55 protein-coding genes (2 of these 55 running past the window's edge) are annotated in these 55,285 nt (G+C 63.3%); 23 read left to right on the top strand and 32 right to left on the bottom strand.

Going from position 1 to position 55,285, the window contains the following annotated elements:
- A protein-coding gene (gene trpB, locus ACO07D_RS07270) for a tryptophan synthase subunit beta (RefSeq protein WP_421702293.1) crosses the window boundary here: on the top strand, positions 1–1,167 show its 3' portion. 39 nt of this gene lie to the left of the window's left edge; 1,167 of the gene's 1,206 nt are visible here — the last part of the coding sequence; the start codon falls outside the window, past its left edge; it ends in the stop codon at positions 1,165–1,167.
- A 52-nt stretch (positions 1,168–1,219) separates the two neighbouring features.
- On the opposite strand, the gene ACO07D_RS07265 is transcribed toward trpB, so the two are convergent.
- The 4 genes from ACO07D_RS07265 to ACO07D_RS07250 all read right to left on the bottom strand — a co-directional run bounded on the left by ACO07D_RS07265 (position 1,220) and on the right by ACO07D_RS07250 (position 4,599).
- Complete coding sequence (locus ACO07D_RS07265; protein ID WP_421702292.1) at positions 1,220–1,732, bottom strand: outer membrane beta-barrel protein; 513 nt, start codon at positions 1,730–1,732, stop codon at positions 1,220–1,222.
- 336 nt (positions 1,733–2,068) lie between these two features.
- Complete coding sequence (locus tag ACO07D_RS07260) at positions 2,069–2,809, bottom strand: extensin family protein (RefSeq protein WP_421702291.1); 741 nt, start codon at positions 2,807–2,809, stop codon at positions 2,069–2,071.
- Between the two features lie 7 nt (positions 2,810–2,816).
- Positions 2,817–4,202, bottom strand: a complete 1,386-nt coding sequence (ahcY, locus tag ACO07D_RS07255; protein WP_421702290.1) for an adenosylhomocysteinase — start codon at positions 4,200–4,202, stop codon at positions 2,817–2,819.
- Between the two features lie 79 nt (positions 4,203–4,281).
- Complete coding sequence (locus tag ACO07D_RS07250) at positions 4,282–4,599, bottom strand: hypothetical protein (RefSeq protein ID WP_421702289.1); 318 nt, start codon at positions 4,597–4,599, stop codon at positions 4,282–4,284.
- 246 nt (positions 4,600–4,845) lie between these two features.
- Here ACO07D_RS07250 and ACO07D_RS07245 point away from each other — a divergent pair, with 246 nt between their 5' ends.
- The 3 genes from ACO07D_RS07245 to ACO07D_RS07235 are packed head-to-tail and all read left to right on the top strand — an operon-like array spanning position 4,846 to position 6,926.
- Positions 4,846–5,805 carry a glycosyltransferase family 8 protein gene (locus ACO07D_RS07245; protein ID WP_421702288.1) on the top strand — a complete coding sequence of 320 codons (960 nt, stop codon included), beginning with the start codon at positions 4,846–4,848 and terminating at the stop codon, positions 5,803–5,805.
- A gap of 45 nt (positions 5,806–5,850) precedes the next feature.
- Complete coding sequence (locus tag ACO07D_RS07240) at positions 5,851–6,444, top strand: HD domain-containing protein (RefSeq protein ID WP_421702287.1); 594 nt, start codon at positions 5,851–5,853, stop codon at positions 6,442–6,444.
- The gene (locus ACO07D_RS07235; RefSeq protein ID WP_421702286.1) at positions 6,441–6,926 is read left to right on the top strand and encodes a GNAT family N-acetyltransferase; all 486 of its coding nucleotides are present in this window, start codon (positions 6,441–6,443) and stop codon (positions 6,924–6,926) included. Before ACO07D_RS07240 ends, ACO07D_RS07235 begins: the two co-directional genes overlap by 4 nt.
- Here the strand turns inward: ACO07D_RS07235 and ACO07D_RS07230 are convergent.
- The 5 genes from ACO07D_RS07230 to ACO07D_RS07210 form a co-directional block, all read right to left on the bottom strand.
- The gene (locus ACO07D_RS07230; protein ID WP_421702285.1) at positions 6,923–7,792 is read right to left on the bottom strand and encodes a LysR family transcriptional regulator; all 870 of its coding nucleotides are present in this window, start codon (positions 7,790–7,792) and stop codon (positions 6,923–6,925) included. The two genes, ACO07D_RS07235 and ACO07D_RS07230, sit on opposite strands and share 4 nt — an antisense overlap.
- A gap of 214 nt (positions 7,793–8,006) precedes the next feature.
- Positions 8,007–8,510, bottom strand: a complete 504-nt coding sequence (locus tag ACO07D_RS07225) for a hypothetical protein (RefSeq protein WP_421702284.1) — start codon at positions 8,508–8,510, stop codon at positions 8,007–8,009.
- A complete protein-coding gene (locus tag ACO07D_RS07220; protein ID WP_421702283.1) occupies positions 8,507–8,839 on the bottom strand; it encodes a hypothetical protein in 333 nt (110 codons plus the stop codon). Before ACO07D_RS07220 ends, ACO07D_RS07225 begins: the two co-directional genes overlap by 4 nt.
- The gene (locus tag ACO07D_RS07215; protein WP_421702282.1) at positions 8,836–9,390 is read right to left on the bottom strand and encodes an ActR/PrrA/RegA family redox response regulator transcription factor; all 555 of its coding nucleotides are present in this window, start codon (positions 9,388–9,390) and stop codon (positions 8,836–8,838) included. The genes ACO07D_RS07220 and ACO07D_RS07215 overlap by 4 nt, the downstream gene beginning before the upstream one ends.
- 94 nt (positions 9,391–9,484) lie before the next feature.
- Positions 9,485–10,111 carry an SCO family protein gene (locus ACO07D_RS07210; protein ID WP_421702281.1) on the bottom strand — a complete coding sequence of 209 codons (627 nt, stop codon included), beginning with the start codon at positions 10,109–10,111 and terminating at the stop codon, positions 9,485–9,487.
- 105 nt (positions 10,112–10,216) lie between these two features.
- On the opposite strand from ACO07D_RS07210, the gene regB reads away from it, so the two are divergent.
- The 8 genes from regB (at position 10,217) to trxA (ending at position 22,101) form a co-directional block, all read left to right on the top strand.
- Complete coding sequence (gene regB, locus ACO07D_RS07205; RefSeq protein WP_421702280.1) at positions 10,217–11,599, top strand: sensor histidine kinase RegB; 1,383 nt, start codon at positions 10,217–10,219, stop codon at positions 11,597–11,599.
- Between the two features lie 98 nt (positions 11,600–11,697).
- Complete coding sequence (locus tag ACO07D_RS07200; protein ID WP_421702279.1) at positions 11,698–13,275, top strand: PAS-domain containing protein; 1,578 nt, start codon at positions 11,698–11,700, stop codon at positions 13,273–13,275.
- 60 nt (positions 13,276–13,335) lie between these two features.
- Positions 13,336–13,809 (top strand): tRNA (adenosine(37)-N6)-threonylcarbamoyltransferase complex ATPase subunit type 1 TsaE, encoded by a 474-nt coding sequence (gene tsaE / locus ACO07D_RS07195; protein ID WP_421702278.1) that lies wholly within the window; start codon positions 13,336–13,338, stop codon positions 13,807–13,809.
- Positions 13,802–14,800 carry an aminoglycoside phosphotransferase family protein gene (locus tag ACO07D_RS07190; RefSeq protein ID WP_421702277.1) on the top strand — a complete coding sequence of 333 codons (999 nt, stop codon included), beginning with the start codon at positions 13,802–13,804 and terminating at the stop codon, positions 14,798–14,800. Before tsaE ends, ACO07D_RS07190 begins: the two co-directional genes overlap by 8 nt.
- Positions 14,776–15,450 (top strand): nucleotidyltransferase family protein, encoded by a 675-nt coding sequence (locus ACO07D_RS07185; protein ID WP_421702276.1) that lies wholly within the window; start codon positions 14,776–14,778, stop codon positions 15,448–15,450. The genes ACO07D_RS07190 and ACO07D_RS07185 overlap by 25 nt, the downstream gene beginning before the upstream one ends.
- Positions 15,443–18,385, top strand: a complete 2,943-nt coding sequence (addB, locus tag ACO07D_RS07180) for a double-strand break repair protein AddB (RefSeq protein ID WP_421702275.1) — start codon at positions 15,443–15,445, stop codon at positions 18,383–18,385. The genes ACO07D_RS07185 and addB overlap by 8 nt, the downstream gene beginning before the upstream one ends.
- A complete protein-coding gene (gene addA, locus ACO07D_RS07175) occupies positions 18,382–21,744 on the top strand; it encodes a double-strand break repair helicase AddA (RefSeq protein ID WP_421702274.1) in 3,363 nt (1,120 codons plus the stop codon). The genes addB and addA overlap by 4 nt, the downstream gene beginning before the upstream one ends.
- A gap of 36 nt (positions 21,745–21,780) precedes the next feature.
- On the top strand, positions 21,781–22,101 hold the full coding sequence (gene trxA, locus ACO07D_RS07170) for a thioredoxin (RefSeq protein WP_421702273.1): 321 nt from the start codon (positions 21,781–21,783) through the stop codon (positions 22,099–22,101).
- A gap of 87 nt (positions 22,102–22,188) precedes the next feature.
- Here trxA and ACO07D_RS07165 read toward each other — a convergent pair whose 3' ends face one another.
- Entirely contained in the window at positions 22,189–22,371 is a 183-nt protein-coding gene (locus ACO07D_RS07165) for a hypothetical protein (protein ID WP_421702272.1), read from the bottom strand.
- Positions 22,372–22,488: 117 nt separating this feature from the next.
- Positions 22,489–23,091 (bottom strand): L,D-transpeptidase, encoded by a 603-nt coding sequence (locus ACO07D_RS07160; RefSeq protein WP_421702271.1) that lies wholly within the window; start codon positions 23,089–23,091, stop codon positions 22,489–22,491.
- Between the two features lie 171 nt (positions 23,092–23,262).
- Here ACO07D_RS07160 and ACO07D_RS07155 point away from each other — a divergent pair, with 171 nt between their 5' ends.
- Positions 23,263–23,802: a CAP domain-containing protein gene (locus tag ACO07D_RS07155; protein WP_421702270.1), complete on the top strand. Its 540-nt coding sequence runs from the start codon at positions 23,263–23,265 to the stop codon at positions 23,800–23,802.
- Here the strand turns inward: ACO07D_RS07155 and ACO07D_RS07150 are convergent.
- The 5 genes from ACO07D_RS07150 to ACO07D_RS07130 all read right to left on the bottom strand — a co-directional run bounded on the left by ACO07D_RS07150 (position 23,787) and on the right by ACO07D_RS07130 (position 28,368).
- Complete coding sequence (locus ACO07D_RS07150) at positions 23,787–24,335, bottom strand: L,D-transpeptidase family protein (RefSeq protein ID WP_421702269.1); 549 nt, start codon at positions 24,333–24,335, stop codon at positions 23,787–23,789. The genes ACO07D_RS07155 and ACO07D_RS07150 overlap by 16 nt on opposite strands.
- Before the next feature lie 74 nt (positions 24,336–24,409).
- A complete protein-coding gene (locus ACO07D_RS07145) occupies positions 24,410–25,624 on the bottom strand; it encodes a class I SAM-dependent RNA methyltransferase (protein ID WP_421702268.1) in 1,215 nt (404 codons plus the stop codon).
- Entirely contained in the window at positions 25,621–26,778 is a 1,158-nt protein-coding gene (locus ACO07D_RS07140) for a CCA tRNA nucleotidyltransferase (RefSeq protein WP_421702267.1), read from the bottom strand. Before ACO07D_RS07140 ends, ACO07D_RS07145 begins: the two co-directional genes overlap by 4 nt.
- On the bottom strand, positions 26,775–27,368 hold the full coding sequence (locus ACO07D_RS07135; protein WP_421702266.1) for a CoA pyrophosphatase: 594 nt from the start codon (positions 27,366–27,368) through the stop codon (positions 26,775–26,777). Before ACO07D_RS07135 ends, ACO07D_RS07140 begins: the two co-directional genes overlap by 4 nt.
- The gene (locus tag ACO07D_RS07130) at positions 27,361–28,368 is read right to left on the bottom strand and encodes an Hsp33 family molecular chaperone HslO (RefSeq protein WP_421702265.1); all 1,008 of its coding nucleotides are present in this window, start codon (positions 28,366–28,368) and stop codon (positions 27,361–27,363) included. Before ACO07D_RS07130 ends, ACO07D_RS07135 begins: the two co-directional genes overlap by 8 nt.
- Positions 28,369–28,439: 71 nt before the next feature.
- Between ACO07D_RS07130 and ACO07D_RS07125 the strand changes: the two genes are divergently transcribed.
- On the top strand, positions 28,440–28,880 hold the full coding sequence (locus tag ACO07D_RS07125; protein ID WP_421702264.1) for an NUDIX hydrolase: 441 nt from the start codon (positions 28,440–28,442) through the stop codon (positions 28,878–28,880).
- On the opposite strand, the gene ACO07D_RS07120 is transcribed toward ACO07D_RS07125, so the two are convergent.
- Positions 28,865–30,139 carry a PP2C family protein-serine/threonine phosphatase gene (locus ACO07D_RS07120; protein WP_421702263.1) on the bottom strand — a complete coding sequence of 425 codons (1,275 nt, stop codon included), beginning with the start codon at positions 30,137–30,139 and terminating at the stop codon, positions 28,865–28,867. The two genes, ACO07D_RS07125 and ACO07D_RS07120, sit on opposite strands and share 16 nt — an antisense overlap.
- Positions 30,140–30,307: 168 nt before the next feature.
- Here ACO07D_RS07120 and ACO07D_RS07115 point away from each other — a divergent pair, with 168 nt between their 5' ends.
- Complete coding sequence (locus ACO07D_RS07115) at positions 30,308–30,619, top strand: Hpt domain-containing protein (RefSeq protein ID WP_421702262.1); 312 nt, start codon at positions 30,308–30,310, stop codon at positions 30,617–30,619.
- Here ACO07D_RS07115 and ilvA read toward each other — a convergent pair.
- The gene (gene ilvA / locus ACO07D_RS07110) at positions 30,612–31,859 is read right to left on the bottom strand and encodes a threonine ammonia-lyase IlvA (protein WP_421702261.1); all 1,248 of its coding nucleotides are present in this window, start codon (positions 31,857–31,859) and stop codon (positions 30,612–30,614) included. The genes ACO07D_RS07115 and ilvA overlap by 8 nt on opposite strands.
- Positions 31,860–31,975: 116 nt before the next feature.
- On the opposite strand from ilvA, the gene ACO07D_RS07105 reads away from it, so the two are divergent.
- The 3 genes from ACO07D_RS07105 (at position 31,976) to ACO07D_RS07095 (ending at position 34,035) form a co-directional block, all read left to right on the top strand.
- Positions 31,976–33,226 carry an argininosuccinate synthase gene (locus tag ACO07D_RS07105; RefSeq protein WP_421705008.1) on the top strand — a complete coding sequence of 417 codons (1,251 nt, stop codon included), beginning with the start codon at positions 31,976–31,978 and terminating at the stop codon, positions 33,224–33,226.
- Between the two features lie 47 nt (positions 33,227–33,273).
- Positions 33,274–33,678 (top strand): GNAT family N-acetyltransferase, encoded by a 405-nt coding sequence (locus ACO07D_RS07100; protein ID WP_421702260.1) that lies wholly within the window; start codon positions 33,274–33,276, stop codon positions 33,676–33,678.
- 69 nt (positions 33,679–33,747) lie between these two features.
- Positions 33,748–34,035, top strand: coding sequence for an SCP2 sterol-binding domain-containing protein (locus tag ACO07D_RS07095; RefSeq protein ID WP_421702259.1), 288 nt, complete (start codon positions 33,748–33,750; stop codon positions 34,033–34,035).
- Here the strand turns inward: ACO07D_RS07095 and ACO07D_RS07090 are convergent.
- Genes ACO07D_RS07090 through ACO07D_RS07070 form a run of 5 tightly spaced genes read right to left on the bottom strand, consistent with a single transcriptional unit; the run spans position 34,032 to position 39,722 of the window.
- A complete protein-coding gene (locus tag ACO07D_RS07090; protein WP_421702258.1) occupies positions 34,032–34,958 on the bottom strand; it encodes a hypothetical protein in 927 nt (308 codons plus the stop codon). The genes ACO07D_RS07095 and ACO07D_RS07090 overlap by 4 nt on opposite strands.
- On the bottom strand, positions 34,955–35,653 hold the full coding sequence (locus ACO07D_RS07085; protein WP_421702257.1) for an HAD family hydrolase: 699 nt from the start codon (positions 35,651–35,653) through the stop codon (positions 34,955–34,957). The genes ACO07D_RS07090 and ACO07D_RS07085 overlap by 4 nt, the downstream gene beginning before the upstream one ends.
- Positions 35,650–36,561: a D-amino acid aminotransferase gene (locus tag ACO07D_RS07080; protein ID WP_421702256.1), complete on the bottom strand. Its 912-nt coding sequence runs from the start codon at positions 36,559–36,561 to the stop codon at positions 35,650–35,652. Before ACO07D_RS07080 ends, ACO07D_RS07085 begins: the two co-directional genes overlap by 4 nt.
- Entirely contained in the window at positions 36,558–37,421 is an 864-nt protein-coding gene (locus ACO07D_RS07075) for a ribokinase (protein ID WP_421702255.1), read from the bottom strand. Before ACO07D_RS07075 ends, ACO07D_RS07080 begins: the two co-directional genes overlap by 4 nt.
- A gap of 45 nt (positions 37,422–37,466) precedes the next feature.
- Complete coding sequence (locus ACO07D_RS07070) at positions 37,467–39,722, bottom strand: NADP-dependent malic enzyme (protein WP_421702254.1); 2,256 nt, start codon at positions 39,720–39,722, stop codon at positions 37,467–37,469.
- A 260-nt stretch (positions 39,723–39,982) separates the two neighbouring features.
- Between ACO07D_RS07070 and galE the strand changes: the two genes are divergently transcribed.
- Positions 39,983–40,993 (top strand): UDP-glucose 4-epimerase GalE, encoded by a 1,011-nt coding sequence (gene galE, locus ACO07D_RS07065; protein WP_421702253.1) that lies wholly within the window; start codon positions 39,983–39,985, stop codon positions 40,991–40,993.
- A gap of 91 nt (positions 40,994–41,084) precedes the next feature.
- Positions 41,085–43,697, top strand: a complete 2,613-nt coding sequence (gene mutS / locus ACO07D_RS07060) for a DNA mismatch repair protein MutS (protein WP_421705007.1) — start codon at positions 41,085–41,087, stop codon at positions 43,695–43,697.
- Between the two features lie 82 nt (positions 43,698–43,779).
- Here the strand turns inward: mutS and ACO07D_RS07055 are convergent, their stop codons facing one another.
- The gene (locus ACO07D_RS07055) at positions 43,780–44,295 is read right to left on the bottom strand and encodes a nucleotide exchange factor GrpE (protein WP_421705006.1); all 516 of its coding nucleotides are present in this window, start codon (positions 44,293–44,295) and stop codon (positions 43,780–43,782) included.
- A 63-nt stretch (positions 44,296–44,358) separates the two neighbouring features.
- Positions 44,359–45,420, bottom strand: a complete 1,062-nt coding sequence (gene hrcA / locus ACO07D_RS07050; protein WP_421702252.1) for a heat-inducible transcriptional repressor HrcA — start codon at positions 45,418–45,420, stop codon at positions 44,359–44,361.
- 69 nt (positions 45,421–45,489) lie between these two features.
- Here hrcA and rph point away from each other — a divergent pair, with 69 nt between their 5' ends.
- The 3 genes from rph to hemW are packed head-to-tail and all read left to right on the top strand — an operon-like array spanning position 45,490 to position 47,973.
- Positions 45,490–46,203: a ribonuclease PH gene (gene rph, locus ACO07D_RS07045; protein ID WP_421702251.1), complete on the top strand. Its 714-nt coding sequence runs from the start codon at positions 45,490–45,492 to the stop codon at positions 46,201–46,203.
- Positions 46,200–46,823 (top strand): RdgB/HAM1 family non-canonical purine NTP pyrophosphatase, encoded by a 624-nt coding sequence (gene rdgB, locus ACO07D_RS07040; RefSeq protein WP_421702250.1) that lies wholly within the window; start codon positions 46,200–46,202, stop codon positions 46,821–46,823. Before rph ends, rdgB begins: the two co-directional genes overlap by 4 nt.
- Entirely contained in the window at positions 46,816–47,973 is a 1,158-nt protein-coding gene (hemW, locus tag ACO07D_RS07035) for a radical SAM family heme chaperone HemW (RefSeq protein WP_421702249.1), read from the top strand. The genes rdgB and hemW overlap by 8 nt, the downstream gene beginning before the upstream one ends.
- Here hemW and ACO07D_RS07030 read toward each other — a convergent pair.
- The 7 genes from ACO07D_RS07030 to ACO07D_RS07000 form a co-directional block, all read right to left on the bottom strand.
- Positions 47,970–48,851: a ParB/RepB/Spo0J family partition protein gene (locus tag ACO07D_RS07030; protein ID WP_421702248.1), complete on the bottom strand. Its 882-nt coding sequence runs from the start codon at positions 48,849–48,851 to the stop codon at positions 47,970–47,972. The genes hemW and ACO07D_RS07030 overlap by 4 nt on opposite strands.
- Before the next feature lie 9 nt (positions 48,852–48,860).
- Complete coding sequence (locus ACO07D_RS07025) at positions 48,861–49,652, bottom strand: ParA family protein (protein WP_421702247.1); 792 nt, start codon at positions 49,650–49,652, stop codon at positions 48,861–48,863.
- A complete protein-coding gene (gene rsmG, locus ACO07D_RS07020) occupies positions 49,645–50,268 on the bottom strand; it encodes a 16S rRNA (guanine(527)-N(7))-methyltransferase RsmG (RefSeq protein ID WP_421702246.1) in 624 nt (207 codons plus the stop codon). The genes ACO07D_RS07025 and rsmG overlap by 8 nt, the downstream gene beginning before the upstream one ends.
- Positions 50,265–52,142 carry a tRNA uridine-5-carboxymethylaminomethyl(34) synthesis enzyme MnmG gene (gene mnmG, locus ACO07D_RS07015; protein WP_421702245.1) on the bottom strand — a complete coding sequence of 626 codons (1,878 nt, stop codon included), beginning with the start codon at positions 52,140–52,142 and terminating at the stop codon, positions 50,265–50,267. The genes rsmG and mnmG overlap by 4 nt, the downstream gene beginning before the upstream one ends.
- A 37-nt stretch (positions 52,143–52,179) precedes the next feature.
- Complete coding sequence (gene mnmE, locus ACO07D_RS07010) at positions 52,180–53,463, bottom strand: tRNA uridine-5-carboxymethylaminomethyl(34) synthesis GTPase MnmE (RefSeq protein ID WP_421702244.1); 1,284 nt, start codon at positions 53,461–53,463, stop codon at positions 52,180–52,182.
- A gap of 25 nt (positions 53,464–53,488) precedes the next feature.
- Positions 53,489–54,760, bottom strand: a complete 1,272-nt coding sequence (gene rho, locus ACO07D_RS07005) for a transcription termination factor Rho (RefSeq protein WP_421702243.1) — start codon at positions 54,758–54,760, stop codon at positions 53,489–53,491.
- 153 nt (positions 54,761–54,913) lie between these two features.
- Positions 54,914–55,285, bottom strand: the 3' portion of a protein-coding gene (locus ACO07D_RS07000) for a CopD family protein (RefSeq protein WP_421702242.1). It continues 78 nt past the right edge of the window; 372 of the gene's 450 nt are visible here — the last part of the coding sequence; its start codon lies off the right edge, out of view; the stop codon is at positions 54,914–54,916.

The raw sequence follows: 55,285 nt of genomic DNA, 5'->3' as shown, positions 1-55,285 counted from the left end.
TTCGGCGACTACGGGGGCGCGATGCTGCCGCCGCCGCTGGAGCCGCATTTCAAGGAAATCCGCGAGGCCTATGAGCGCATCTCGAAATCGGCCGATTACATCGCCGAGCTGCGCCACATCCGCAAGCATTTCCAGGGCCGCCCGACGCCGGTTTCGTATTTCAAGAACCTGTCCGATCTGGTCGGTGGCGCCCGCATCTATGCCAAGCGTGAAGACCTGAACCACACCGGCGCCCACAAGCTGAATCACTGCATGGCCGAGGGTCTCTTGGCCAAGTTCATGGGCAAGAAGAAGTTGATGGCGGAAACCGGTGCCGGCCAGCACGGCGTGGCCCTGGCCACTGCCGCGGCCTATTTCGGTCTGGAATGTGAGATCCACATGGGTGAGATCGACATCGCCAAGGAAGCGCCGAACGTGACCCGCATGAAGCTGCTGGGCGCCACCGTGGTGCCTGTGGGCTTCGGCGGTCGCTCGCTGAAAGAGGCCGTGGACAGCTGTTTCGGCAGCTACATCGAACAGGCCGACACCGCGCTGTTCGCGATCGGGTCGGTCGTGGGCCCGCACCCCTTCCCGATGATGGTGCGCGACTTCCAGCACGTGGTCGGCGTCGAGGCGCGCGAGCAGTTCCTGGAAATGACCGGCGAGCTGCCCGACATGGTCGCCGCCTGTGTCGGCGGGGGATCGAACGCGATGGGCCTGTTCTCGGGCTTCATCGATGACGAAGACGTGTCGCTGCACGGGGTCGAGCCGATGGGCACCTCGTCGAAACTGGGCGAACACGCCGCGACGATCACTTTCGGCGAAGATGGCGACATCCACGGCTTCCGCACCATGGTGCTGAAGGATGAACAGGGCGAACCCGCCCCGGTGCACACGGTTGCCTCGGGCCTGGATTACCCGGGCGTTGGTCCGGAACACGCCCACCTCTACCGCACCGGCAAGGCGAATTATTCTGCCTGCGACGACAAGGAAGCGCTGGCCGCTTTCTACGCGCTGTCGCGTCACGAAGGCATCATCCCCGCGCTCGAAAGCGCCCATGCGGTCGCCTTCGCCATGCGCGAGGCGCCCAAGAACCCGGGCAAGTCGATCCTGATCAACCTGTCGGGCCGTGGCGACAAGGACATCGATTACGTGACTGAAAACTTCGGGTTCGGCGAGAACCTCTAAGCAAAAAAGGGGGCCAGAACGGCCCCCTTTTTCTTTGCGGATCTGAGTGCGGTCAGAACTTCAAACCGATGCGCAGATCCAGATTGTTCGACGAGGCATTGCCGCCACCGGGCAGGTCGTCATAACGGTTGTGGCTCAGCTCACCACCGATGAACATGTTGTCGGTCAGCATATGGTCATAGCCGACACCGACCAGATACCCGTCGGTCGAACCGCCGGTTGAGACATCGGCATGCAGATAGCCCACGGTGCCGTAGATCAGCCCCTGGCCAAGCGTGACACCATAACGGCCCTTCAGTTCGAACTGGTCCCGCAGATCGCCGCCACCGGTCAGGGTCTTATTCGGATCGGAATAGCTCAGCTCGACCCCGGCAACGGAACCGCCCAGGTCGAAGTTGTACCCGGCAAAGGCGCCAAGGGAGCTGTCGGAGCCCCCGACCAGACCGGAGTCGCTATCCGCGATCCCGCCTTGCAGACCCCCGTAGAAGCCGGTCCAGTCCTGCGCCTGAGCTGCCATCGGCAGGCTGCAGATCGCGACAAATGCGGCTGCGGTAAGTGTCTTCATCTTCTCTCTCCTCGTGAATTCTCACTGTCGGATTATGTCGTGAGGCCGGTTTTCCGCCGCCCTCGTGCATCAGAGGTAGGGACGTGACAGCGCCTCCGCAATTGTCGGAAACCCGCCGAAACCGTTCACTATAGCGTGTTCTCGCCGACCTACGCGCGAAGCTTCGCCGGTTTCTCGCCTCGCGCGCGAATGTGATCCACTGCGCGCTTGAAATGCCAAAAAACGAGCCTTTGGCTCCGGCGTGATCCCCTCAAACCCACAATGAAAGCCCTACGCGGTATTGGTGGCAAAGCCGCCGCACGCTTCCTCATGGGCAACCCGCGCGGCCAAATCACCCTAGCGGCAGAAGCCCCAGCCGGTGTTCTGCATGTGAAAATGATCCGCGTGCAGGCGGTTGTAATCGGGGCCCAGGACCAGGCGGAACCAGGTGCAGGATCCCTTCCAGATCTGGCGCAGAAAGGCGGCCTCGGGCCCGTCACCCTGCCAATCGGCCAACAGGGTCAGGCGCCGCCCGTCCGCCAGGCGCATGCCGGTGATGTCGATCCCGTCAGCGGTGGCATGGCTGCTCCAGGCGTCAGTCGAGCCCCGTATCTTGCGGCAGTTGTAGCTGCCGATCTGCAGAAGCTCGGACACCTCCGTCCCCAGCAACTCGCGGGCGGCGGGTTGCACCACGTGATGTTCCCACAGGGTCAGCCGCAGGGCAGTGGCGCAGCGGGTCTCGACAGGCTCTATTCCGGCCGAGGTCAACCCGGTCAGCCGCCCACGCCCGGCAATGCCGCAGTTCTCATTGACCACCAGATCGTCGAGATGGCTGAACGCCACACCGGCCTGATCCAGCACCGCACGGCAGGTCGCCTCATCGGCCACGGCACGCATCAGCTGCAGCTTGGTAACCGGCGTCACCGGCGCGGTGACCACCAGATCCTTGCGCGGGTTCCAATGGTCGGGCAGCGGGCTGTTCGGCAGCCCGACCAGCCACCAACCACCCCCAGCCAGCGCGGCCAGAACCGTGAGGGTCCAAAAAGCGGAAAACGCCGCCCGTCGGATGAACGGGCGGCGTTTCTTCTCATCCGTCATCTGCGGATCAGTAACGGTAGTGCTCGGGCTTATAGGGTCCTTCCGGAGTCACACCGATATAGGACGCCTGGTCCTCGCTCAACGTGGTCAGCTTGACGCCGATCCGCCCCAGGTGCAGGCGCGCGACCTTCTCATCCAGGTGCTTGGGCAGGATGTAGACGTCGTTGTTGTATTCGTCACCCTTGGTGAACAGTTCGATCTGAGCCAGCACCTGGTTGGTGAACGAGGCCGACATCACGAAGGATGGGTGGCCGGTGGCATTGCCCAGGTTCAGCAGGCGGCCTTCGGACAGCAGGATCAGACGGGCGCCCGAGGGCATCTCGATCATGTCCACCTGGTCCTTGATGTTGGTCCACTTGTGGTTCTTCAGATGGGCAACCTGGATCTCGTTGTCGAAGTGGCCGATGTTGCCGACGATGGCCATGTCCTTCATCGCGCGCATGTGCTCGATGCGGATCACGTCCTTGTTGCCGGTGGTGGTGATGAAGATATCGGCGCTATCCACCGCATCTTCCAGGGTCACAACCTCGAACCCGTCCATGGCGGCCTGCAGGGCGCAGATCGGGTCGACTTCGGTCACCTTCACACGGGCACCGGCGCCGCGCAGCGAAGCGGCCGAGCCCTTGCCCACGTCGCCATAGCCGCAGACCACGGCGGTCTTGCCCGCCATCATCGTGTCGGTGGCGCGGCGGATGCCGTCGACCAGCGATTCCTTGCAGCCGTATTTGTTGTCGAATTTCGACTTGGTGACCGAGTCGTTCACGTTGATCGCCGGGAAGGGCAGCTGGCCCTGTTTCACCAGGTCATACAGGCGGTGCACGCCGGTGGTGGTCTCTTCCGACACGCCCTTGATCGCATCGCGGGTCTTGGTGAACCAGCCCGGGCTTTCAGCCATGCGCTTGGCGATCTGCTTGTGGATCACCTCTTCCTCTTCCGAACCGGGCACGCCCAGGTCTTCACCGGCCTCGGCGCGGGCGCCCAGCAGGACATACAGCGTCGCATCGCCGCCATCGTCCAGGATCATATTCGGCCCTTCCGGGAACAAGAACGAGCGGTCCAGGTAATCCCAGTGCTCTTCCAGCGACTGGCCTTTAATGGCGAAGACCGGCGTACCACCCGCAGCGATCGCGGCGGCGGCGTGGTCCTGGGTCGAGAAGATGTTGCACGACGCCCAGCGCACATCGGCGCCCAGCGCGACCAGGGTCTCGATCAGAACGGCGGTCTGGATCGTCATATGCAGCGAGCCGACAATGCGCGCGCCCTTCAGCGGTTTGCTGTCGCCATATTCGGCGCGCAGCGCCATCAGGCCGGGCATTTCGGTTTCGGCGATATCCAGCTCCTTGCGGCCGAACTCGGCCAGGCTGATATCCTTGACGATGTAATCCTGGGTCACGGGAAACTCCATCACGTGTTTCGTGTTGGAGGCGCCATAACACCCGGAGGGTTAACAGGCAATGGACCCGAGGGGATTGTTACCCCGCAATGCCGGGATCGGCGACGGGTTGCGCAGGCATTTCACCGTGCCAGTTTTCGCCGGCGGCCAGAATGCAGCTGGTGCCGTTGGCCTGGGTCAGGAGGATGGTAAAGCTTCCCGTCTCGGGGCTGGACCACACTTCCAGAAGCTGGGTCGCACCGGACAGGCCACCGCCGACAAGGGCTTCCTTGTAGCCGTTTTCCAGTTTTTCGATGACGATATCACGCGGCCCGCAGGCCGGGGTCGCATTGGCGGCCGGGGGGGCCAGGGACGCGGCGCCGAACACGAGGGCCGCACTCAGAATACGCTTGAACATGACGGTTCCTTTCCGTTTTACCGGACAGGCTGCCACTTCATTCGCATTATTGTTTCCTCGCCTCAAAGACTTCTTGCGTGGCAGCTTGCCCGCGTCTGCTTGATTGCTTCAATATATATGGGAATTGTGGCAAGAATGTGCCGAACACACCCACCCACCTTTGCGTGAAGCGGGTGACCTTCGTATCAACGCGTTGAAAATAAATGGCAAAATCTGCCATCACAGCTCTGTGTAGGACACTGTAACATGACCGAAGTGACGGACAATCAGCCCGCGCAACATCGCCATTGCGTGCTGATGGCCTGTGATGCGGGCTACTATCCCTTTGCCACGCTGCTGGCCAGCCAGATCGCCCAGGCCTTCCCCGCCCGCAACTTCGACATCTGCATCCTGTCGCACCAGGACCTGCCGAAGCTGCCGCTTTGCGACGCGCTCAATCTGCGCATGTTGCGCTTCGACATGCCCGAGGATTGGCAGGTTCTGGCGACCGACAAGAAGATCACCCTGGCCGCCTATCAGCGCGTGGTCGCCCCGCGCCTTCTGGCCGCGGATTACGACCGGATCCTCTATCTGGACTCCGACATCATCTATGAACGCGGGGACATTGCCGCCCTGCTGGCCCTGGACCTGGGCGGGCGCCCGGTGGCAGCGGTGCGCAACAATTCGCAGATCCGCAAGCCAAACCGTTACCAACCCGAATACAAGGCCGCGGGCCTGCCTCATGCGCCCTACTTCAACTCGGGCGTCATGCTGATCGACGTGTCCGCCTATCTGGAGCAGGAGATCGAGGCCAAGACCATGGATTTTGCCCGCACCGACAACGAGGTCATGCGGCGCAAACATGATCAGAGCGCCCTGAACCTGGCGCTGCATGACAACTGGGCCGAGCTTGGGCCGGTCTGGAACTGGCCCAGCTTCCACCGCTTCTTCTTCTTTACCCATTTCATCGACCCGTGCCTGGTGCATTTCATGAGCTCCCGCAAACCCTGGCGCGACACCAACGGGATTTATGCCGCCCGTCACGTGGCCATCTACACACGCCACCTGCAGGAGCACTTCCCCGAGCTTGCCGCCCAAATGCCCGACCGTCCGCCAATGGGCAGCCGACGCTGGACCTGGATCGCGCTCTACCTGTTGCACGCAATCGACTTCCGTCGCATGGGTCGGTACATTTCGGGCTTCACCTCGGACTTGCAGCTGAAGTAAACCGCCCCGTGAACCGGTCCAGCGAACCAGAGGAAGGTCAACAAGATGCCGACGAAACCACGGGCATGGCAAAGGATGCTATCGGGGCGTCGGTTGGACCTTCTGGACCCAACCCCGATGGATATCGAGGTCGAAGACATCGCCCACGGTCTGGCCTTCGTGGCGCGCTGGAATGGGCAGACCTATGGCGACTACCCCTATTCCGTGGCCGAGCATTCCTTGCTGGTCGAGGAAATCTACACCCGCATGTATCCCAAGGCGCCGGTGAAATGGCGCCTGGCCGCGCTGCTGCATGACGCGCCGGAATATGTGATCGGCGACATGATCTCGCCGGTCAAAGCCGCCGTCGGGCCGGGCTATGGCGAGCTGGACGTGCGCCTGACCGCCGCGATCCACATCCGCTTCGGTCTGCCTGCGCAGCTGCCTGTCACGATCAAGAAGGCGATTAAACGCGCCGACCGGGTCTCCGCCTGGCTAGAGGCCACGCAGATCGCAGGCTTTGACGTGCCGGAGAGCAACAAGTTCTTCGGTCGCCCCAATCCCGAGGTGATCAAGGGGCTCGAAATCACCCTGCGTCCCCCGGTCGAAGTGCGCCGCGACTTTACCGCGCGCCACGCAGAGTTGTTGGCACAGCTATGACCCTGCATATCCGCCCCGCCGGTCGCCTGGACTGCCGCGCCATGGCCGAGCTGTTGAACCAGATTATCACGCGCGGCGGCACCACGGCACTGACCACGCCCGTGACAGGTGACGAGCTGTCAGGCTGGATGATCAGCAGCGGCAACGCCGCCTGGCATGTGGCCGAGACGGACGCTGGCGAGCTGCTGGGCTTCCAATGGATCGCACCCAATCCGGACCTGCCGCCCGAGGCCTGCGACATCGCCACCTTCGTTCAGGTCGGCCAGACAGGGTTGGGCATCGGCTCCCGCCTGTTCGACGCCACCCGCAAGGCCGCCAAGACCCTGGGCTACGCCTGGATCAACGCCACGATCCGCGCCGACAACACCGGCGGGCTGGCCTATTACCAAAGCCGCGGGTTCGAGGATTACAAACGCCTGCCTCAGGTCACACTGGGCGACGGCACGGTGGTCGCGAAGGCCTGCAAACGCTACGAGCTCTAGGCCACGCTTTTCAGCCAGTCGATCAGCAGCTTGACCCGTGGGGACACCCCACCTTCGGGGGTGACGATGTAATAGCCAAGCTCACTGGGGGCCGCCTGATGCAACAGCACCAGATTGCCCGACTTCAGGTCGCTTTCCACCAGCGCGTGGGCCTGCATTGCCACGCCCAACCCGGCGCGCACGGCAGACAAGACCATGGTGTTGATCGGAAAGGGCGTCACGTCCGAAAAGCTCAGATCCAGCCCGGCGGCCTCGGCCCAGAGCCGGGTTTCGTCCCAACCTTCCTCAACATACCAGGGCAGGGTCGCCAGAGCGGACAGATCATCCGTGTCCACCCCTTCCAAGATATCAGGCCGCCCGACCACGACGAAATTCGCCGGGACCAGCATCTGCGCCTCGACCCCCGGCCAATCGCCACGCCCGAAACGCAGGCCCAGGTCATAGCCGTCGCGCACCAGGTCTGACACGCCCTGATGCGGGATCAGCGCGATTGGCAGGTCGGGATGCGCGGTGCGAAACCCGCCCAGACGCGGCATCAACCAGTTCTCCGCAAAGGAGGGCGTCAGCGTAACCTGGATCGGCCGCCCGCCCCGTGCCTGACGCAGCTCACGCACCCCGGCGGCGATCTGGCCGAACCCCTGCGACAGGGCGGCGGCCAGGCGCTGACCCTCTTCGGTCAACTCCATCCCGCTGCCCGCACGCCGCGCCAGGCTTTCGCCGAATTCCGCCTCCAACCCCCGCACATGCTGGGCCACGGCGGCATGGGTCACGTTCAGCTCCCGCGCGGCGGCGGAAAACGAGCCCAATCGCGCCATGGCTTCAAATGCGCGCAGGGCAGAAAGCGAAGGGATGTCGCGCCAATCCATATGTTAGCTCCACTTACAATCTGGAAATCATACTGATTGGACTATTCGCGCAAAACAAGGCTTTCTGGGGTCAGACCAGAGAAAAGGAACAAGCCCATGTTTCAGATTATCGCCAACAGCCTGACCATCGCCAGCCGGACCGACGCCGCGAAACCCTGCCTCCCGCGCGAGGCCGACTTGCCGCGCCTGAATGTACCGCTGGGTTGGGGCAGCCTCAGGGCTCAAAATCACCGGGTTCACCGTCCGACGCCCCGAGTGACCGGGGCCCCGTGTACGCCTTGACCAACGGCTTGCCGTTGAACGTGTGGGTGCAGCAAGCGCAGAATGGTTCGAACGTAGTGTGATTGATCCCTGGGTCCACCACGGCCAACCGCCCCGCTGCATCCACATAAAGCCCGCTGTAATAGGTACTTTCGCCCGAGCGCATGACCGGTCGCCTGTCCGCTTCCTTCAGCGCGACCATGTAAAAGATCGGTGCGGAGTCATCGAGACGGCTGACCGCCTCGGCATGGACCGCATCCCAATTCTCGCCCACCTTGGACAGCAGAAACTTGTAAAGCGGCGTATAGTCCCGCCCCTGGCGGCGCGTTGAGTGCATAGACTCCTCGCCACCTGCGGCTCGCATGTCCCGCGCCTCGCCATGCAGGTCCTCCCGATGCACCTTGTAGGTGCGCCGGTTCACCTTGCGCCAGAGCGGTTTCTTCTGCCCCCGGCTCATGCACAGACCTGCCCGGCCTTGGCCTCACCCTGACGCCAGCCGACAAAACGGTGATCCGAAAAGGTCAGCACCAGGTCGCCCTCAGGACCACGCCAGGCCAGCTGTTGCACGATCCCCTGCGGGCAGGCGCCCAGCGCAACGGTGCGGTGCGCGCCCAATGACCGGTCCAATGCGGGGATGACACCCGAGGGCGCGCGACCGAAATCGACGCGCAGGCCCGATGGGCGGACCTCAAGCCCGCCCGGATCGGGATGAAAGGTAACGCTGGGCGCGGGCGGTTCAGGCGTGCAGGCGGCCAGCGCCAGCAGCACGACCGCCCGTCTGATCACTTCGGCGACCGTTTCGCCAGGATGCGCTGCAACGTGCGGCGGTGCATGTTCAGGCGTCGCGCGGTTTCCGACACGTTGCGATCACACAGCTCATAGACCCGCTGGATATGCTCCCAACGCACGCGGTCGGCGGACATCGGGTTTTCCGGCGGCGGCGGCAGCTCGTCACCCTTCGCCAGCAGCGCATTGGTGATGTCATTGGCGTCGGCAGGCTTGGACAGATAGTCGGTCGCCCCGGCCTTCACCGCAGCCACCGCAGTGGCAATCGCACCATAGCCGGTCAGCACCACAATCCGGCAATCGGGCCGTTTCTCGCGCAGCACCTCGACCACGTCGAGCCCGGTGCCGTCCTCCAACCGCAGATCGACCACGGCAAAGGCGGGTGGGCGCGCCGTGGCGATTGCCTTGCCCCCTGCGACCGATCCTGCGGTTTCCACCTCGAAACCACGCTTCTCCATCGCGCGGGCGAGACGGCGCAGAAACGGCTCGTCATCATCCACCAACAGGAGCGTTTTGTCTTCGCCGATATCCTGCATCTCGCGGTCCGTCATGGACTCCCCCCAGATCCTGTTCGCATATTCACTTTGTCTTATGCTTTTGAGACTGAAGGGTCAATTTATACCGGCGTTGCCTGTGGCGCATGTGTCACTGTTTTGCCGCGTCAAGGAAACATCCAACCCGATCCGCCATCTCTTCCGGCGTATCACCGCGCTTGAAGAACTCCATGAACCCATGTTCCGGCAGCACGAAATAGGAGAAGGTCGAATGATCGACGAGATAAAACTCGTCGTCCGACTCTTCCTGCTTGCGGTAATAGGTCTTGTAAGCTTGGCTGGCTGCCTTGACCTGCTCCGGCGTGCCGGTAACCCCGATCAGGTCGGGATGCATGAAATCGGTGAAATCTGCCAGGCGCTCGGGCGTGTCGCGTTCCGGGTCCACCGAATAGAACACCGGCTGCACGTCATAGCCACGCTCCAGCAACAGATCCACCGCCTCGGCATTGCGCAGGTTGTCCATCGGGCAGACATCGGGGCAGAAGGTATAGCCGAAGTAGAGGATCGTCGGTTTGGTGATGATATCCGCGTCCGTCACCTGGCGCCCGGTCTCGTCCACCCCTTCGAACGGGCCACCGATCGAGGCGACACCGGTGCCAACCGACGAGGCGCGGCACTGGGCGAACTGGTCCTCGGCCCCGCCACGCGTTACGAACCAGGTCGCGCCCAACAGGGCAGCCACGGCCACGGTCGAGACGATTGCGATACTGCGAGCCATGAGGTCCTCCGGCAATAAATCCTATCCGATTGATCCGATACACTGGCGCGACTAACAAGGGAACAGGATGACGCATCACGATTTCTTGCCAAGGACCACTTCCCAATGGCCGACCTGACCCCCCGCGATCTGTTCCAGGAAGAACCGAGCACCCGCTGGCTACGCCTGAACACACTTGTCACCCTACGCTGGGTCGCCGTGGCCGGGCAGGTGATCGCCATTACCGTGGCGCAATATGCCTTTTCTCTCGACACTCACCTGGGCCTGATTGCCTTCGTCATCGGGTTGTCGATCATCGCCAATCTGATTTCCATCGTCGTCTACCCACAGGGCACCCGGCTGAACGAGATCCAGGCGATGATGATGCTTCTCTTCGACCTGGGGCAGCTGACGCTTCTGCTCTATCTGACCGGCGGGTTGCACAACCCGTTTGCCATGCTGCTGGTGGTGCCGGTCACCGTGGCTGCCATGGCCCTGTCCACCCGCGCAACCGTTTTGGTTGGTGCGGTGACCGTGACCCTGACCAGCTTCGTCGGCATCACCCACATCCCCCTGCGCAACACGCTGGGCGTGGCCCTGCGCGTGCCGGATGTCTTCGTGCTGGGCTACTGGGTGGCCATCGTCATCGCCGTGGGTTTCGTTGCGCTTTATACCCGCCGCGTCTCGACCGAGATGCAGTCGATGTCCCAGGCGCTGCTGGCCACGCAGATGGCCCTGGCCCGCGAACAGAAACTGACCGATCTGGGCGGTGTGGTCGCGGCTTACGCGCATGAGCTGGGCACGCCGCTGGCGACGATCAAGCTGGTGGGCGGCGAACTGGCCGAAGAGCTGGAAGGCGAGCTGCGCGAGGACGCCCAGCTGATCAGCGAACAGGCGGACCGCTGCCGCGACATCCTGCAATCCATGGGCCGGGCGGGCAAGGACGACCTGCACCTGCGCCAAGCCCCGCTGGGCGCCGTGTTGGACGAGGCCGCCGAGCCTCACCTGGGTCGCGGCACGGAGATCTTGGTCGAAATATCCGACCCGCTCGACCAGCCCGTCATCCTGCGTCGGCCCGAGATCATCCACGGGCTGCGCAACATGATCCAGAACGCGGTCGATTTCGCCGCCACCTCGGTCTGGGTCGAGGCCACCTGGACCGACCGCGCCATCACCGTGCGCATCATCGACGACGGGCGCGGCTTTGCACCGCATCTGATCGGGCGCATCGGCGACCCCTTCCTGAGGCGCCGCAAAATGCCCTCGGACAATGGCGAACGACCGGGATACGAGGGCATGGGGCTGGGCATGTTCATCGCCAAGACCTTGCTGGAACGCACTGGCGCGGAACTCAGCTTTGCCAATGGGGCCGAGCCCTATACCGGCCGCACCCGCCCCGGTCAGAAGGCCGGCGCCATCGCCGAGGTTACCTGGAAGCGTGGTGCGGAAGGTATTGAAGTAAAAGAGAAAAGTACGGCCCTTGGGGAAAACACCCGGTTCCAGGCTTGAGCTGTCCACAAGGTTATCCACGAGTGTTAAAGCCTCGTTAACCTTCCTACCCTTAAGGTTAACTCCGCAGAAACCTTGATTCTTCGGGGACAGCCGAGATGTCAAACTCACTCATGGCCCTGGCGCTGGTCGCCACTTCCTTCGTGATCGCCCTTGCGGTGCTTTTGTCCTTCGCCCTTCTGGCGCGGGGCAGGCGGCACAGCCTGCTCTCCTATAAACAGGCCGAAGAAAGCGCCGTGGTATTCCTGTTTGAAGGGGAACACCTGGTCGATGCCAGCCGCGAAGGCGAAGCGCTTTTGTCCTCCGGTCACCGCACCGGCACAGAATGGGCGCATCTGTCCGGCCTTCTGCAACCGCGTTTCCCCGGCCTGCGCGACTGGATCCGCGATCTGGCCGACATGGGCGAGATGAGCTTGCCCTCCGCCGATGGCACCAGCCGCATTGACGCCGAATGGCATCATGGCGTGGCCCGGATCACCCTGGTCGATGCCGAAACCGCCGAAGGCCAGGTCGAACTGGACCGCCACGCGCTGACCGCCATGCGCCATGAGCTCGATACCTTGCGCGCCACCGCCGAACACGTACCCTACATGGTCTGGCGCGAAAGCGAGGATGGGCTGATCACCTGGGCCAACCGTGCCTACCTGGACATGGCGGAGGCGATGGAACCCTCGGACGACACCCCGCCCTGGCCGCCACGCGCCATCTTCGACCGCCCGCGCCTGGCTGCGGTCGAAGATCGCAATGCGGACGAGCCGCGCCGCGTGGCGCTGAGCCTGCCGGGCGATGACACCCGCCACTGGTTCGATATCCACCAGGAACAGCTGGGCGAGGAAACCCTGTTCACCGCCGCCCCCGCCGACAAGGTCGTGCGCGCCGAAACTTCGCTGTCGGAATTCGTTACGACGCTCACCAAGACCTTCGCTCACCTGCCGATCGGCCTCGCGATCTTCGACCGCGACCGCAAGCTGGCCCTGTTCAACCCGGCCCTGACCGACCTGACCGCCCTGCCGATCACCTTCCTGGTCGCCAAACCCTCACTCTTCGCCTTCCTCGACAGCCTGCGCGAAAAGCGCATGATGCCCGAGCCCAAGGATTACAAATCCTGGCGCCAGCAAATGTCCGAGCTGGAGGCCCAGGCCGTCGATGGCACTTACGAAGAAACCTGGGCCCTGCCCACCGGCCAGACCTACCGCGTCACCGGCCGCCCCCATCCCGACGGCGCAGTCGCCTTCCTGTTCGAGGATATTACTGCCGAGATCTCGCTCACCCGCCGCTTCCGCAGCGAGCTCGAAATGGGCCAATCCGCGCTGGATTGCCTGGATGAAGCGGTGGCCGTCTTCCGCCCTGGCTCCGGTGTGCTGGCCATGTCAAACAACGCCTATGCCGAGATATGGGGCAATGACCCCTCGACCAGCTTCGAGGACATGACCATTACCGAAGCCTCGATCAACTGGCAGCGCCTGTCGATGCCGACACCGGTCTGGGACAAGCTGCGCCGTTTTGTCGTCAGCCCGGGCGATCGCGAGGAATGGACCGCCTCGGTCACCCTTAAGGACGGGCGCGTGGTCGATTGCCGCTTTGCGCCGATGGCCCGCGGCGCCACCTTGGCCGCCTTCCGCATCGCCGAAGCCAAGCCCGAGGAATTGCGCCCGATGATCGCCGCGCAGGGGTGATCGAGGGCAATCCGCCAGTCCGCGCTTGCGGGCCGGGCGCGGGGCGTTAAAACTCCCCGCATGGACCTGACCCACCGATTTACCTCCCCCGAGGACACCACCCGTTTTGCCGCCGCCCTCGCCCCCACCCTGGGGCCGGGCGACGTGCTGCTTCTGTCCGGGGGCATCGGCGCCGGCAAGACTCATTTCGCCCGCAGCCTGATCCAAACCCGCCTGGCCGCCGCCGACTTGGTCGAGGACGTGCCTTCCCCCACCTTTACCCTGGTCCAGACCTATGACGATGGGGTGGGAGAGGTCTGGCACGCCGACCTCTACCGCCTGACCCATCCCGACGAGGTTGAGGAACTGGGCCTGATCGACGCCTTTTCCGACGCAATCTGCCTGGTCGAATGGCCCGACCGGTTGGGCGACCTGACCCCCGAAAATGCCGTTTCGCTGGCCCTGTCGACCACCGACACACTCGGCGAGCGCATCCTGATCGCCACCGGCCCCGCCGCCTGGATCACCCGGTTGGAGGCCGCGCTGAATGGCTGACCGCGTCGCACTGATCACCGACTTCCTGACACGCGCCGGGTGGGGCAACGCCAAACGCGCGCCGCTGGCCGGCGACGCCTCCGCCCGCTGTTATGAACGCCTGACCCGGGGCGCTGACATTGCCGTGCTGATGGACGCTCCCGGCGGCGATATCCGCCCGTTCACCCGCGTTGCCCGCCACCTGTCCGGCCTCGACCTGTCCGCGCCGGAGATCCTTGCCGAAGACACCACCAACGGATTGCTCCTGCTCGAAGATTTCGGCGATGCGCTCTACGCCCGCCTGGTGGAGGCCGCCCCCTCCTGCGAAGAGGCGCTGTATGTCGAGGCGGTCGAGGTGCTGATCGCCCTGCACAGCCACCCCGCCCCCGCCTGGGCACCGGATTTCGGCCCGGCCACCATGACCGAGGCCATCGCTCCCGCCTGGGACTGGTATGCGAAAGGCATCACCGGCAGCACCGCCGGGCAGGAAGCGGCCCAGGCCGAATTGGGCACCCTGCTGGCCGAGACCGCCTCCGACCCGGTCCTGATCCTGCGCGACTACCACGCCGAAAACCTGTTCTGGCTGCCGGATCGCGACGGCACCGCCCGCGTCGGGCTGATCGACTTCCAGGACGCGCTGGCGGGCCCGCGTGCCTATGACCTCATTTCGCTGACCGAAGACGCGCGCCGCGACGTGGACCCGGCCCTGGCAGACCGATTGATCGCCCACTATGCCACTCGCACCGGCCAGCACGCCGAGACCTTCCGTCTGGCCGCCGCCACCTGCGCCGCCCAGCGCAATCTGCGCATCCTCGGCATCTTCGCGCGGCTCTCGCTGCATTTCGGCAAGCCCCACTACATCGACTTGATCCCACGGGTCTGGGGTCTGTTGCAGCGCGACTTGGAACACCCGCGCCTCGCCCGGTTGCGCGAATGTTGCCACCTGCCCGAACCCACCCCCGACAACCTGCAAATCCTGAGGGACAAATGCGGCACCATCCCGACGCTGTAATGCTTTTCGCCGCCGGGTTCGGCACACGCATGGGGGCCCTGACCGCCGCCACGCCGAAACCCCTGCTGCATGTTGCCGACCGCCCCCTGATCGACCATGCGCTGGATCTGACCCACGGGCTGCATGTGGTGGCCAACACGCATTACCTACCCGATCAGTTGGAGGCGCACCTGGCGCCGAAAGGCGTGACCCTGTCCCACGAGCCCAGGATCCTCGAAACCGGCGGGGGCTTGCGCGCCGCCCTGCCGCTCTTGGGCGAGGGGCCGGTCTTTACCCTGAACTCCGACGCCATCTGGACCGGAGCGAATCCGCTAACCGCTCTTGCGCAGGCTTGGGACCCCGACCGGATGGACGCGCTCCTCATGCTCATTCCCCGCGAAAGCGCGCGGGGCCACACGGGCAAGGGCGATTTCCTGCCCGACACCCAGGGCCGCCTTTCCCGCGGCCCCGGCCTGATCTACTCTGGCGCCCAGATTGTAAAAACCGATTTGCTGCATGAGGTCGAAGACGACGTGTTTTCCCTGAATATCCTGTGGGATCGCATGATGGACGCCGGGCGCCTCTACGGCATCGCCCATACAGGCGCCTGGTGCGACGTGGGCCGCCCCGATGGTATTGCGGTTGCCGAGGCGATGCTCGCCAATGACTGAACCTGTGTTTGAGCCCAGCGAAAAACCCCGCGTCTTCGCCCAGGACCCCGGCGTCGATTTCCCCGCTGCGGTTGTCGAAGGCCTGATCGAGCGCTTCAAGGATCAACCGCCCGAAGCCCTCGCCCGGGTCGAACTCTACGTCAACACCGCCCGGATGCAGCGCCGCATCCGAACCCTGTTCGATGACGGCCCCGCCCGGCTTCTTCCCCGCATCCGCCTGGTCACCGACCTCGCGCGTGATCCCACCGCTGCCGATATCCCACCCGCCGTTTCGCCCCTGCGTCGTCGGCTGGAACTGGCGGGTTGGATCACTCGACTTTTGGACGCGCAACCCGACCTCGCCCCCCGCGCAGCGATCTATGACCTCGCCGACAGCCTGGCCAAGCTGATGGACGAGATGCAGGGCGAAGGCGTTTCTCCTGACGCGATTCGCGCGCTGGATGTATCCGACCAATCCGGTCACTGGGCACGCAGCCTGACCTTCATCTCGGCAGTCGATCGCTTCTTCGGCCCGGACAGCGGCGAGGCCCCGGACGGCGAGGCCCGCCAGCGCCTGGTGATCGAGCGGCTGGCGAAACGGTGGACAGAAAACCCGCCCAGCCACCCGGTCATCGTCGCGGGTTCCACCGGGTCGCGCGGCGCCACCGGCCTCTTCATGCAAGCCGTCGCGAAACTGCCCCAAGGCGCCCTGATCCTGCCTGGTTTCGACCCTAACCTGCCCGAAAACACCTGGGATCAACTCGACGACGCGCTCTCGGCCGAGGACCATCCGCAATACCGCTACGCCCATCTGATGCGACTGTTGAACCTACGGCCCGATGACATACGCCCCTGGATCGACATCCAGCCGCCCAGCCCCACCCGCAATCGCCTGGTGTCCCTCGCCATGCGGCCCGCGCCGGTCACGGATCAATGGCAGGTCGAAGGCCCCGCCTTCCGGGGCGTGACCGACGCCACGCAGAACATGACGCTGATCGAGGCCCCCTCGCCCCGCGCCGAGGCCTCCGCCATCGCCACCGCCCTGCGCAAGGCCGCCGAGGACGGGCGCACCGCCGCGCTGATCACACCGGACCGGGCTTTGACCCGTCAGGTCACCGCTGCGCTGGACCGCTGGGGCATTACCCCGGACGACAGCGCCGGGCGCCCGCTGCCCCTGACCGCGCCCGGCCGTTTCCTGCGCCATGTCGCGGATCTGTTCGGCCAACGCCTGACCGCGCCTGCGCTGCTGACCTTGCTGAAACACCCGCTGACCAACAGGGGCAGCGGCGCGCGTGGCGATCACCTGCGCCACACTCGCGACCTGGAGCTGGAGCTTCTGCGCCAGGGCCTGCCCTTCCCGACCCCCGCCGACCTGAACCACTGGGCCGCGCAAAAGAACGACCGTCCGGCCTGGGCCACCTGGGTGGGGCAAATGCTCTGCGGCCACGACACCGTCACCACGCGCAGCCTTACCGATCACATCACCCATCACCTCGCCCTGGCCGAGGCGCTGTCTGCCGGGCCCGACACCGAAGGCTCCGGTGCCCTGTGGGAGGAACAGCCAGGCCGTGAAGCCCAGCGCATGGTCAGCCAACTGAACCGCGAGGCGGAACATGGGGGTGACTTCACCCCGTCGGACTATCGCGACCTGTTCCAGGCCGTGCTGAACACCGGCATGGTGCGCGACGCGATCACGCCACATCCGAACATCATGATCTGGGGCACCCTCGAAGCCCGCGTGCAGGGCGCCGACCTCGTCATCCTGGCCGGTCTGAACGACGGCACCTGGCCGGAATTGCCCGCCGCCGACCCCTGGATGAACCGCAAGATGCGCCATGATGCAAGGCTGTTGCTGCCTGAACGGCGCGTGGGCCTGTCCGCCCACGATTTCCAACAGGCGATCGGCGCAAGCGAAGTCATCCTGACCCGCGCAATTCGCGATGCGGAAAGCGAAACCGTGCCCTCGCGCTGGATCAACCGCCTGACCAACCTTCTGGCGGGCATGTCCGCCGAGGGCAAACAGGCGCTGGAAGACATGCGCACGCGCGGCGCCGAATGGCTGGCGCTCGCCCAAGCCATCGAGGCGCCAACAGTCTCTATTCCGCCCGAAAAACGCCCCTCTCCGCGCCCACCGCTTTCCCATCGCCCCACCCAGCTCAGCGTCACGCGCATCGCCAAGCTGATCCGCGACCCCTATGCGATCTACGCCGAACGCATCCTTGGTCTGAAGCCGCTGCAATCCCTGCACCAGACACCCGACGCCCCCCTGCGCGGCACGGTTCTGCACGCGGTGCTGGAGCGCTTCATCAATGAACGCACCGGCGAGGCTGACCGCGAGACTCTCATGAATATCGCCGCCGAGGTGCTGGAAAACGAGGCCCCCTGGCCCGCCACCCGCGCGCTGTGGCTGGCGAAACTTGACCGCGTCGCCGACTGGTTCCTGGCGCAAGAGGCCGGGCGCCGCGATTGGTCCCGCAACCTCGCCAACGAGGTGCAGGCGAAACAACGCTTTGACGCGGTCAACTTTACCCTCACCGGTTACGCCGACCGGATCGACGAGGCCAATGACGGCACGCTGGTCATCTATGACTACAAGACCGGCAACCCGCCCACAGCCGACATGCAGAAGCATTTCGACAAGCAGCTCTTGTTGGAGGCGGTGATTGCCGAACAGGGCGGCTTTGCCAAACTTGGCCCGCGCATCGTCTCGCAGGTTGCCTATATCGGGCTGGGTTCAACGCCGAAACTGGTCTCTATTCCGCTGGAACAGGACGAAATCACTGCCGTGGCCGAGGAGTTCGAGACCCTGATCCGCGCCTATCAAGATCTCGCGCAGGGCTATACCTCGCGCCGTGCCGTGCACAAGCAGCGGTTCGACGGCGACCATGATCACCTTGCCCGGTTCGGCGAATGGGATGACAGCCAGGAGCCCGAACCGCAGGAGGTCGGCCCATGATCCGCAATGACGCAAGCCTGGCCCAGGTCACCGCCGCCGATCCACACAGCTCGACCTGGCTTGCGGCCAACGCAGGGTCGGGCAAGACACGCGTGCTGACCGACCGGGTCGCGCGGTTGCTGTTGGGAGGCGTGAACCCGCAGAACATCCTCTGCCTGACCTACACCAAGGCCGCAGCCTCCGAGATGCAGAACCGCCTGTTCGCCCGCCTTGGCGATTGGGCGATGAAAAGCGATGCGGATCTGACCGATGCGCTGGTTGATTTGGGTGTTGATGACGCCGCCGACCTGTCCCGCGCGCGCCGCCTGTTTGCCCGCGCAATCGAAACGCCGGGCGGGTTGAAGATCCAGACAATTCACAGCTTCTGTTCGTCTCTACTCCGCCGGTTTCCGCTGGAATCGGGTGTATCGCCGCAGTTCACCGAGATGGACGAACGCGCTGCCGGACTGCTGCAATCCGAGCTGGTCGAGGAAATGGCCGACGGCCCCGACTGCGGCCTGGTGGCCGACCTGGCACGCTATTACACCGGCGAGGATTTCGCCGGGCTGACGGCCCAGATCGTGCGCAATCGCGACGGGTTCACCGGCGCAGATCGACCCACGGTCTGGTCCTGGTTCGGTCTGGACCCGGCGTTTGACGAGGCCCAACTGGCCGCCCAGGCCTTCGCCCCCGGCGACGGCGCCGTACTGGACGCACTGGTCCCGCTGCTCGCAACCGGATCTAAGACCGAGGTCACGGCAGCCACGAAACTCGCCGCGCTCGACACGGCGCACCTGACCGTGTCCGACCTTGCCATTCTGGAAGGCGTCTTCCTGACCGGCGCCAGTGCCAAGGAACCGTTCTCTGCCAAGATCGGCAGCTTTCCCACCAAAGGGCTGCGCGAAGGCGCCGCCGCCGGGTTGATGCCCAAGCTCGAAGGGCTCATGGCCCGGATCGAAGACGCGCGACCGCTTCGAAACAGTCTCTATTCCGCCCAAAAAACGCTGGCCCTGCATAGTTTCGCCCAGCGCTTCATCGACCTTTACGAGACCCGCAAACTGACCCTCGGCTGGCTCGATTTTGACGATCTGATCCGCAAGGCCGGCGCGCTGTTGTCCGATCCGGCGGTGGCGACCTGGGTGCTTTATCGTCTGGACGGTGGCATTGATCACATCCTTGTCGACGAGGCTCAGGACACCAGCCCGACACAGTGGCAGGTGATCGAACGACTGGCAGCGGAGTTCACCAGCGGTGAGGGTGCGAAATCCGGCGAGGAGCGCACGATCTTTGTCGTCGGCGACCCGAAACAGTCGATCTATTCCTTCCAGGGCGCCGAGCCCGCCGAGTTCACCCGGATGCGCGACAAGTTCCGGGGCGAGCTTCAGCAGATCGAGCAACCGTTTCAGGCGATGCAGCTGGAATACTCCTTCCGCTCGTCCCCCGCCGTGCTGGAACTGGTCGATCATACGCTGGCCGAACAGGACGGGCTGGGCGAAAGCTTCCTGCATCGCGCCTTCTTTGAGGGCAAACCCGGCCGTGTGGACCTCTGGCCCGTGGTCGAAAAGGTCGAGCACAAGGAAGACCGGGACTGGTTTGATCCCGTCGACCGGCCCAACCCGCAGGACCACCTATCCACCCTCGCCCGCGCCATTGCCTCCGATATCGCCGGGAAGCTGAAAACAGGCTCTATTACGTCAGAAAAGGGCGAAAGTCGACCGATTGAACCCCGGGACATCATGGTCCTGGTGCGCCGTCGTTCGCCCCTTTTCTTTGCCATCATCGGCGCCTGCAAGGAGCTCGGCCTGCCCATCGCCGGCGCCGACCTGTTGCGCATTGGTGGCGAGCTGGCGGTGAAGGACTTGGTTGCGCTCCTGTCTTTCCTCGCCACGCCGGAAGATGACCTGTCGCTGGCTGCCGCGCTGCGTTCGCCCCTGTTTGGGTGGAGCGAACAGCAGCTGTATGCCCTGGCCCAGGGGCGCGGGAAGGTACCGCTCTGGCGCAGGCTCGAGGAGAACGCCGAGGCCCACGCCCAAACCCACGCCATCCTGCGCGACCTGCGCGACCAGGCGGATTTCCTGCGCCCCTATGACCTGCTGGAGCGGGTGCTGATCCGCCATGACGGGCGGCGCAACCTGCTGGCGCGCCTGGGCGGCGAGGCGGAAGACGGGATCGACGCGCTCCTGTCCCAGGCCCTGGCCTATGAGCGGTTGCAGGTGCCCAGCCTGACCGGTTTCCTGATCTGGATGGAGGCCGAAGAGGTCACGATCAAGCGTCAGGTTGATTCAGCCTCGAACCAGGTGCGGGTGATGACCGTGCATGGCTCCAAGGGGCTGGAGGCGACCATTGTCTACCTGCCCGACACGACCAAACCGGTCTGGCAAGACCGCGACGAGATTGTCGAGGTTGACGGGCATCTCTGGTGGAAACCGCCTGCCGCCCAGCGCCCCGAAGCCCTGGCGACGGTGATGGACGGCCGCAAAGCGCAGGATCGCGAGGAATGGGTACGGCTGCTTTACGTTGCCATGACCCGGGCAGAGCAATGGCTGATCGTTGCTGCTGCAGGCGACGTGGGCAAGACCGCCGAGGACAGCTGGTATGGTTTGGTTGACGCCGGTCTGGATCGGGCCGGAGCCATCAAGGCAGATTCTCCGACCGGCACTGGCAAACGGTTCGAAACGGGCACTTGGGTCCCGCGTCCAGAGGCCACCGCTTTGCCGCCGCAACAGGCTCCAACCCCGCCGAACTGGACCCGAACCTCTGCCCCACACAGACCCGTCGCGACCCTCGAAACCCTCGCCCCGTCCGATTTGGGAGGTGCCAAGGTAATGCCCGGCACGGTGGGCGATGGCGATACCGAGGCGGCGATGAAACGAGGCAGCCAGATCCACCTGTTGTTGGAACACCTGCCGCTGCACCCCGAAACCGACTGGCCGGACCTGGCCGCGCGCATCCTGGGCACGGGGGAGCTGGCCGCCGAAACCGCCGAGTTGCCCGACCTGCTCTCCGAGGTCACGGGCGTCCTGAAAGCGCCGGACCTGGTCGCGCTCTTTGCCCCGGACACCCTCGCCGAGGTCGAGCTGACCGCCCCCATCGGCGGCAAGCGCTTGCACGGCACCATTGACCGGTTGGTGGTGACGCCGGAGCGCGTCTTGGCGGTGGACTTCAAGACAAATACCCTGGTGCCCAACACACCCACCGACACGCCGGAAGGCCTTTTGCGCCAGATGGGCGCCTATCGGGCGGCGCTGGTGCAGATATTCCCGGACCGTGAGGTCGACACCGCGATCCTCTGGACCCGGACAGCAAAACTGATGCCTTTGGAAAACGATCTCGTGATGCGCACATTTGGTCGCCTTGACGGGACAGGCAACCATACCTAGGTTCACGCCCAACGCCGTATTAGCAGGAGCAATGAAATGGCAACTGTCGCTGTCACCGACGCCACCTTTGACGCGGAGGTCCGCAATGCGGATGTTCCGGTGGTCGTAGATTTCTGGGCCGAATGGTGTGGCCCGTGCAAACAAATTGGCCCGGCTCTGGAAGAGCTGTCCGACGAGCTGGCCGGCAAGGTCAAGATCGTCAAGGTCAACGTGGACGAAAACCCGAACACCCCCGCCCAGATGGGCGTGCGTTCGATCCCCGCGCTGTTCCTGTTCAAGGACGGTCAGGTGATCTCGAACAAGATCGGCGCTGCGCCGAAGGCCGCGCTGCAGGGCTGGATCGACGAAAGCGTCTGATCCCAGCATCTGTACCAAAACAAAAAAACCCCGCTCGGCCGAGCGGGGTTTTCTTTTTCTTGCGCGTCCGCGCAACCAAGCCGAAGCTTAGTCGGCGATGGCCACGCCCACCAGAACCAGCAGCAGCAGCGGGATCAGGATGCCGGCCGACGAGGACGAGGTGGCTTCTTCGACCACAACGACGGGCTCGACGATCGGGTCAACCGGGGCGCCGGCGAAAGCGGCGGTGGCAGCAGTGGCGATCGCAGCAGCGAGAGCGATTTTTTTCATGTGACTTCTCCATAGATGGTGCGCCGGAAGCGCACCGGTTTCTGATCAGAATAACGCCAGAAACCGGGATTTTTCCGAAGATGCAAGGGGGAATAATCACCCTGGCGTAACCTGTTGTCAGATCAGCAACACCTGTGTACCCGACACGGCCAGAGCGAAAAGCTCGGCGATGTGTTCATTATACAGGCCGATGCAGCCGTTGGAGGAGCGCCGCCCGATCTTGCGCGTATCATGGGTGCCGTGGATGCGATAGTATTTCCACCCCAGATACAGCGCATGCGTGCCCAGCGGATTATCCGGGCCAGGGCCGATAAAATCGGGCCACTCCGGGTTGCGGATCTTCATCGACGGGGTGGGCGCCCAGCTGGGGCCCTCGACCTTGCGAATGACGCTTGTGCGGCCGCGACGGGTCATTTCCTCGGTCAACGGCACCGACGTCGGGTAGAGCTTGTAGATGGTCTCGTCCTCGTTCCAGTAATGCAATGCGCGCGAGGTGGTATCCACCAGGATCGCGCCCTTGCGCAGGTTCGAGAAATAGGGTTGCCACTGCAACGACCGGAAGGACGAGATATTGCGGCGCACGACCTCCGGTTCTTCCTCGATCTCGGTGGTCGAGGGTTCGTTCTGCGCCAAGGCGGGGGCGGCCATCATGCCAGTCGCGGCCATGGTGGTGCCAAGGAAGGCGCGGCGATTGAGCTTGTTTTCACGATCCTGGGACATGGTACGGCTCCAACTCGGTCAAAAATAAATTCATCTATCCTATATTGCGCGAAAGCCTCAGTCGCAAATCAAACCAGCGTCAACTTGCCGAAAAGACCCCTGGTGGGTTTGATTGACACGGATTGACCCTGTAGATGTGGCGGGAAATTTTCCGGTTGGGGTGAAATGCTTATGAAACGTCTGGTTCTGATTCTGTGTGCTTCCGTGCTGGCACTGGCCGGGTGCGAGACCGATGTGCAGCAGATCGGTGCGGATGGCAAACCGCTGCCGCGGCCCTATCGCATTGCGGCCGGGTCGAAATCGACGATCCAGTTCCGTATGCTCGACAGCGTGAACGAGCTGCGCGCGGCCGCCGGTGCCGCCCCTGTCCAGCTGGACAGCAAGCTGAACGCTGCCGCCGCGACCCATGCCCGTGACATGTCGGTGCAGAACCGGCCCTGGCATTTCGGCTCTGACGGCTCCTCGCCCCTGGATCGCGTGGCGCGGGTTGGCTACCCCGGGATCATGCTGGGTGAAAACATCTCGGAAACCTATGAGACCGAGCTTCAGACCCTGTCCGCCTGGATGGAGCAGCCCGATACACGCAACGTGATCCTGGATCCACGCGCGGTGAAGATGGGTTTTGCCTGGCACCAGGAATCAAACGGCAAGATCTGGTGGACGCTGCTCATGGGCAGCGCGCCCGTGGCCGTGGCTCAGCCCTCCAGCTGAGCTTCAGACGCGGTCACGACCGGCGGGCTGACTGCAAAGATATCCACCGGCGTTCCGTTTCTGACCATGGAATAGATCACCTCGATCTCTTCATCTGATACCGAGATGCAGCCGGCGGTCCAATCGCGCCCCTGCTGGTCCTGCCTGCGCGGCCCACCGTGGATGAAGATATCACCCCCCGGGCTGCGGCCCCGCGCATGGGCGAACTGGCGATCCGCATTGTTCGGATAGGAAATCCCCAGGCTCAGGTGAAAGGCGCTGTTCGGATTGCGACGGTTGATGAAATAGCGCCCCTCGGGCGTGCGTCCGTCGCCTTCAAACTGCTTGTGCCCCTCAGGCGCATAGCCCAGGTCGACCGTATAGCTCTTCAACGCCACATTGCCGTGCAGAAGGTGCATCGTGCGCGTGTCCTTGAACACGACGATGCGGGTCACTTCGGGCCCGTCATAGGCCAGGAACTTCGACTGGTGTTTCGCGCAGGAGGACAGGGCCATTACCCCGACCGCCGCTAGGATCATCATGATATAACGCATGAGCACTGCCGCCTCGTGTTTTGGCGCTCATACACGAAACGGCCCTTTGTCGAAAGCCCCGGACCGTTCACAATTCAGCGGGTGAGGACGGCGGCAACCTCGACATGGGTGGACCATCGGAACTGGTCGACCACCTTGACAGGCTGCATGTCGAACCCGGCGCCGATCAGGATTTCCGCATCCCGCGCGAAGGTTACGGGGTTGCACGAGACCATGGCGACGCGGGCCAAGTCACTCGCCGCGATCTCGTCGATCTGCGCCTCGGCCCCGGCGCGCGGCGGGTCGATCACCGCAGCGTCGAACCGGTTCAGTTCATCGGGCAGAAGAGGGCGGCGGAACAGGTCGCGGGTCTCGGTCGTGACACGATGCAGCCCCTGCGAATGTCGCCAGCCAGCATCCAGCGCGGTCATCATCGCCTCGACCCCTTCCACCGCATGGACATGGGCGTGCTGGGCGACCGGCAGGCTGAAGGTGCCGCTGCCTGCAAACAGGTCGACAACGGTTTTCGCGCCTTCCACACCTTCCAGAACTGTGTCCAGCAAGGCGGCCTCGCCATCCTGCGTCGCTTGCAGGAAGGCCCCCGGTGGAGGCGTGACCCGCGCCCGGCCAAAGGCCTGCGCGGGCGGCATCATCGTCGCGATCACCTCGCCATTCCAGGTCAGTCGCGCCAGACCGCGCTGCCCGGCCAACTGGCCCAGCGCGGTTTCCAGCGCGCGGTCCAACGGCTTGCCGTCACGCACAGACACATCCGGCCCGGCTTCGGACCGGGTCACGGTCACGCTCATCTCGCCCTTGCGCGACCCGCCCAGCGCGGCCAGTTCACGCAGGGTCGGGAAGGTGGCGATCAGGTCGGGGTGCAGCAAGTGGCAATCCGGCACCTCGGTGATCACGTCCGATTTCGGCGCGTGAAACCCAACCAAAGCGCCCTTCTTCGTGCGCCGCACTGACAGGGTTGCACGGCGGCGGGCTTGCGGCGCCGAGGTCTCTATTCCAGCCAAATCAGCCTTGATGCCACGGGCAGACAGCGCCTCACGCACCACCTCCATCTTCCAATCGGCAACGAAAGCGTCGGAGGCATGTTGCAACGCACAGCCCCCGCAGCTGTTCACATGGCGGCACGGTGCCTTCACCCGGTCCGAGCTGGGCGTCACGATCTTCGGCGCCGGGATACGATCGCCGTCCAACTCGCCCTCGACAACCTCTCCGGGCAAGGTGCGCGGGGCAAAGATCGGACCCTCCGCAATGCCGTCGCCCTTATGCCCCAAGCGGGTGATCGTGACCTGGGTCATGCCAGCAGCTCCTCTTTCGTCAGCGCAAAGCCCGAGGCGATCCAGCGCGCCTCCAGCTCCTTCAACCGCGCGCCCAGCGCGGCGCCTTGATGGGCGGGCATCAGATCCTGTGCCGAGACCGGGAAGGTCCCGCGCGCCTGATCGCCGGAAACAAGTCTCTGTTCCAATTCACCCGGCATCTGTCCATCGGTCATCGCGGCCCGCAGCAGCGCCACATCCCGCGCCCGATCCGCGCCCAGGCGGTAGGCCAGTTCGGCATCACCCGCAGTATCGGCCAGGGCATCACGCAGCTGATCCAGCTGCTTGGCTTCGCCATTGGACAGGCGCAGCCGATCCTTCAACCCTTCGCCGCCCAGACAGACCAGCCGCCGCATCGCATCCGGCGCCAGCCCGGCCTGTTCCTCCAAGTGCACCAGCACCGGCAAGAACCGCGCCTCCGCCCCGGGCAGAACCCGGGCCAGGACCCCGCATTGCGCCATCGAAGCCAGCGATTGAGACGGGTTCGGCGCCAACAGAAGCTTGCGCATCTCGGATCCGACCCGTTCGGCTGAAAGCGTCTCTAATCCAGCGGAGTTTGCCGCAATCGCCGCCAATCCTTCCGCATCCAACCCGCCCTCGGGATTGCCGTAATGGGCGTGGAACCGAAAGAAGCGCAGGATGCGCAGGTAATCCTCGCGAATGCGATCCTCGGCCACATCAATGAAGCGCAGGTAGCGCGCGCGCAGGTCCTCGAGCCCGCCCAAAGGGTCAACGATCGCCCCATCCGGCCGCGCATAAAGCGCGTTCATGGTGAAATCGCGCCGGTGCGCGTCTTCCTCGGCGGTCTTGGCAAAGGCCACCACCGCGCGGCGCCCGTCGGTCTCCACATCCTTGCGGAATGTGGTGATCTCGAAGGGTTCGTGATCCACCACCACCGTGACCGTGCCATGATCGTACCCCGTCGGCACCGATTTGAACCCGGCCCGCTTGGCCGCCGCAATAACCTGATCCGGTGTCGCATTGGTCGAAATGTCGATGTCCGAGATCGGCACACCCAACAGCGCGTTGCGCACGCATCCCCCGACGAACAGCGCCTGGAACCCCGCATCGGTCAACATGGCGCAAACCGCCTGCGCCGCCGGTGCCGTCAGCCAATCGTCGTTGATCCGGGTCATGCCTGCACCCGGTCTGCCAGCGCCCTCAGCATCCGCGCGGTGGCGCCCCAGATGTAATAGGGCCCCCAGGGCACGGTGTAATAATGCCGTTTCGTGCCCTGCCACATGCGCCCCTGGACCGCGAACCGCGCGGGGTCGGAGACATGCGAGAAGGGCACACGAAACACCTCGGCCACTTCGCCGGGTTCGGGCGTGGCGTCAAATTCGGCTCTAACCCGGCCCAAAATTGGGGTTACGGTGAAACTGGTGACCGTTTCATGGAACGGCAGTCGGCCCAGGACGTCGACATTTGCCGGGTCCAGGCCGATTTCCTCCTGCGCCTCGCGCAGGGCGGCCTGTTCCACGGTTTCGTCACCCTCCAGCTTGCCACCCGGAAAGGCGATCTGGCCGGGATGGTGTTTCAGGGCCGAGCTGCGCTTGGTCAGGATCACCTGCAATTCGCCCCGCACCTCGATCACCGGGATCAGCACCGCCGCGGGCCGCAGCTTGCGGTTGGGCGGCAGCTTGACCCCGGGATTGAGGTCGAAATCCGACGAGCTGGCCCCGTCAGGGCCCAGCGCCGCGCGGATCGGGGCGAATAGGTCAGTCATCCTGCCTCGCCTCAGAACCCTCAGCCTCGAACCCCAGGGTCTTGGGGTCGAACTCATAATGCGCGCCGCAGAACTGGCAGTCGGCGGTCACGATGCCCTCATCCGTCGTCATATGCGCGATGTCCTTGGCCGAATAGATCGACATCGAGGTGCGCACGCGTTCTTCCGAACAGGTGCAGCCGAACTCGATCCGCTGCGGATCGAAGACGCGCGGCGCTTCCTCGTGGAACAGGCGCAGCAGCAACTGGGTCGGCTCCACCGAGGGGCCGATCAGCTCCATTTCCTCGACTGAATCCAACAGGATATTGGCACGGTTCCAGTTCTCGTATTCATCCTCGGACAGCATGTCGACGGCACGCATGATGCCATCCTCATTCGGGCCGTTTTCATCCTGCTCCATCAGCGGCGAGGCCTTGGGCATGTGCTGCAGCATCACGCCACCCGCGCGCCAGCTTTCCGCGCCACCCGCCAGCATCGAGCGACCAAAGGTCAGCTGGAACCGGGTCGGCAGCTGTTCGGATTGGGCGAAATAGGCCTTGGCGCAATCGGCCAGGCTGGCACCGGTGATCGGGGTCATGCCGGTATAGGGTTTGCTGTCACCGCCCTGGTGGATCAGGATCGCCAGGTAGCCTTCACCGATCTGGTCGAAGCCGGGCGCGTTCGGGTCCAACCGTTCCTCATCATATGAGGCATAGGCGCGGATGCGGCCAGGCTCACCCTCCTTTTCGGGGGCGTAGTAATCGGTTGCGATCAGCCGGGCAGCGCCCTTGCCGCGCACTTGCATGGACAGTTTCCAGCGCAGCTTGATCGTCTGGCCGATCATCGCGGTCAGCATGGCGGCTTCGGCAACCAGGTTCTCGATCGCCGGGGGGTAGTCGTGCTGCGCCAGGATCTGGTCCAACACGCCGTCCAGGCGCAGAACCCGCCCGCGCACGTCGGACTTGTCCAGTTGGAAGGGCAGGATGGTATCATCCCAGGCGATTTTGGCTCCGAGGCTCATGAGGCTTTCCTATCAGCGTTCAGCTTGGCATACCGCGTCTATGTAGGTGCGGCAACCAAGGGGAAAAGGGCATGATCCCGCGTTTTGGCGAATCACGGCAGGTTGGACGGCGCTATACGCTGCGACCGGGGGCCTATGCAATCCTGCCCCGCGGACGGGATCTGCTGCTGACCCACCAGGAAGAGCCCGAACCCGAGGTGCAACTGCCCGGTGGCGGCATCGACCCGGGGGAAAGCCCGCTGACCGCCCTGCATCGCGAAGTGTTCGAGGAAACCGGTTGGCGCATTGCAAGCCCGCGCCGCCTGGGGGCGTTTCGCCGGTTCACCTACATGCCGGAGTATGACCTCTGGGCGGAAAAGCTCTGCCACATCTATGTCGCCCATCCGGTGCGCCCGCATGGGCCGCCCAGCGAACCAGGACATGAGGTGCTTTGGGCGCCGATGCAGGTCGCGGCACGGATCCTCGGAAATCCCGGGGATCGTGCCTTTGTTGCGGCCTACCTGTCCCGCTGATACTCGATCATCGCGCAGGACAGGTCGTCGGGGAAATCCTGTGTGCCGCAGAACAGATCCAGATCCCAGGTCAGCGCCTGGAAGAAATCCGCCCCGGCCAGGTCCTTGTTGCGTTGTGCGATTTCCTCGAACCCGGCCTCTTCCAGCTGTTCGCCATCATCCCCTTCGCATTCGGTAAACCCGTCCGAATAGAACATGAGCCGCTCTCCGGGCTGCAGCCGAAGACTGAAGCTGTCATATTCCGCGCCGGGGATCAGCCCAACCGGCATGCCACCTTCGCCGACATATTCCACCGCACCGTCGGCCCGCATCAACATCGGGTTTGGGTGGCCGCATTGCGTCATCTCAACCTCGCCCGTTCGCAGGTCCAGATACCCCAGCAGCAGTGTGAAATAGTGATCTGACTCGATCTCATCATGCATGATCTCGTTCAGCAGACGCGCGACACTCTGAGGCGGGCGTGGGAAATAGACCCCATCGGCCACACGTTTCAGCGCAACATTGTGCTCGGGCGATCCTTCGGACAGGTAGGAGGCCAGGCGCGCTGTCAAAAGTGCCGAAGCAATGCCGTGACCGGACACGTCGATCGAATAGACCGCAACGCGATGCTCATCCAGGCGGAAGAACCCGACCAGGTCACCCCCCACATGGCCGCAAGGTTTCAACATGACCGAAACCTCCGCCTTGCCGAAGTCGCGGAACCTTTCACGTACCAGCGCCTGCTGCATCTCGCGCGCCTCGATCAGGTCGCGGTCCAGATTGTCATAAAGCGACGAGATTTCCGCCAGCGTGGCGCTGACCAGCCGGTTCTTTTCCTGCAACTCGCGCTGCATGCGCAGGATGCGGTCGCCCGCATTGATCCGCGCGCGCAGTTCCTCGGCATTGGGCGGTTTCGACAGGAAGTCATCCGCGCCCACATCCAGCCCCTGCGCCACTGCGCCCTTTTCGGTCTTTGATGTCAGGAGGATGAAGTATCCATATTTCTCGCGCTCCATCGCGCGGAACTGTTGGCACAGTTCCAGCCCGTCCATGCCCGGCATCATCCAATCCGACAGGATCAGGTCAACATCTTCGCTTTCAAGCAACGCCAACGCCTCTTCGCCGCCGGCCGCTTCGATCACATTATACCCCTGGCGCGACAGGGAAGCGCCTAACACACGGCGCTGCGCCCGGCTGTCGTCGACAACCAGGATGGTCTGCACCACACCGGTATCTCTGGGATCCTCCGGCTGGGCATTCTGCGCGACTAAAGCACTCACGACATGACCTTTTTTCAACTGCGAGTCCGCGACTCGTTTGGTTGAGTTACGCAGTTGCGCTTTAACAGCCGCTTAAAGCTAAAATTTTGGCTGTTTGCAGGGATCCATTAACCGCTTGGCAAGGGGGATGGGCGATCCTAGGCGCGAAACCGCGTAAGGAGACGACCGATGATCAGTTGGGATCGCGTGAATGAACTGCGCGATGAAATCGGCGAAGAGGATTTCGCCGAAGTCGCCGAGATCTTCTTGGAAGAGGTCGAGGAGGTGATTGATCGCCTGCGCACTGATCCACAGCCTGCGCAGTTCGAACAGGACCTGCATTTCCTGAAAAGCTCGTCGCTGAACCTCGGGTTCGAGGCGCTGTCGAAAGTCTGCAGCGACGGCGAACGACAGGCCGCCGCCGGTGAATTCGACCCGGCTGGCCTGGGCGCCGTCTTCTCCACTTTCGATGCATCGAAAGAGGCTTTCCTGGCTAGATAATGAACTCCGCCAGGACCTCGTCCTGGGTAATATCCGACCAGACGAACCCTTCGGCATCCAGCTTGGCAAACAGCGCATCGAAGTTCTCCGGCGCCGAGGTTTCGATGCCGATCAGCACCGAGCCGAAGTTGCGCGCGGATTTCTTCAGATATTCGAAGCGGGCAATGTCATCCTCCGGCCCAAGCATCTCAAGGAAGTCGCGCAAAGCGCCCGGACGCTGCGGCAGGCGCAGCAGGAAATATTTCTTCAGCCCCGAATAGCGCTGCGCCCTTTCCTTGACCTCCGGCAGCCGTTCGAAATCGAAATTCCCGCCCGAGGTCACACAGACCACTGTCTTGCCCTTGATCTGATCCGACAGGTCCGCCAGCACATCGACGGAAAGCGCGCCGGCCGGTTCCAGCACCACGCCTTCGACATTCAGCATATCCAGGATGGTGGTGCAGATACGATCCTCCGGCGCGGTCAGCACATGGTGCAGGGGCACGTCCTTCAACGCCGCAAAGGGCCGCGCGCCAATCCGCGCCACCGCCGCGCCATCGACGAAACTGTCCACCTTGTCGAGCTTGACCGGCTCCCCCGCCGCAATGGCCGCCGTCAGGCTGGCGCCGCCTTCGGGTTCGACATAGCGAACGGCGACATCCGGTGCGACCTCGCCCAGAAAGCGCGTGATCCCGGCCGACAGCCCGCCGCCGCCAACCGGCAGCACGACCATATCGGGCGCACGGCCCAGCTGCGCCATGATCTCGGCGGACACGGACGCCTGACCCTCGATCACATCCTCATCGTCAAAAGGCGCCAGGAAATGCCCGCCCACCTCGGCACAATAGGCCTGCGCGGCGGCCAGCGTGTCATCGAAATAGTCGCCAACCATGCGGATTTCGACCGCGTCACCGCCAAAGATGCGGGTCTTGTCGATCTTCTGCTGCGGCGTCGTCACCGGCATGAAGATCACGCCGCGCACCCCGAAATGCCGCGCCACATAGGCCACGCCCTGGGCATGGTTCCCCGCCGAGGCACAGACGAACACGCCCTGGTCCGGGTCCGCCGCCAACGCCTTGCCCATCGCGTTCAGCGCGCCCCGGATCTTGTAGCTGCGCACCGGGCTCAGATCCTCGCGCTTCAGCCAGATATCCGCCCCAAACCGCGCGGACAGATGGTCATTTCGCTGCAACGGCGTGGCGGGGAAAATCGCCCGCATCTGCTGCTCGGCCACGCGGGCTTTTCTCAGGAAGTCGCTCATGAGGGCGCATCTTGCCCAAATGCCGCGCCCTGACAAGCCCTCACGCACGACCGAACCTTGCCCCCACCGACAAGATCGGCTAAGCGCGCGAGGAACCGCTCGTGAAAGGGAAACTGATGATCTCGTCCAACACCGCGCCCCAGAAAGCGCCCAAGAAAGTTGTCCTGGCCTATTCCGGTGGCCTCGACACGTCGATCATCCTGAAATGGCTGCAGACCGAATATGGCTGCGAGGTGATCACCTTTACCGCCGATCTGGGCCAGGGCGAGGAGCTGGAACCGGCCCGCGCCAAGGCCGAGATGCTGGGCATCAAGCCCGAGAACATCCATATCGAGGACCTGCGCGAGGAATTCGTGCGCGATTTCGTCTTCCCGATGTTCCGCGCCAATGCGCAGTACGAAGGGCTCTATCTGCTGGGCACCTCGATCGCCCGCCCGCTGATCTCGAAACGCCTGGTGGAAATCGCCGCCGAGCACAATGCAGACGCCGTGTCGCACGGCGCCACCGGCAAGGGCAACGACCAGGTGCGTTTCGAACTGGCGGCCTACGCGCTGAACCCGGAAATCGTCGTGATCGCCCCCTGGCGTGAATGGGACCTGGGATCGCGCACCAAGCTCCTGGAGTTCGCCGAGCAGCACCAGATCCCCGTCGCCAAGGACAAACGTGGCGAGGCCCCCTTCTCGGTCGATGCGAACCTTCTGCACACCTCGTCCGAAGGCAAAGTCCTGGAAGACCCGGCCGAGGACGCGCCCGATTACGTCTACCAGCGCACCGTGCACCCGGAAGACGCCCCCGACACGCCCGAATTCATCGAGATCGAGTTCGAAAAGGGCGACCCGATTGCCATCAACGGCGAGAAAATGTCGCCCGCGACCATCCTGACCGAGCTGAACGAATATGGCCGCAAGCACGGCATCGGCCGCCTGGACCTGGTCGAAGGCCGCTACGTCGGCATGAAGAGCCGCGGCATCTACGAGACCCCCGGCGGCACCATCCTGCTGGATGCCCACCGCGGCATCGAAAGCATCACCATGGACCGCGGCGCGATGCACATGAAAGACGAGCTCATGCCGCGCTATGCCGAGCTGATCTACAACGGCTACTGGTACTCGCCCGAGCGCGAGATGCTGCAGGCCGCCATCGACCACAGCCAGGAACACGTCACCGGCACCGTGCGCATGAAGCTCTACAAGGGTCTGGCCCGCGTGGTCGGCCGCTGGTCGGATCACTCGCTCTATTCCGAAGAGCACGTGACCTTCGAAGAGGACATGGGCGCCTATGATCAGACCGACGCCGCCGGCTTCATCCAGCTGAACGCGCTGCGCCTGAAACTGATCGCCCTGCGCAACCGCCGCATCAAACCCTGATGCAGCGCCGCGCCGTTTCATATGAGAATGTGAACGCGCTCCTTCGCTTGAAAACGGGGGCCGATCAGGATGGCCTGGTCGCCCCCAACCCCGTCACCCTGGCCCAGGCGGCCTATGAGCCCGGCTCCCATGTCTGGGGGCTTTATGACGGGGACACCCCGGTCGGGCTGATGGCCATGATCCACCCTCATCACGGCAAGTTGGACGAGGGCGACGACCCCGACGGCGCCTATCTATGGCGCCTGATGGTGGCGGCCGAGCACCAGGGCAAGGGCTATGGCCGCCTCGCGATCGAGGAATGCAAGGCCCAGGCCCGTGAATGGTCCCTGCCCCGGCTGGTCTCCTCGGTGGTGGATGCGCCGAATTCCAACATGGGCTTCTACGAGCGGCTTGGCTTTCGTCAGACCGGCCGCATTGTCGACGGCGAGCTGGAAATCGTCATGGACCTCTGAGGTCCCGCGACGTCACCGATTGTTCCGCCCCCCACGCCGCCCTAAGCCTGTGCGCACAGGGAGGCCCACATGACACTGACCACCATCGCCGACGGCATCAACGCCAACCTGCCCAAAGGCGGTTTTGAAGGCTCGCTGAAATTCGACTGCGGCGCGGACGGCGTGATCGTCCTGGCCGACGGCGCGGCGTCGACCACGGATCAGGACACGGATTGCACCATCCGCCTGAGCACCGACAACCTCACGAAGCTTCTGACCGGCAAGCTCAACCCGATGACCAGCGTTATGATGGGCAAGCTGAAAGTGTCCGGAAACGCGGGCGTGGCGATGAAGCTGGGGGCTTTGTTGAAGGGTTAGACCTTCGCCCAGATTTCGGCCAATTGTATGGGGCGTGAAAGCTCATCAAGGATTCGATTGAGCTCCTTCGTCAGCTCAACACTATCCCCCTCAAGATCACGCACCATGAACCAATGGACACTCGAGTCCATGAAGACGAGCAATCGTGGTCCTTCCTGCACCAGACCCTGAATGCCGACTTGAAAGCGGAATAACAGCTTTGTTTGGTCAAAAGCCTTCGCCAAACGGTCCAACCGGTGCTCCAATCCTTCCGCGTTTTCGTAGAACACAGCAAGGGGCGGGTCTGCGCCTACACGAATTTCCTTGTCCCAACGATGCTCAAGCGGTGGGGCCTTGCCAAAAACTGCGCCAACTTTCCGACTAAACTCGGATTTCGCGCGACGGATCACCAAGGGCGACAAGTCGCCCACCTGTGGCTCAAGACCGAAGACCAACCCTTGAAACCGCGTGGTCTTCCCTCCATCACCGTCATCATCCGTCATTTCGATGTTGTCGACCGAAAATATCAGATCCCCCAACGTCCCGGACAGGCTGTCATTGACAGAGATATCCTTGCCTTTGACCACACCAAACTCCCGCCCCCGCTCTGCCCGCGCCCGAGCGTGACCGGTTTTTGTTTCATAGGTGAGACCGACCATGTTGCTCAGGGTTGGCAAGGCACCGGTTCGGGTGAGCATATGAAGGCGCTTCTTTTGTGCACCGTGCCAAGCCCACAGTGCGAAACCCGGAACCAGAACGGCGAAAAGAAGACCTGAGAATGGTCTGCCCAGAACGAAGATACCCAGGAATATGGCAAGGGCTGCATAAATCAGATAGGCCGCAAGCAGAATTCGAAAGAACCGCATGAAACTGCTGCTCTGCGCCTCAAAATCCGCCACAAATGTATGAAGCGCTTCAATTTCGCTCCCGGTCTTTTCTGTCAAATTTTCTCCACCTTCATCCGCTCATAATAGGGCAGCGCCGCCTGCAACACATCTTGCAGGTGCTTGGGAACTTCCGGCAGCGGTCCCTCGGCCCCGGCAAAACCCGTGCTGTTCCACACGGCGCCGTACCAATGCTGCGCCCAGACGCCATCATCCTTGTGCCCGCCCTTGGGCCAGGACAGCATCGCCGGATCCCAGACAAGCCCAATCGCCTCGCAGAGCTTGCGCAACATCCCCTCGGGATCGTCGCGAATGTCGTGGCTGTCCACCACAACACCGCCGAACTGGTCGAACAGCTCGGCCTGCTGGCGGAAACCGATATCCTCAAGCGTCGGGTTCTCGCGTTTCGCCGCATAGGAGGCGATCACCCGCGCGGGGTGGCGGATCAGGAAGACATTCATCACCTCCGCCATCCAATCACGCGGCACGCCGTCCACCATGTGCTGGGTCATGTGTTTCTGATAGTAATGCGGTTTGCCATCCGGGTTCGGACCCGTCAGGGACGCCACGACCTCGGCCGGATCCTGCGGCTGGCTTGCCAGGATCTCCGCCTGCATCGGGTGCACGATCCCGGTCTTCGCCAGATAGGCCGCATAGAACGGCTCATCCACCACCGCGCAATCCGCGCGGTTGCCGAAGGCATACATCATGGCCGTCGACAGGTTGCGCGGCCCGGACCACATGGCGATCTTCATTTCGCCGCTTCCTGCTGGATCAGAGCCTTGTAGAGCCCCCTGAGCCGCTCCGTCACCGGCCCCATCTGCCCGGTGCCGATCTGCCGCCCGTCGATCTTGCCCACCGGGGTCTGCGCGCCGAAGGTGCCGGTCAAAAACGCCTCATCCGCGCCGTAAGTGTCGACCAGCGAGTAGTTGCGCTCATGTACCGGAATGCCATTCGCACGACACAGGTCGATCACCTTTTGCCGGGTGATCCCGTTCATGCAGTAATCCCCGGTGGAGGTCCAAACCTCGCCCTTCCTGACAATGAAGAAGTTGCAGGCATTGGTCGTGTTCACGAAGCCATTCACATCCAGCATCAGCCCCTCGTCCGCCCCGGCCTTTTCGGCGGCGATACAGGCCAGGATGCAGTTCAGTTTGCTATGCGAGTTCAGCTTCGGGTCCTGCGTCATCGGCAGGCCCCGGATATGCGGCACAGTTGCCAGCGTAATCGGGCGCGGGATGGAGGGTCGCGAATGTTCCATGATGATCGTCACGGTCGGGCCTTGCTGGCTCAGCCCCGGGTGCTGGAACGGGCGCGTCTTGACGCCGCGTGTCACCATCAGCCGCGCATGGGCATCCGTGGTCATCCCATTGGCCTTTTGCGTCTCTAACACGGCGGAAATGACCTGATCTCGGGTCATACCAATGTCCAGGTCGATCGCCTTTGCCGCCTCGAACAGGCGGTCCATGTGCTCGTCGATAAAGGCCCAATGCCCATCATACAGGCGCAACCCCTCCCAGACGCCATCGCCCAGCATGAAGCCGGAGTCATAGACGCTGACCAGAGCCTCGGCCTTGGGCACAACTCGACCGTTCAGCCAGATCAGAATTTCCTCATTGCGGGCGTCGTCCTCAGCCTGGTGGGTGGTCACGTGATCGGTCATTTGGCCTCCTGGCGGTCAAGAAATGCGTCGGTTTCTGCGCGGGTTGGGATCGCGTCGGCGGTGCCGGGGCGGGTGACCTGAATGGCCGAGGCCGCCTGGCCAAGGCGCAGCGCCTGCGCCACCTCCAGCCCTTGGTCCAACCCGGCCACGAAGGTGCCGATGAAACAATCCCCCGCGCCGGTCGTGTCCACAGGGGTAACAGAGAACGCCGGGAGCGAGATTTCTTGGTCGCCAAACCAGGTCACACCCTGCGCGCCCCGGGTGATCAGGCGATCCGGCAAGGCGATGTCGCCAAGCGCGGATCGCAGCTGCGCTGCTTCGACCTCGTTCATCACCAACAGGTCGGTATGGGGCAGCATCTCCTGCACCGCCTCGACGGAAAAGGGCGCGGCGGAATAGACCACGCGCATCCCTTTGGCATGGGCCAGCTCAGCCGCGGCACGCCGCAGGTTGGTTTCGTTCTGGAGCAGCAGAACATCCCCGGCCTCGGCGTCCGACAGAGCCGTTTCAAGGTGGGTTAGAGACTGCTTCAGGTTCGCGCCGGAAAAGATGACGATCATGTTCTCGCCCGCGTCATCCACGCAGATATTGGCGTGTCCGGTGGCTTCCTCGACCTCGGCCACACGCGCCTCGACCCCGAAAGCCCGCAGCTGATCGACCCAGGGACCGCCCTCGGCCCCGACCGCACCGATATGCACGGCGCGGGCGCCCGCGCGGGACACCGCCACGGACTGGTTCGCGCCCTTGCCGCCCAACCCGGTCATATGCCCGCTGGCCGCAAGGGTTTCGCCCGGCGCCGGGATATGCGGCACGCGGTAGACATGGTCGATATTGATCGAACCGAGGTTGTAGACGGTCATCTCCCCTCCGCTCCCTGACGGGTTTTCAGCGGAGGGGATCAGAGATCAGCCGATCTTGCAAGCGGCAAGCATCGCCATGTTCAGGATGTCATTTGCGGTCGACGCGGACGAGCAGATCTGGATCGGTTTGCCCGTGCCCGACAGGATCGGACCGATGACCGTGGCGCCGGCCAGTTCCTGCATCATCTTGACCGAGATCGACGAGCTGTGGCGCGCCGGCATGACCAGGATATTGGCGGGGCCGGACAGCTTGCAGAACGGGTATTGCGCCATGATCTCTTCGTTCAGGGCCACGTCTGCGGTCATCTCGCCATCGAACTCGAAATCGACGCCACGCTGGGCCAAGATGTCCGGCGCGTCATGCATCTTTTCGGCGCGTTCCGAGACCGGATAGCCGAAGGTCGAGAAGCTGACAAAAGCCACGCGCGGATCCAGACCCAGGCCACGCGCCACGCGGGCGGCGGCTTCGGCAATATTGGCCAGGTCTTCCGATTCCGGCCATTCATGCACCAGCGTATCGGCAATCAACACGATGCGCCCCTTGACCAGCAGCGCGGTAATGCCGACCGCCCCGTCTGAGGCCTTGGCGTCGAAGACGTGGTTGATAAGCTCCAGCACATGGGCCGATTTGCGGGTGGCGCCGGTGACCAGGCCGTCACCATGCCCATGGGCCAGCATCAGCGAGGCAAAGACGTGACGATCCCGCGCCGCAAGACGGTGGATATCGTGCTGGTCAAAACCGTGACGCTGCAGCCGTTCGTAAAGGAAATCCTTGTAGGTCGACAGGTGCTGGGTGTTCGCGGCGTTCACCACGCGCAGCTCGCGCACCGCGTCGGCCAGGCCTTCGGCTTCCAGCTTGCGTTTCACGTCATCTTCGCGGCCCACGACCAGCGCCCGGCCGAAACCATTGCGCTGATATTGCACCGCAGCGCGCAGCACCTGCGGGTCGTCGCCCTCGGCAAAGATCATGGTGGACTGGGCCTGACGCGCCCGCGCCGTAATTCCGCGTAGGATCGAGGCGGTCGGGTCCATGCGCGATTTCAGCGTCAGCTCATAGGCGTCCATGTCGATGATCGGACGGCGCGCGACCCCGGTGTTCATGCCAGCCTTGGCGACTGCAGGCGGGATCACGTGGATCAGACGCGGGTCGAACGGCGTCGGGATGATGTAATCGCGGCCAAAGGTCAGCTTCTTGCCATAGGCCATGGCGACCTCGTCCGGCACATCCTCGCGGGCCAGTTCCGCCAGCGCCTCGGCACAGGCGATCTTCATCTCGTCATTGATGGCACGGGCGTGAATATCCAGCGCGCCGCGGAACAGATAGGGGAAGCCCAGCACGTTGTTGACCTGGTTCGGATAATCCGACCGGCCGGTGGCAACGATCGCGTCCGGGCGCACCTCATGCGCGTCTTCTGGAGTGATCTCCGGATCCGGGTTGGCCATGGCGAAGATGACAGGGTTGTCGGCCATCGCCTGAACCATCTCCTGCGTCACCGCGCCCTTGACGGAGACGCCCAGGAACACGTCGGCCCCCTCCATCGCCTCTTCCAAAGTGCGCAGGTCAGTGTTGACCGCATGGGCCGATTTCCACTGGTTCATGCCTTCGGTGCGACCCTGATAGATCACGCCCTTGGTGTCACAGACGATACAGTTTTCATGCCGCGCGCCCATGGATTTCAGAAGCTCGATACAGGCAATGCCCGCCGCCCCCGCGCCGTTCAGTACGATCTTCACATCCTCGATCTGCTTGCCCGACAGGTGCAGCGCGTTGATCAGACCCGCCGCGCAGATCACCGCCGTGCCGTGCTGGTCATCGTGGAAGACCGGGATGTCCATCTCTTCCTTGAGCTTCTGTTCGATGATGAAACACTCGGGCGCCTTGATGTCTTCCAGGTTGATGCCGCCGAAGGTCGGGCCCATCAGGCGGACCGCCTCGATGAACTTGTCCGGATCCTCGGTGTCCAGCTCGATATCGATCGAGTTCACGTCGGCAAAGCGTTTGAACAGGACCGCCTTGCCCTCCATCACCGGTTTTGAGCCCAGCGCGCCCAGGTTGCCCAGGCCCAGAACCGCCGTCCCGTTCGAGATCACGGCGACCAGGTTGCCCTTGTTGGTATAGTCATAGGCCGTCGCGGGTTCCGCCGCGATACGCTCACAGGGCACCGCCACACCGGGGGAATATGCCAGCGACAGGTCGCGCTGTGTGGTCATCGGGACCGAGGGCGTGACCTCGAACTTGCCCGGGGTCGGGTCGATGTGGAAGGCAAGCGCCTCTTCGTCGGTGATTCTGGCTTTGGGCATCTCTGTCGGTCTCTCGTTGGGTCGTCCTCGGCGCATCACCCTTACAGGGGGCTTTGCCGGGTCTCAACCGCCTTTTGCGCATGATTATGTCTTACGCCGCGGTATTTTGCGCAATTGTTGGAAAGATGTTTCCTTTCGGATCGCAATTTTTGAAATTCAAAGCCCACCGCAGGTGGAATTTCACCGCCAACCAGCCTTTCCCTGCTGATTTTCCCACCATTCCACCGTAGTTTCCGCACAAGCAGTAACGGAGTGTCCACGTGTCCAAGAAAATCCTCCTGACCGGCGGCGCCGGGTTCATCGGGTCCCACACCTATGTCGAGCTGGTGGCGGCAGGCTATGAGGTCGTGATCATCGACGACTTCTCGAACGCGCAGCATGACGTGTTGGACCGGTTGGAGGTCATCGCGGGCGGCAAGGTCACCTGTTACGAGGGCGACGTGCTGGATGGCGCCCTGCTGGACCGTATATTTGCCGAACATGACATCGCTGCCGCCATTCATTTCGCCGCCAAGAAAGCAGTTGGCGAAAGCACGGAAATCCCGCTCGAATACATGCAGATCAACATCGCCGGGCTCTATTCCCTGCTGAAGGCGATGAAAAAGGCTGAGGTGTTTACCCTCGTCTTCTCTTCCAGCTGCACCGTTTATGGCGACCCCGAGACGCTGCCGGTGACCGAGGACGCGCCGCGCAGTTTCTCCAACCCATACGGTTTCACCAAACTGACCTGCGAGCAATCGCTGGAGCAGATCGCCCATCACGACCCCCGCTGGGCCTTCGGCATCCTGCGCTATTTCAACCCGGCGGGCGCCCATGCCACCGGGCTGATCGGCGAGGATCCCAACGACATTCCGAACAACCTGATGCCCTATATCTCCAAGGTCGCCACCGGCGAACTGGAACGCCTGGGCGTCTTCGGCAATGACTATCCCACCCCCGACGGCACCGGCGTGCGCGACTATATCCATGTGACCGACCTGGCGCAGGGCCATGTTCTGTCCTTGAAAGCGCTGCTGGATACCGGCGACAGTCACACGGTGAACCTGGGCACTGGGCAGGGCTATAGCGTGCTCGACATGCTGCACGCCTATGAACGCGCCTGCGGTTTTGACCTGGCGCATCAGATCCTGCCCCGCCGCGCCGGTGACATTGCCGAGGTCTATGGCGATCCGTCGAAGGCCCAGGACGTGTTGGGCTTCCGCGCGCAGCTGGGCCTTGATGACATGTGCGCCAGCTCCTGGAACTGGATTTCCCGGCGGAAAAACACCTGACCCCCTTTCACCTTCCGGGTGCAATCCGTAATCTGTGCGGACACAAAACCAGGGGGCACAGGTGACCACAGCGAAATCCGCCGTGACGCCGATGATGGCGCAGTATCTCGAGATCAAATCCGGCTATCCGGACGCTCTCCTGTTCTATCGCATGGGCGATTTCTACGAGATGTTCTTCGACGACGCCGTCGCCGCGGCCGAGGCGCTGGACATTGCGCTCACCAAACGCGGCAAGCACCTGGGCGAGGATATCCCGATGTGCGGCGTGCCCGTTCATGCCGCCGAAGGTTACTTCCTGACCCTGATCCGCAAAGGTTTTCGCGTCGCTGTCTGCGAACAGATGGAAAGCCCCGCCGAGGCGAAGAAACGTGGGTCCAAGTCGGTCGTGAAACGCGACGTGGTGCGCCTGGTCACGCCCGGCACCCTGACCGAAGACAGTCTGTTGGAAGCCCGCCGCCACAACTTCCTGGCAGCCTTCCACGAGGTGCGCGATGACGCGGCCCTGGCCTGGGTCGATATCTCCACCGGCGCCTTCCGCGTCATGCCCTGCCCGCCGGTGCGTCTGGCCCCGGAACTCGCCCGTCTGGCCCCCCGCGAGCTGATCACCAGCGAGGCGAAAGAGGCGGAATTGGCCGGAACAGTGTCTGAACTGGGCGCCTCCCTGACCCCGCTGGGCCGCGCCGCCTTTGACAGCGCCGGCGCCGAGAAGCGGCTGAAGGAGCTTTACTCGGTCGGTGATCTCGAGGCCTTCGGTCAGTTCTCCCGCGCCGAACTGGGTGCCATGGGCGCGATCGTCGAATATCTGGACATTACCCAGAAGGGCAAACTCCCCCTGCTGCGCGCGCCCGTGAAGGAAATGGCCCATGGCACGATGCAGATCGACGCCGCCACGCGCCGCAACCTGGAACTGACCCATTCCATGTCCGGGGGCCGCGAAGGCTCGCTGCTGTCCGCCATCGACCGAACGGTGACCGCTGGTGGCGGGCGTCTGTTGGAACGCCGCATTTCCTCACCCTCCCGCGACCTGGCCGAGATCCACGCGCGACTGGAAAGCGTGCGTTTCCTGCTGGAACAGGGTCGACTGACCGCCGATCTACGCGACGCGCTGCGCAAGGCTCCGGACATGGACCGTGCCCTGTCACGCCTGGGTCTGGAACGCGGCGGCCCGCGTGACCTGGCTGCCATTCGCAACGGTCTGGCCGCCGCCCTGGACGTGGCCGGGATGCTGCCCGCCGATGCCCCCGCGAAACTCGCGCAGGCAGGCAGCGCGCTGACCGGTCACGACGAACTTCTAGACCTGCTCGAGCAAAGCCTGATCGCCGAACCGCCCCTTCTGGCCCGTGACGGTGGCTTCATCGCGCCGGGTTACGACGCCGACCTCGACGAGGCGCGCCAGCTGCGCGACGAAGGCCGCAGTGTGATCGCCAGCATGCAGGCGGAATATGCAAACCAGACCGGAATTTCTTCGCTGAAGGTCAAGCACAACAACGTGCTGGGCTATTTCATCGAAACCACGGCGACCCACGCCGACAAGATGCTGAACCCGCCCCTGTCGGAGCATTTCATCCACCGCCAAACCACCGCCAACGCGGTGCGTTTCACCACCGTGGCGCTGAGCGAGATGGAAACCAAGATCCTCAACGCCGGCGCCCGCGCGCTCGAGATCGAAAAGCGTCTCTATTCCACCCTGTCCGGTGCCATTCTGGCGCAAAACGGCGAAGTTGCCGAAGCCGCCCGCGCCCTGGCCGAGATCGACCTGGCCACCGGTTTTGCCGACCTTGCCCGCGCCGAGGATTGGTGCGCCCCGGTGGTCGATGACTCTCGCACGTTCCAAATCACCGGCGGCCGCCACCCGGTGGTCGAACGCGCCCTGAAACGCGACGGCGAGCCCTTCATCGCCAATGACTGCGCGCTCGCGGATGGTTCTGACGGCGCTGATATCTGGCTGCTGACCGGTCCCAACATGGCCGGTAAATCGACCTTCCTGCGCCAGAACGCGCTGATTGCCCTGCTCGCCCAGACCGGCAGCTACGTGCCAGCGCGCGCCGCCCATATCGGGCTTGTGTCTCAGCTGTTCAGCCGCGTCGGCGCCTCGGATGACCTGGCGCGTGGCCGATCAACCTTCATGGTCGAAATGGTTGAAACCGCCGCGATCCTGAACCAGGCCGACGACCGCGCGCTGGTGATCCTCGATGAAATCGGCCGCGGCACCGCAACCTATGACGGTCTGTCCATCGCCTGGGCCACGCTGGAGCACCTGCACGAAACCAACCTGTCGCGCGCGCTTTTCGCGACGCATTACCACGAGCTGACCCAGCTTGCCGGGAAACTGCCCGGCGTCGACAACGCCACCATCGCGGTGAAGGAGTGGGAAGGCGAGGTCATCTTCCTGCACGAGGTGCGCAAGGGCGCCGCCGACCGCAGCTACGGGGTCCAGGTCGCGAAACTCGCAGGCCTGCCCGCCAGCGTGGTGGACCGCGCCCGCGTGGTTCTGGAAGCGCTGGAAAAAGGCGAACGCGAGGGTAAGCAGCAAAAGGCGATCATCGACGACCTGCCGCTCTTCGCGGCCACGCCTGCCCCGGCTGCCACTCCCGTAGAGCCTTCAAAAGTCGAAGAAAAACTCGCCGAGATACATCCCGACGAGCTCACACCCCGCGAGGCGCTCAACCTGATCTATGAGCTCAGAAAGATGCTAAAGGAATGACCCTCTTTCATCTTTCCAAAAATATCCTGGGGGGTCTGGGGGGCTAGCCCCCCAGCTGGTCGGATTGCAAAGCAATTCGAAATCATGCGGGTGTCGACGACACCCCGACCTGCGCCGGCCGCAGCAGCCGGTCATGCAGCATGAACCCTTCCGCCATGACCTGAATGACATCGCCCGCCTTGGTGCCGGGCACCGGGGCTTCGAACATCGCCTCGTGCTGTTCCGGGTCGAACTTGTCGCCCACTTCCGGCGAGACCAGGCGAATGCCGTGTTTCTCGAAGATGCCCAGAAGCGAGCGCATGGTCAGCTCGATCCCTTCGATCAACGGTTTGGACGCCTCGTTGTCGTCCTTGGCCGCCGCTTCCACCGCACGTTTCATGTTGTCAAACACCGGCAGCATGTCGCGCGCCAGTTTCGAGCCACCATATTGCTCAGCCTCACGACGATCCCGCTCGCCACGCTTGCGCGAGTTCTCGGCGTCCGCCAGCGCCCGCATGAATCGGTCGCGCATGTCGTCGCGTTCCGCGCGCAGCTGTTCCAGCTCGTCGTCGGCTTCCGCCTCGGTCGGCTCCGCCACCGGCTCACCCTGCTCGGCCATCAATTCCTCGATCGCCGCTTCCACATCGATGTTGTTCTTCGCGTCCGTCATCTCTTTCAACCTTCATCCGCGACCCGCAATCAGCTTGCCGACCAGCTGCGCCGTGTAATCCACGATGGGCACGATCCGCCCGTAGTTCAGCCGCGTCGGACCAATCACGCCCACGGCGCCAATGATCTTACGATCAGCGTTCATATATGGGGAAACCACCAAAGAGCTACCCGAAAGTGAGAAAAGTTTGTTCTCAGACCCGATAAAAATGCGCACGCCTTCGCCATCCTCGGCCAATTCAAGGAAATCGGCGATATCCCGCTTGCGCTCCAGGTCGTCAAACAGCGTGCGAATGCGGTCCAGATCCGCCTGATCCGACGCGTCCAACAGATTCGAGCGGCCACGCACGATCAGCCGCTCATAGGTTTCACCCTCGTTCTCCCAAAGGGCCGCGCCGCTTTCGACCAGCTCGGCGGCCAGCACGTCCAGCTCCTGCCGCCGTGCCTTGATTTCGGCGACCATCACGCGGCGCAATTCGCCAATCGTGCGCCCTTCGGCCAGGGCGTTCAGGAAATTCGCCGCCTCGCGCATCGAACTCGGCGTCTGCCCGGGTGGAGGCGTGAACACACGGTTTTCCACGTGCCCATCAGCAAAGACCAGCACCACAAGGGCACGATCATGGGCCAAGGACACGAATTCGATATGTTTGATCGGCGCTTCATGCTTGGGCGCCAGGACCAGGCTCGCCCCCGCCGTAATCCCCGACAGGGCCGACCCAACCCGGTCGAGCATCTGGCCGACATCCGGCTCGGCCCCGCCCAGGGTCTCGTCGATCTTCTGCCGGTCGGTGCCATCCAGCTCGCTCACTTCCAACAGCCCGTCCACGAACATGCGCAACCCCTGTTCGGTCGGAATGCGCCCCGCCGAGACATGCGGGCTATCCAGCAACCCCATGAATTCCAGATCCGACATGACATTGCGGATCGTCGCCGGGGACACTTTCTCCGTCAGGCTGCGCGTCAAGGTGCGCGAGCCGACCGGCTCCCCCGTCTCCAAATACCCTTCGACCAGGCGCCGAAACACCTCGCGCGACCGCGCGTTCATCTCTTCCAACAGCTTCGGAGCATCCGTCATGCTATCTCGCCTTGCCTTTTCGCGGGCCTTGTGTGACCTACATCCCGACTTTTTACAAAGGGGAATGCCATGCGCCCGTCCGGTCGAACTGTAGATGAAATGCGTCCGATTTCAATTGAAGTCGGCGTGACGAAACACGCCGAGGGCTCTTGCCTGATCAAGGTCGGCGATACGCACGTACTGTGCACCGCCACGCTGGAAGAGCGCGTACCGCCCTTCCTGCGCAACTCCGGCAAGGGCTGGGTCACCGCCGAATACGGCATGCTGCCGCGTTCCACCACCTCGCGGATGCGTCGCGAGGCTGCTGCGGGCAAGCAAGGCGGAAGAACCGTTGAAATTCAACGACTTATCGGTCGTTCGCTGCGTGCAGGCGTGGATATGCAGGCCCTGGGTGAGCGTCAGATTACCATCGACTGCGACGTGATCCAGGCCGATGGTGGCACGCGCTGTGCGGCGATCACCGGCGGCTGGGTCGCCCTGCGCCTGGCGGTGAACAAGCTCCTGAAAGCGGGCGACGTCAAGATGGATCCCATCCTCGACAATGTCGCCGCCGTGTCCTGCGGCATCTACGCCGGTCAGCCGGTGCTGGATCTGGACTACCCCGAGGATTCTGAGGCCGGCGTTGACGGCAATTTCGTCATGACCGCCGGGGGCAAGCAGATCGAGGTGCAGATGTCTGCCGAAGGCTCGACCTTTACCCGCGATCAGATGAACACGCTGATGGACCTGGCCGACAAGGGCGTGGCGGAGCTGGTTGCCCTGCAAAACGAGGCCACCAAGTGACCCGGGCCTTCGACGGCGACAAGCTGGTCATCGCTTCGCATAACGCGGGCAAGATCTGCGAGATCGGCGCGCTGCTCGAACCTTTCGGTGTTTCCGTCGTCTCCGCTGGCGACCTCGGGCTCGATGAGCCCGAGGAGACCGAGGACACTTTCGCTGGTAACGCCCGTATCAAGGCGCATTTCGCCGCGAAAGCCTCCGGCCTGCCCGCCCTGTCCGATGACAGCGGCATCACAGTCGATGCACTGGACGGCCAACCCGGCGTCTACACTGCCGATTGGGCCGAAACTCCGAACGGGCGCGATTTTCCCATGGCGATGACCAAGGTCTGGACCCTGCTGGAAGAAAAAAACGCGCCTGAACCGCGTACCGCCGCTTTCAACTGCACGCTTTGCCTCGCCTGGCCCGATGGTCATGACGAGATCTTCGAAGGCATTGTGCGCGGCGCGGTCTCCTGGCCGATGCGTGGCGATCAGGGTTTCGGCTTCGATCCGATCTTCGTTCCCGAAGGCCATTCGGAAACCTTTGGTGAGATGGATCCGGCAAAAAAGCACGAGATGAGCCATCGCGCCGACGCTTTCGCCAAGCTCGTTTCGGCTGTATTTGGCCGGAATAGTGACTGATCTGGCGCTTGAAAACTGGCAAGAGGCCGGGTTCGGCCTCTACCTCCATTGGCCCTTCTGCGCGGCCAAGTGCCCTTATTGCGATTTCAACAGCCACGTCAGCCAATCCATTGACCAAGACGCTTGGCAAGCGGCTTACCTGTCCGAAATCGACCGCTACGCAGACCTCGCCCCCGGCCGGGTGCTGGACAGCATCTATTTCGGCGGCGGAACCCCCTCCCTGATGGATCCCGCCCTGGTTGGCGCGATCCTAGACCGGATTTCCAACCACTGGACCCTGGGCAACAACGTCGAGATCACTTTGGAGGCCAACCCAACATCCATCGAGGCCGCCAATTTCGCAGGATACCGCGCGGGCGGCGTCAATCGCGTCTCCATAGGCGTTCAGGCGCTGAATGATGCCGACCTGAAGAAACTTGGACGCATGCATTCCGTTGAAGAGGCCAAACAGGCACTTTCCCTTGCCAAATCCACTTTCGACCGGGTGAATTTCGACCTGATCTATTCCCGCCAGGACCAGAGCCTAGACGACTGGCGCACCGAACTTGCCCAAGCGCTCGACATGGGCCCGGACCACCTGTCGCTCTATCAACTCACCATCGAAGACGGCACCGCCTTCGGCGACCGGTTCGCTGCGGGTGGTCTGAAAGGCCTGCCCGGCGACGACCTGGCCGTGGACCAGTATTTCCTGACCCAGGAACTTTGCGAGTCCGCCGGTCTTCCCGCCTACGAGGTGTCAAACCACGCCCGCCCGGGCGAGGAAAGCCGCCACAACATGATCTATTGGCAAGCGGGCGACTGGATCGGCATCGGCCCCGGCGCGCATGGACGGCTGACCCTTGGCGGTCGCCGCATCGGCACCGAAACCCCGCACGCCCCCACCGATTGGCTGAAAAACCCCGGCGAAAGTGTCCGGGAGCAGATCCCCCTGGACGAGCAGGCCGTCGAATACCTGCTCATGGGCCTGCGCCTGCGCGAGGGGATTGATTTGGAACGGCTAAAAACCCGGTTCGGGCTGGAACTGGAGACGCAAAAGCTCAGAAACCTGCTGGAATTGTCCCTGATCGAGCTCGACGGGGCCACCCTGCGCACCTCGCGCGAAGGTCGGCCCGTACTGAACGCAATCCTGCGGGAACTGCTCCCCGATTAAACGCTGAGCTTACCGCAGATGTCGTCCAGCTGGTCCAGGTCGGCATAACGGATCGTCACCACGCCGCTTTCGCCGCCCGGCTTGTGATCAATCGTCACCTTCATGCCCATGGCGGCGGACAGATCGCCCTCCAAGGCACGCGTATCCGCGTCCTTTTCCGTCTGTGCCGCGGGTTTCGCGCTCTTTGCCGCCGGTTTCGGCCCCTTGGCCAGCCGTTCCGCGTCGCGCACCGACAGGCCCTTCGCGGCAATCTGCTTGCCCAGCCCCACGGGATCTTCGGCCGTGATCAGTGCCCGGGCGTGGCCTGCGGTTAGCGCGCCTTCGATCACCATGTCCTGCACTTCATCGGGCAGATTCAGCAGCCGCAGGAAGTTCGCGATGTGCGAGCGGCTTTTGCCAAGCGCTTCCGAGACCTTTTCCTGCGTATGCCCAAAACGCTTCATCAGGTCGCGATACCCCTGCGCTTCTTCGATCGCATTCAGATCAGCGCGCTGAATGTTTTCGATAATCGCAACTTCCAGCGCCTCGGTGTCGTTATATTCCCGAATGATTGCAGGCACTTCGTGCAATTGCGCCTGCTGCGAGGCGCGCCAGCGGCGTTCGCCCGCCACGATCTCATACGTATCCTCATCCCGTGGGTTCTTGCGCAGGATAAGCGGCTGGATTACGCCCTTTTCGCGGATCGAGTTCGCCAGATCGTCCAGCCGTTCCTTGGTAAAATGGCGCCGCGGCTGGTCCGGATTGGGAAAGATCTTCTCCACCGGCACCATCTGATCGGCGCGACGTGGACGATCCGGCGCCGCCTCCGGCTCTTGCGTGACATCCGCCATGAGGGCCGACAGCCCCCGCCCCAATCCACCGCTCGGTTTCCGTGCCATTGCCGCCTCCTATCGTGCGATCAGTTCTTGTGCCAGCGCCGTATAGGCCAGCGCGCCCTTGGATGTCGGATCATACGCCATGACCGGCAAAGCGAAAGAGGGCGCCTCGGACACCCGCACATTGCGCGGGATAACGGTGCCGAAGACCAGTTCGCCCAGGTTTGTCCGGGCGTCTGCTTCAACCTGCCGCGACAGGTTGTTGCGCGCATCATACATGGTCAGGACGATGCCCTCGATTCTCAGCCCTTTGTTCGCCGAGGCCCGCACCTCCCGCACCGTCAGCATCAGCTGGCTAAGGCCCTCAAGCGCAAAAAACTCGCTTTGCAGCGGCACCAGCACCGAATCCGCCGCCACCATCGCGTTCACCGTCAGCAGGTTCAGCGACGGCGGGCAGTCGATCAGCACGTAATCGAAACCCAGACCGTCGATCCCCGGCGCGCGCAGGGCATCATGCAGCAGAAAACTGCGTTTTTCATTGGAAAACAGCTCGATATCTGCCGAGGACAGGTCCGTCGTTGCCGGCGTCAGATAGAGCCCCTCGACCCCGGTTTTCATCACGACTTCGGCAATCGGCGCCTCATCGACCAGCAGATCATAGGTGGTGCGCTTGCGGTCGGCGACATCCACGCCCAGCCCGGTCGAACAGTTGCCCTGCGGATCCAAATCGACCAACAGAACCGCCTTACCCTCCGCCGCCAGAGCAGCGCCCAGGTTGATGGTCGTCGTGGTCTTGCCCACCCCGCCCTTCTGGTTCGTCACGGCAATGATCTTCGGTCGCCGGGGGCGGATCGGGTCAGGCACGGTGGATGTCTCCCAGGGAAAGAATGACGGCTTCGGAACTGGTCTTGCTGGCATATGTATCCGCCTGGAAGGCCCACTTTTCAAGCGCTTCCTTCAGCTCAACCGCATGGTTCGCGCCTTTCAGGAAAATGGCGCGGCCATCGGGTGACAGATGGCGGTCGGCAAAGCCCAAAAGTTGGGCAAGCGAGGCCAGGGCCCGGGCCGATAGAATGTCAGCATCCAGAGGCTCAACCTGCTCGATTCGCTTGGAAATTACCTCAACACCCACCCCGGTCTCCCGCGCCACCGTGCGCAGGAAGGTCGCCTTGCGCAAGTCGCTCTCAATGCAGGTCACGCGCAGATCAGGGCGTTTTTCCGCCGCCAATATGGCGATAATAAGGCCAGGAAAGCCGCCTCCGGTGCCGATATCTACCCAAGACCGGCCTTGTGGCGCGATTTCGAGCACCTGCGCGCTGTCCAGGAAGTGCCGGGTCCAGAGCTGGCCCAGGGTGGACGGTGCCACCAGGTTGATCGCCGGGTTCCATTTGGTCAGCAGCGCGGCATAGCGATCCAGCCGCGCCAATGTTTCACGTGAAACATCCACCTGGGCCAGGAAGCCCGCTCTTTCGTCGCTCATGCCCGTTTTGCCCGTTCTGCCTGACGTAGTTTCGCCAGGATCAAGGTCAGCGCCGCCGGGGTCACCCCCTCGACCCGGCCGGCCTGTGCCAGGGTCCGGGGCCGCGCGGCCGTCAGTTTCGTTGACAGCTCATTCGACAGGCCATCCAGCCCATGATAGTCAAATTCTGCTGGAATTTCATGGGCTTCGTCTCGTTGCAACGCCTCCACATCGCGCTTTTGACGCTCGATATAGTTGGCATAAAGCGCGTCCTTGGCGATCTGATCGCGGATTGGCGCCTCAATCACCGCCAGATCCGGCTCCAGCCCCAGAAGATCGTCAAACCCGATGTCCGGGAAGGCCAGCAGGTCGAAGCCGCTGCGCTTGGTCCCATCCTTGCGCACCTGCATGCCGGTCTTCTCGACCTCCTGCGGGGTAAAGCCGCGCGCGGTCAGCATGTCCTTCGCTTCGGCAAGTTTCTCGGCCTTCTCCTCAAACGCAGCGCGGCGCAGTTCACCCACCAGGCCCAGATCTATCCCCATCGGCGTCAGGCGTTGGTCCGCGTTGTCCGCGCGCAGGGACAGGCGGAACTCGGCGCGCGAGGTGAACATGCGATAGGGCTCAGTCACCCCGCGTGTGATCAGATCGTCGATCATCACGCCGATATAGGAATTCGCCCGCGAGAAGATCGCTGGCTCCTGCCCCTTGATCTTGAGGGCAGCATTCAGTCCAGCCACAAGACCTTGTGCCGCGGCTTCTTCGTACCCGGTGGTGCCGTTGATCTGCCCGGCCAGGTACAGCCCCGGCACATCGCGCAGTTCCAGCGTTTCGGTCAGCGCGCGGGGATCGACATAGTCGTACTCGATCGCGTAGCCCGGCTGCAGAATCTTCGTATTCTCCAGCCCGAAGATCGAGCGCACGTAATCCTCCTGCACTTCGACGGGCAACGAGGTGCTGATCCCATTCGGATAGACCGTATCGTCGTCCAGCCCTTCGGGCTCCAGGAACACCTGATGGCTTTCCTTATCGGCAAAACGCACGACCTTGTCTTCGATCGAGGGACAATAGCGCGGCCCAACCCCGTCGATATGCCCGCCATACATGGCGCTGCGGTCGAGGTTTTGTCGAATAATCTCATGCGTTTGGGCATTCGTATGGGTAATGCCGCAGGCAACCTGGCGGGTGAGTGGCTTGTCGTGCAGGAAAGAAAACATCTCCGCCACGTCATCGCCCGGCTGGCTGTCCAGCGCGTCCCATTTGATGGTTTTCCCATCCAGACGCGGTGGCGTACCGGTTTTCAAACGGCCCAGCGGCAGGCCAAACCCGTCAATCCGCTCAGCCAGCTTGATCGAGGGCTTATCCCCCATCCGTCCGCCATCCTTGCGTACGTCACCGATATGAATGACCCCACGCAGGAAAGTGCCGGTGGTCAGGATCACCGCGCCCGCGTGCAGCTCCGATCCATCGGCCAGCACGACTCCGGCGACACGATCGCCCTGCATGATCAGGTCAACGACCTCACCTTCAACCACCTCCAGATTCGCCTGGTCACGCATCTCTGCCTGCATTTCGCGCGCATAGATCTTGCGGTCCGATTGCGCGCGCGGGCCTTGTACAGCAGGGCCTTTGCGGCGATTGAGCAGGCGGAACTGGATGCCCGCCTTGTCCGCCACACGGCCCATGACCCCGTCCAGCGCGTCGACTTCCCGCACCAGGTGGCCCTTGCCCAGCCCGCCAATGGCCGGGTTGCAGGACATAACACCGATCCCGTCAAAACGCAGCGTGACCAGGGCTGTTCGCACGCCCATGCGCGCAGCGGCATGGGCGGCGTCGGCACCCGCGTGCCCGCCCCCGACAACGATCACATCGAAATCAGACTGTTTCACGTGAAACACTCCTTCATGACGTTCATTCGATGTTTCACGTGAAACATCACTTGCCCAGACAAAAGCTCGCAAAGATCTCGTCCAGGATATTCTCTACATCGACCCGCCCGACCAGGGAATCAAGGGCGCGGATCGCAGTACGCAGCTCTTCGGCCGCCAGTTCGGCGCGGTCGGGGCCGTTCAATACCTCGATTCGCGCGTATTCCAAAACATCCAGCGCCTTGAGGATCGCAAGCCGATGCCGTTCCCGCGTCGCCGTGCCCGCCTGGGCGGCCCGTCCCCGCAACACGGTCGAGGCGCGCGCGATCAGCTCATCCACCCCCTGCCCGGTCTTGCCCGACAGCGAAAACCCCTCAGCCCCACGCAGGTCGGCCTTGCCATGGGCGATCACATCACCGTCCTGCGGCTCCACCCCTTGCACGTCGCCACTCTCATCCAGCAGGAACACACGCAGATCAGCGGCCGCCGCGCGCTGCTTGGCGCGTTCGATGCCGATCCCTTCGACATGATCCTCGGTCTCGCGCAGCCCGGCGGTGTCCAGAACGGTTACCGGCAGCCCGTCCAACTCCATGCGTACCTCAATCACATCGCGGGTCGTACCGGCGTATTCCGAGGTAATCGCCGCCTCCCGCCCCGCCAAGGCGTTCAGCAGCGTGGATTTGCCGATATTGGGCGGACCGATGATGGCAATTTCGAACCCTTCGCGGATCCGTTCGGAAATCCGCGCGCCTTCGCTTTCCGCGCGCAAGGAGGCCTCGACCCGGTCCAACAGGTCCAGAACTTCCGGCGAGACATCGACCGGCACGTCCTCGTCGGCGAAATCAATGGTCGCTTCCAGAAGCGCCGCGGCGCGGATCAAGTCGGTGCGCCAGGCCTCCGCCTTGTCGCCCAGGGCGCCCGATAGCACACGAAACGCCTGTTTGCGCTGCGCCTCGGTCTCGGCGTCAATCAGATCAGCCAGGCCTTCAACCTGGGCCAGGTCCAGGCATTCGTTCTCCAATGCGCGACGGGTAAACTCACCCGGCTCAGCCAGGCGCAACCCATCGAGCTGCCCCAGCACGCGCAACACCGCGTTGACCACGGCCAAGGAGCCATGCAGCTGAAGCTCCACCACATCCTCGCCGGTAAAGCTCGCGCCTGCGTCGAAGCGCAAGACCAGCGCCTCATCCAGCACTTCGCCCTCCCAGACAAGGCGCCGCAAAGCCGCCTGGCGCGCCGCCGGCAGCGCGCAAAGCTGCGCGCAGGCCGAAAACGCAGATGGCCCGGAAATCCGGACCACCGCCACGCCGGCCTTGCCTTGCGCAGATGCGAGTGCATAGATCGTATCCATGGTTAACCCATTGATCTAGAACACATTATGCGTTCATCGAGTCGAAGAATTCGCCATTCGTCTTGGTCTGTTTCAGCTTCGAGATCAGGAACTCGATCGCATCCGTCGTACCCATCGGGTTCAGGATGCGGCGCAGGACATAGGTCTTCTGCAAGTCCTTGCCCTCGACCAGCAGGTCCTCTTTCCGGGTGCCGGACTTGAGGATGTCCATCGCCGGGAAGACGCGCTTGTCGGCGACCTTGCGGTCCAGCACGATTTCCGAGTTACCGGTGCCCTTGAATTCTTCGAAGATGACCTCGTCCATGCGCGAGCCCGTGTCGATCAGCGCGGTGGCGATGATGGTCAGCGAGCCGCCTTCCTCGATGTTACGCGCGGCGCCAAAGAAGCGCTTGGGGCGTTGCAGCGCGTTGGCGTCCACACCACCGGTCAGCACCTTGCCCGACGAGGGCACAGTGGTGTTGAAGGCGCGACCCAGACGGGTGATCGAGTCGAGCAGGATCACAACATCGCGCTTGTGTTCCACCAGGCGCTTGGCCTTTTCGATCACCATCTCGGACACGGCCACGTGACGCGAGGCGGGTTCGTCAAAGGTAGAGGACACGACCTCCCCCTTCACCGACCGCTGCATGTCGGTGACTTCCTCGGGACGTTCGTCGATCAAGAGCACGATCAGATAGCATTCCGGGTGGTTGGCTTCGATCGAATGCGCGATGTTCTGCAACAGCACCGTCTTACCGGTGCGCGGCGGGGCGACGATCAGCGACCGCTGGCCCTTGCCGATCGGCGCCACCAGGTCAATGATCCGCGCAGAACGGTCCTTGATGGTCGGATCCTCGATCTCCATCTTCAGGCGCTCATCCGGGTAGAGCGGCGTCAGGTTGTCAAACGCCACCTTGTGCTTGGCCTCAGCCGGGTCACCGAAGTTGATTTTTTCGACCTGAGTGATCGCAAAATAGGTCTCGTTGTCGCCCGGGGCCTGGATGATGCCTTCGATCGTGTCACCGGTGCGCAGCGAATACTGGCGGATCATGTCGGGCGAGACATAGATGTCATCAGGACCCGGCAGATAGTTCGCCTCGGGCGAACGCAGGAAGCCGAAGCCGTCCTGGAGCACTTCCAGCACGCCATCGCCGCCGATGATCCATTCATCATCGGCCCGCTCGCGCAGGATCGAGAACATCAGCTCCCCCTTGCGCATGGTCGAGGCGTTTTCGATTTCCAGATCCTCGGCCATCGCCACCAGGTCTTTGGGGCTACGGGCCTTGAGTTCGGCAAGGTTCAGACGGTCTTGAGACATGAAATACTCCACGCGCGCTGATGGCGCGGTATCGGGTTCTGTTCTGGGAAACAGCGTACGGCCGGACGGCCTGCTTGACGGCTATCTAAGCAGATGCGCGCGTCGAGTCAACGCATGCAACGTCAGAGGCCCCACAGGAAGCCCCTGGGCGCCTCAGAACTTCATGATCACTGAAAACACGATCACCAGCATCAGGAGCGTCGGAAACTCATTCATCATGCGATAGCGCCGCCCTGTGAGCGTATTGGTGCCCGCCACGAACTCCTTGCGGCGCGCAGCCAGCCACATGTGAAACCAGGTCATGGCAATCACGCTCAGCCCCTTGGTCCAGGGCCAGACCATGTCCCAGGCGACGATCCCGGGCGTCAGGACCAGGCACAGGCCGAAAATCCACGTCGAGATCATCGCAGGGTTCATGATCGCCTTCAGAAGCCGCCTTTCCATGGTCTGGAACAACTCGTCGGTCTCATTGCCTGATCCCACCACCTCGACGTGATAGACGAACAGCCGCGGCAGGTAGAACAG

Source organism: Aliiroseovarius sp. (assembly GCF_965228805.1).
GTDB lineage: Bacteria > Pseudomonadota > Alphaproteobacteria > Rhodobacterales > Rhodobacteraceae > JASBTN01.
Note: the sequence above shows the minus strand (reverse complement) of the source record. Positions and strands in the feature narration are given on the sequence as shown.

What these genes read in the sequence shown, in the direction of transcription:
- ACO07D_RS07265 (WP_421702292.1), bottom strand. Translation starts at nt 1,732, where the DNA reads ATGAAGACACTTACCGCAGCCGCATTTGTCGCGATCTGCAGCCTGCCG.
- ACO07D_RS07260 (WP_421702291.1), bottom strand. Translation starts at nt 2,809, where the DNA reads ATGACGGATGAGAAGAAACGCCGCCCGTTCATCCGACGGGCGGCGTTT.
- ACO07D_RS07250 (WP_421702289.1), bottom strand. Translation starts at nt 4,599, where the DNA reads ATGTTCAAGCGTATTCTGAGTGCGGCCCTCGTGTTCGGCGCCGCGTCC.
- ACO07D_RS07245 (WP_421702288.1), top strand. Translation starts at nt 4,846, where the DNA reads ATGACCGAAGTGACGGACAATCAGCCCGCGCAACATCGCCATTGCGTG.
- ACO07D_RS07240 (WP_421702287.1), top strand. Translation starts at nt 5,851, where the DNA reads ATGCCGACGAAACCACGGGCATGGCAAAGGATGCTATCGGGGCGTCGG.
- ACO07D_RS07235 (WP_421702286.1), top strand. Translation starts at nt 6,441, where the DNA reads ATGACCCTGCATATCCGCCCCGCCGGTCGCCTGGACTGCCGCGCCATG.
- ACO07D_RS07230 (WP_421702285.1), bottom strand. Translation starts at nt 7,792, where the DNA reads ATGGATTGGCGCGACATCCCTTCGCTTTCTGCCCTGCGCGCATTTGAA.
- ACO07D_RS07225 (WP_421702284.1), bottom strand. Translation starts at nt 8,510, where the DNA reads ATGAGCCGGGGGCAGAAGAAACCGCTCTGGCGCAAGGTGAACCGGCGC.
- ACO07D_RS07215 (WP_421702282.1), bottom strand. Translation starts at nt 9,390, where the DNA reads ATGACGGACCGCGAGATGCAGGATATCGGCGAAGACAAAACGCTCCTG.
- ACO07D_RS07210 (WP_421702281.1), bottom strand. Translation starts at nt 10,111, where the DNA reads ATGGCTCGCAGTATCGCAATCGTCTCGACCGTGGCCGTGGCTGCCCTG.
- regB (WP_421702280.1), top strand. Translation starts at nt 10,217, where the DNA reads ATGGCCGACCTGACCCCCCGCGATCTGTTCCAGGAAGAACCGAGCACC.
- ACO07D_RS07200 (WP_421702279.1), top strand. Translation starts at nt 11,698, where the DNA reads ATGTCAAACTCACTCATGGCCCTGGCGCTGGTCGCCACTTCCTTCGTG.
- tsaE (WP_421702278.1), top strand. Translation starts at nt 13,336, where the DNA reads ATGGACCTGACCCACCGATTTACCTCCCCCGAGGACACCACCCGTTTT.
- ACO07D_RS07190 (WP_421702277.1), top strand. Translation starts at nt 13,802, where the DNA reads ATGGCTGACCGCGTCGCACTGATCACCGACTTCCTGACACGCGCCGGG.
- ACO07D_RS07185 (WP_421702276.1), top strand. Translation starts at nt 14,776, where the DNA reads ATGCGGCACCATCCCGACGCTGTAATGCTTTTCGCCGCCGGGTTCGGC.
- addB (WP_421702275.1), top strand. Translation starts at nt 15,443, where the DNA reads ATGACTGAACCTGTGTTTGAGCCCAGCGAAAAACCCCGCGTCTTCGCC.
- addA (WP_421702274.1), top strand. Translation starts at nt 18,382, where the DNA reads ATGATCCGCAATGACGCAAGCCTGGCCCAGGTCACCGCCGCCGATCCA.
- trxA (WP_421702273.1), top strand. Translation starts at nt 21,781, where the DNA reads ATGGCAACTGTCGCTGTCACCGACGCCACCTTTGACGCGGAGGTCCGC.
- ACO07D_RS07165 (WP_421702272.1), bottom strand. Translation starts at nt 22,371, where the DNA reads ATGAAAAAAATCGCTCTCGCTGCTGCGATCGCCACTGCTGCCACCGCC.
- ACO07D_RS07160 (WP_421702271.1), bottom strand. Translation starts at nt 23,091, where the DNA reads ATGTCCCAGGATCGTGAAAACAAGCTCAATCGCCGCGCCTTCCTTGGC.
- ACO07D_RS07155 (WP_421702270.1), top strand. Translation starts at nt 23,263, where the DNA reads ATGAAACGTCTGGTTCTGATTCTGTGTGCTTCCGTGCTGGCACTGGCC.
- ACO07D_RS07150 (WP_421702269.1), bottom strand. Translation starts at nt 24,335, where the DNA reads ATGCGTTATATCATGATGATCCTAGCGGCGGTCGGGGTAATGGCCCTG.
- ACO07D_RS07145 (WP_421702268.1), bottom strand. Translation starts at nt 25,624, where the DNA reads ATGACCCAGGTCACGATCACCCGCTTGGGGCATAAGGGCGACGGCATT.
- ACO07D_RS07140 (WP_421702267.1), bottom strand. Translation starts at nt 26,778, where the DNA reads ATGACCCGGATCAACGACGATTGGCTGACGGCACCGGCGGCGCAGGCG.
- ACO07D_RS07135 (WP_421702266.1), bottom strand. Translation starts at nt 27,368, where the DNA reads ATGACTGACCTATTCGCCCCGATCCGCGCGGCGCTGGGCCCTGACGGG.
- ACO07D_RS07130 (WP_421702265.1), bottom strand. Translation starts at nt 28,368, where the DNA reads ATGAGCCTCGGAGCCAAAATCGCCTGGGATGATACCATCCTGCCCTTC.
- ACO07D_RS07125 (WP_421702264.1), top strand. Translation starts at nt 28,440, where the DNA reads ATGATCCCGCGTTTTGGCGAATCACGGCAGGTTGGACGGCGCTATACG.
- ACO07D_RS07115 (WP_421702262.1), top strand. Translation starts at nt 30,308, where the DNA reads ATGATCAGTTGGGATCGCGTGAATGAACTGCGCGATGAAATCGGCGAA.
- ilvA (WP_421702261.1), bottom strand. Translation starts at nt 31,859, where the DNA reads ATGAGCGACTTCCTGAGAAAAGCCCGCGTGGCCGAGCAGCAGATGCGG.
- ACO07D_RS07105 (WP_421705008.1), top strand. Translation starts at nt 31,976, where the DNA reads ATGATCTCGTCCAACACCGCGCCCCAGAAAGCGCCCAAGAAAGTTGTC.
- ACO07D_RS07095 (WP_421702259.1), top strand. Translation starts at nt 33,748, where the DNA reads ATGACACTGACCACCATCGCCGACGGCATCAACGCCAACCTGCCCAAA.
- ACO07D_RS07085 (WP_421702257.1), bottom strand. Translation starts at nt 35,653, where the DNA reads ATGAAGATCGCCATGTGGTCCGGGCCGCGCAACCTGTCGACGGCCATG.
- ACO07D_RS07080 (WP_421702256.1), bottom strand. Translation starts at nt 36,561, where the DNA reads ATGACCGATCACGTGACCACCCACCAGGCTGAGGACGACGCCCGCAAT.
- ACO07D_RS07075 (WP_421702255.1), bottom strand. Translation starts at nt 37,421, where the DNA reads ATGACCGTCTACAACCTCGGTTCGATCAATATCGACCATGTCTACCGC.
- ACO07D_RS07070 (WP_421702254.1), bottom strand. Translation starts at nt 39,722, where the DNA reads ATGCCCAAAGCCAGAATCACCGACGAAGAGGCGCTTGCCTTCCACATC.
- mutS (WP_421705007.1), top strand. Translation starts at nt 41,085, where the DNA reads ATGATGGCGCAGTATCTCGAGATCAAATCCGGCTATCCGGACGCTCTC.
- ACO07D_RS07055 (WP_421705006.1), bottom strand. Translation starts at nt 44,295, where the DNA reads ATGGCCGAGCAGGGTGAGCCGGTGGCGGAGCCGACCGAGGCGGAAGCC.
- hrcA (WP_421702252.1), bottom strand. Translation starts at nt 45,420, where the DNA reads ATGACGGATGCTCCGAAGCTGTTGGAAGAGATGAACGCGCGGTCGCGC.
- rph (WP_421702251.1), top strand. Translation starts at nt 45,490, where the DNA reads ATGCGCCCGTCCGGTCGAACTGTAGATGAAATGCGTCCGATTTCAATT.
- ACO07D_RS07030 (WP_421702248.1), bottom strand. Translation starts at nt 48,851, where the DNA reads ATGGCACGGAAACCGAGCGGTGGATTGGGGCGGGGGCTGTCGGCCCTC.
- rsmG (WP_421702246.1), bottom strand. Translation starts at nt 50,268, where the DNA reads ATGAGCGACGAAAGAGCGGGCTTCCTGGCCCAGGTGGATGTTTCACGT.
- mnmE (WP_421702244.1), bottom strand. Translation starts at nt 53,463, where the DNA reads ATGGATACGATCTATGCACTCGCATCTGCGCAAGGCAAGGCCGGCGTG.
- rho (WP_421702243.1), bottom strand. Translation starts at nt 54,760, where the DNA reads ATGTCTCAAGACCGTCTGAACCTTGCCGAACTCAAGGCCCGTAGCCCC.